Genomic DNA, 41610 nt, shown 5'->3' on the forward strand with positions numbered 1-41610 from the left:
TGATTATGGGTTAAGCCTCTGATTATTAATAATTAATCATAAAATTCGTATAAAATTAGGCCATTTAAGATGTCTTAGAGTTAGCATCAGACTCTCTGACACTGTTTGAATTTACAGTAGGCAGTGAATCTATTGTCCTGGCACTACTCTCTATAGTCATTTATCAGAGCCTACGTCGCTAAGTCTATTAGAAGATTGTGCAATGGAAATATTCTAATGACAGGTTTCAACCGATAGTATTTGTGAGCACTGGTAATAAAAACATGTTATTAAAAACAGTATTGACACTTTTTTTTAAATCCGTAAATTAGAACTAAACAGCGGCAATGTTGCTGTTTAAATTGGATAGATCAATTAAGTTGAAGATGTATTTGCGATAAAGGCCACGAAGTGTGTTGTATGGGATTGCCGATTTTAAGAGTAAGCTCTTTTAATATTGGTAATGTTTTAAGGCCATGTAGTCGGTATTTGTCATCGCAAAGTAGTGATGTTAGCGCGACGATGTAAGGCCATGATACACAAGTGATTGTTTGCGATATTGTTTCGTGATTAATTGAGTGTGATAATCGCAACGAAAGTAAGGCCACGCATCAAGAGTCTATGTCGCGAGGGGGAGTGTACTTGTTTAAGATGCTATTTTTGAATTGCATCATCGGGTTGTTAGAAAACTTAACGGTAAACTTAGGGAGGTTTTAGTAAAAATCAATACCCGATATTATCTTTAGTAAACGTGTACATTTAAATGTAGTATCATTAGCAGTAATAATGATTAAGTCCATTAATGTTAAATATTAAGTCTGTAGTACCTTAAAAGCCCTGACTGCAATGGTCAGGGCTTTTATTGTTTATGTCTCAATGATAAGGGTCTGGAGCACCCCATTACGCATGTTTTGGCTCAAGGAACCTTGGTGGCTCATTTAAACATCAATAAAATTAAACCTTGCTTAATAAATCAAACCAGGTCTATTATGTTGTTATCGGTTTGTAACACAGACCTTATGAAAGCAGTTTTAGTAAAGCAGTCCTCATTTCAAGTGTTATCACTAGATACCCTTCTTCATGAGCCTCCTCCTAAGTGCCCAATAAGTAACATGCTGAAAAACATGCCATGTTCGCTACGCAAGTGGCTCAAAAAAATGAAAGGAAGTCTCTATGTCTAACAAAATGACTGGTTTAGTAAAATGGTTTAACCCTGAGAAAGGCTTCGGTTTTATCACTCCTCAAGATGGCAGCAAGGACGTGTTCGTGCACTTCTCCGCTATCCAGAGCAGCGATTTTAAGACTTTAGACGAAGGTCAAAAAGTGGAGTTCTCTATCGAGAACGGCGCGAAGGGTCCTTCTGCTGCTAATGTTATCGGACTTTAATTGTCGATAATTTCGCTGGCACTTACGATAGCGATGAAGGCCTGAGCCTGAGCAGATAAGTGACAGTGATAAAAAAACCCGCTTTGAGCGGGTTTTTTGTTATAGGGAATAGGTAAATCAACGACTAAAAATACAGTTTGCTCGCTTTACTTGATCTGCAGAAATGAAAAAATAAAGCCAAATAGTGCAAGTCCAACGATCGCGAAAGCCAGCAGGCTCACAAGTAATTTCCAACCTATCACCTCGCCTCCTTAACATCAGTCTCTTCAACCTAAAGATCTTAGTAATATTTATTTAATGGTCAATAGGAGAGATGTTTTTAGCCGCTTGTGAGATGTGTATTTCCGGAGGTTATCTTTGGGTGATTTTCTCCATTTGTTTATCAAAAATCACCTGATTATCCTCGAGCCCTTTGAGGGCAGATTTGTATTTTTCTGTAATTGCAGCGTCTGGCATCAGCCCTTTGAGTATTGCTGTCACTTCCCCCATCAGATAACGGGATAGCGCATTCTGATCCGCTAACATTTTTCTTTGCTGATCGATGATGATCCTGGAGTGTTCATCATAGTGCTTTACCGTTTCAGCGGTCTGAGAGGCACCTGAAATGCTATCGTCAATCATTTGCAATATTTCAGAATTCATTGACCTGCCGTTCACTTTGGCTCGATCAGCTATAAATATATGAGCCTATTGCATACGCAAAGTAAAAGTGAACAGTTTATGATTCGCTTGCCCGAAAGAATGAAAGAAGAAATTATGCGAATGGCTGCAATGGATGGAATTTCCATCAATTCAGCAATCCTTAAGCGATTGGCTCGTTGTCTGAGAGAAGAAAGAGTCTAAAAAATAATTCATTATCCAACTATCTTACAATCTCGGTGTTTTAAACATCACGAGATGTTTGCTGTTTCCCCAAAAAACCGTCTTGGCTATCAAAAAATAAGCCATGGTATCTTGCTACCACGCAGCAGCTTATTTCGCTCGAATGGGGTAAGTGATATTTTTACTGTTAGTCTATTAAGCTTTTCCTCTTTCGTTTGGATCTCAGCCCCTCTTGGATAGTCGTATAATTTCCCCCTAAAAATACCTACTCAAAGCCCCTGTTGTAATATGGCGTTAAGCGAAACTATATTGAGTTCAATCATCGTTTTTCCCAGCCTCTTAAAGGCAACAATGCCGTTGTGAAAGCACGTCTCTTTTTGAACGCGCCTGACATTGACTTTTATCGGGTATGTTTGGGCTCAAAATAGAGGCATTCAGTTATAACTCAGTATAACTAGTCTGTTTGGGGAACGGTATTTTGCATCAGCTCATCAAAAAACACTTCAAATGCGGCAAAAGCGATGAGATGATCGTGGGTCTTGCTAGCTCAATGCTGCATCTTATTGAAAATAATGTTTATTTTAAATAATTCTCAGTGGCTGGGTAATTAGCTAGAAAATGTATTTTATTGGGTTAGCGATTCATATTGAGCAATTTAGAACCTCATTTGGGCGGTTTTTTGTTGTTGATATGAAGCTTTTGCAGAAATGAATGTCCAAAGTCGGGGCTTCACGCTATTTTCTGAAGCCCGTTAAATCATCGAGGTAGAGAGATAAGTTATGCCGTCAATCAGGCATTAACTCATTGCGGGAATAAAGAAGTTTTTTCTGGATACGATAAAGAATTTATCGCCTTTTTTAATTTTTACTCCTTCACAGCACCACTCTTTGGCGAGGGTGAAAAACTCGTCGGTGGTAACGTCAAACGCCAGCTCGATATCGATTTCGTCACCGATAGACAGTAACTCCTGAGCTTCACTAAAGCTCTTGACCTGAACCTTACTCATTAAAACATCCCTTTTATGAATTTTAAGCGGGATTAACTTAGCCTTAATTCTTGAGAAAGCCTAACAAATTAGCGATTGATAGCAATTTTTGTCAAAGTAATGCGGGGGTAATGAGATTTGGCTTAGGTTTTTATTAATTAATCTTAAAACCCATTGCACGCTATAAGTTAAATTATTTAATTTCGAGCTTTGAAGTAATTTTTTAAAATAAAAATAACTACCCGTGAGTAAATAAATGCATTTTTACGGTCACGGGTAAAATTTGGCTAGCAATTAGCGTGATATTTTTCGATTTTTTATCGACCAGACTTCTTTCTCGTGATCTTCTCTGCATTCGCAGCTGCAATAGCGGGTGCCATTAAGCGAGGGTTGCCCACAATCGCCGTTTTTACAAATCAGCGAAGGGGGGACAGGTTTGGCTCGGTTGGCGATTGCTGCGTTGAGGTGGTGTTCAAATTCTTCCATTGCTTGGTCGATGATATCAGCCATTGTGCTGCCTCCTGGGTTGCTTGTTATATGCTGTCTCTTCCATTGCCTCGTCATAACCGCGTTGATAGATTTCATCAAAGATCTTTCTGATGTAATCGACGCGGGGCAGGCTCATCGTGTGTCTTCTCTTGATTGCCATACCGGCAATATCCTCAACGTATTCATCCATGTAATCATCGAATTTGCTCATACGAACCTCGATTCTAAAAGGGGATTAAGCCCCGTATTAACGAGGCCCGATGATGTTCTTTTATGATTTGCTCCTCTCGGCCAACATGGCATCAGCCAGGGCATAGGATGCCGTACTCAGATCGGCGTAACCGTTGGCCGCGCTGGCGCTACCTTCGGAAATAACCAATCCCAGCATGGCCTTCGCGGCCAGAAAATCGCGTAGGCTCATACCGTCTTGCGCGTAGTTATGCTCCTCCAGCCAGTCGTCCTTGCTGTAAGGGCGGGGAAAGGCCTGACCACCGTTGTCCGTACTCATAGTTCCATCCTCATCATTGTGTCGACGTAAAATGTGGGCGTAAAAAAACCGCGCGAGGCGGCTTAAAGGTTTTTAAGTTTGTGCGGATGTCTGGGACTGCAATACCGCATTATTTGCGAGGCGAGACGGCAAATAGCGCGACCTGTGGCAGGCAAAGGTTATCGCCGCTTGGGTAGTAGCGCGTTTCACGAACCGACAGTGCCTTGTCCACCCGACTGATCGGCCTGCGTTTGCAGCTTAGCTCGACCCGACTTGGCCGCGCGGGTGTTACGTCCAGCTCTTTGCTGAAGTCATTGACCGCGAGCGTCTGTAAATGTTGGCGCGCTTCGCGACGGCGCGTGGCAGCGGTTCCGTTAAAAGGCGTTCTGCGTGTCATACCTGTCTCCTGAATGTGGCGGGCACTATTTATCAATATGCCCAGGTTCAAGCGGGGTTTCATCGGCTTTTCAGCCACGTAGGTGCGTCAGGCACCGTTGTAAAGAGCGGGCAGCACAGGATTCTATAGTCGCGTTCTTCCAGGCCGGTTTGAAAATAAATATTGAACTATTGGTACAAATTTCGCAAGAATTAAAAGTACATAATCTCATGAAAAATTCGTACTTTTGGTTTAAATTGTTGAGGGGTAAAGAGATTTATTTCAAAAATATTTGATGTCATTGGTTGAACAAATAACGGGGGAGGAGGATGAAAATGAACGGCAGGTACAAAAACCCAGCAGCAAGGCTGGGTTTAGGCGGTATCGTTAATCTAATAGCGCGGATTATGGCAGTCTGAACTTAGTCTCGACGGCGACGCCAATGATGCGGCAATTGCCATTGATCGGAACCATCGGCCAGGCGGGATTTAACCCCTTAAGGTATTTCTGGTTACCGTCTATCACTAACTTCTTGAACGTCGCTTCGTTGGCATCGGTCAGTTTGGCGATCACTAGTTTGCCGTTGGTGGCCTCTTTGCCGGTGTCAAACAGGACAAAGGTCCCTTCAGGAATGCTGAGCCCCATGGGGGCGGTCATCGAGTCACCGTCAACCAGTAACCAAAATCCCTCGCCCTGAATATGCGCGTCAGACTCAAGCCATTGGTCGATATCTTTTAGGCTATAAGCCTCAATGGCTTCGTTCCAGGCACCGGCCTGGACCTTGCTTATCACCGGATATTGGGTACCTCGGGTGTAAGGCCTTGGGTTGGACACGTTGCTGCCTTCACCGGTGATGATTCCCAGCTGCAGCCAGACGGGGTCAACCTTGAGAAACTTGGCCAGCTCTGCCATGACGGCAGGGCGCGGCAACGATTCTGCGTTTAACCACTTGCTCACGCCTTTTGAAGACAAACCTGTCGCGCGGGATAAGGCTATCCCACGTCCATGTTCATCAAGCCCAGCGTCTTTACAGGCCTGCGCCAGCCTCTGAGCAAATTCTTCACGCAGTTTTTCAGTTTGAACCATGAGTACGATAGTAAACCACTTGCAAAGACTTTCAGTTCAATAATAATATGTACTGAAAGTACGAAAAGGAAGGGCTTTCAGCGTTTAATTACAAAACTGCTTAGCCACCGAAGACATCTTGCTCTTTTCACAATGGACGTACTGTCCTACGTCGCTGCAAAGCGAATTAATGAATATCAGAGGGTTAGGGTGATATCTATCAAGGATATTGCCCGTCAGCATGCCAATGGATGCATTCCGTCCGTGAAGAGACTCTCACACTACGCAGTTAAGTACTCAACAAAATCGCTGAACTTCGAGCCAAACATGGCCTAAGGGGCGCCTTATGAAAATCACCTCTACCGACTTCCTGGTCATCGACATCTATTCCAACCATGACCGTAGCTGGATCTCTCGTGTCAGCACCGCAGAGCGGTGTGCCGCAATTATCAGGCGCAGTGAAGAAGTGGTTGAGATTTATCTTCGCTGGGCACGACAACTCTAGAAGGAGCAATGTATGGACATCAACGTAAAAACAATTCCCGACCTTCTGGTATCGACCAGAGGTAATCAGGCTCAACTGGCGAGGATCCTGGGCGTTAGTCGTCTAACTCTCAAGAAATATGTTAATGACCGAAAGGCTGAGGAACATGCCGTGATTAATGGCGTTCTGATGACCATCAGTCAGAGGGACAAGGTAAAAAAGTTATAAAGCGGGAATACACCACCGGCGACATCAAGAAGATTAAAGAGATGGCCGGTCAGTATTCTCCGCAGGAAATTGCAGACACTCTGAACAGAACCAAAGCCGCATTGATGGCTTTCGCAAGCCGCAACGGCATCTATTTTAGCCGCGGACCTAACAATCAGCACACTCAGGCGTCGGTCAACGAGGTAGTCAGACTCAAGGGCGAGGGCAAGTCCTATCGGCAGATTGTGGCCATCACCGGGATACCGATTTCAACCTGTGCGTATTGGTGTCGGAGGCAGCATGAAGCGAAGCTGGTTTCTACACGATAACCTCAGCACCGACGAAGCCGAACAGCTAATCCTCCAGTACCACGCCCGTCATATCCAGACCCGCAAGCAGCTTAATCCAGACCGTCTCTCATGGTGCGTTTCAGCCTATCTCGAAGAACGCAGGCGTCGGCCTCAGTCCAGCACTCGCTGGCAGAGCGCACTCGGGAGACTGACCTGATGCAGTGATTCAGCGTTCTCGGTTGTCACCTCTTACAGATAAAGAAGGAGTCGGAAAGGCTCCTCAATCTCAAGGCATTAACTAAAAATTTAGAATATTTGGGGAAATATATGAGAAAGCAAGATGCACTTTATACCTTACCTATGGTGTTAAAACAGGCGGATCTGCGCCGCGTTTGGTGTCGCGGCCGTAGAACTATTACGCCTGCGCAACGGGTATGGACGCGCTATATGCTGTCTCTATGGGGTAAACATCTCGGCGGCGATGATGCACCGACCGGCTGTGTCAGCGTGATTGGCAGACTGATGATCCGCTCTGAATGGAGCCAGGATCAGTCGGAGAGAATCATTAAGGTCGTTGAAGGTCTTTATAAAGAAGGGCTTCGCGGCGAGGAGCTGTTCAGGCGATCGCGTCAAATCGTGGTACCTGGCGCATCGATAAGCAATATTCTTGCCTCGGCCAAAGAAGAGGATGACGCCGCTTTCGTGGAGTCGGTCATGCACAAAGAGATTAAGCGCGACAGTCCGATTCGTTCCGTGGCCATCAAACGTTACTGTGAACGGCGAACTGTGCAAAATATCGCCAAAGATATCAACTACCACACCGGGTTTAACGTTCAGGCGGGTAGAAAGCGGGTGACATGGTGCGAAGAGATACTTGAAGAAGAGATGTTTTTTGCGATGAAACGCACAATAGAGAACACTGATACCCCTAATGTGGCCTATTAAGAAATTTTTATTTAAAAATCCTTGAAAAGTGAGAAATGAATCTGTATATTTACATCTAAGCTTGGAAATAAAAGCGAACAACAATGGCAGCAAGGGTTTTTCGTAATAAATAGGCAATAAGTCATTCAGTTACACACCGTTTACGTAAACCCCGCAGCGAACGAATTCAGAAGCCCTGGCAGCAATGCGAGGGCTTTTTCGTTTGCGCGCCGGGCCGCTCGTTGGCATGGCGGAACAGGCAACAGGTCTTTCACTTTCGTTGTGAAAAACAGCAAAGGCTCACTTCGGTGGGCCTTTTTTGTTCCCCGTCTCTAACCCTATTAATGACTAAGACGCGACCAACCCCGGTTGGAGGTGGAGGCCATGAAGATGAATCAAAATAGTGACGGATTCTGGACACACTACTGGGCTTCGGTAACGGCAATCGCCAGCGCCGCTGGACTGACTACTGAACAGTGGATCTACATATTCTGCGCAATCTTTGGTGCGCTTCTGTCGCTCGGTTCATATCTGGGCAATCGACGTGCTCTCAGTGCCCGGCAGGACGAAGAGGAAAAGAGAACGGAAATTCTTCGCACTTATCTTTCATCTAGAAAAGATAATTCTGCCGCGCAATAACGCCTGCGACCTCGAGAGCGATTGACGCCTCGACGAGCAGACTTTTCCCTCTGTTTTATCACCGGTGACATTAACCCGCGTTTATGTCATCTCCCGCGCCGAGCTTCACGCTACCCAATGGCGCATCACCGTTATGCAGGCACCTACGTGATATGGCCGATCCCTCAGAAATACTCAATGTTATTGCGGCTCAGGTGGCCGCAATTGTTTATCCCAACGGTACGGGCTCGCCCAGTGTTACCGGCACAGTAGTCAGTATTTACGCTGGCTGGCCCGTTCACAGCGTGCTCGACACCGATATCCAGGCCGGGATAACGCATATTTCGGTGTATCCGATGGAAGGCGAGCAAAAAATTCCCACCGCGCTAGGGCGGCCTTATCGCGCGGTAGACTGCGGAGATCCGTCGGTTATCGCAACGGTAAGCGGCACCGCCGTCACGCTATCAGGTACCGTTTCAACCCCTCAGAACCTCTACTTTCTGGTCGATGGCAGCGGTTATCATTATTCCGTGCAATCGGGTGACACACTAACGTCGATTGCGACAGCAATAACAACGCTTATTCCGAACGCCAGCAACGTCGAGGAGGTTATCAGCCTACCTCAGGCGACGCAGATAGTGGCCAGAGTGGGGGGCGTCGGTACCGAGGCGCGGGAGCTGCGCAGGCAAGCCAAAGAGTACCGCATAACCGTCTGGGCTCCGACGAGGCTGCTGCGCGATACCCTCGGTGGAGCGCTGGATGAAGGATTGTCGATTAACAGCAGTTTACAGCTCTTGGACAACCTGCCGGCTTTCATGATTTATGCACGCTCAATGTATTCCCAAAACACCCAAATCTACCGGCGTGACATGGTTTTTTCTGTGAACTATGCCACCTCGCAAACTCTCTCGGCGCCGCAGGTTGTGGCACCGGTTATGAGCATCAACGACCACACCCAAACCCTCTAAATCATCAGGAGTAATCATGGCAGATACCGATGACGTTAACGCGTCAGGCTCTACTGCGTCCGTAAGCGCAGATTCATCCTCGGCAGCGGCAGCGGCGGCGGCGTCCCTCGGCTTTATCTTGGTCACCCGCATTGCGTTTGCCGATTATCAGGTTGGCGACGAGATTACCGATGAGGATGAAATCAACGACATCCTCGCTGGCGAACTCGCCGTTTACGTGATTAAACGCGCCGCATAATCCCCTTTATTCAACATCAGAGCCCGCCTGAAGTGGGTCTTTCATTTGGAGATAGCCATGCCGATTTATCAAGCTGGCAGTTTGAACACCTCTGCGCTGACCGCGCCAGACTTATACGTCCAGGTTGTTGCACCCCAGACACAGTACATTAATGGCGTTGCGACCGACGGCCTCGGATTGGTCGGTATCGCAAGCTGGGGTCCGGTCAACAGCCCGTTCCAGATTAGTTCGGCAAGCGATCAGGCCCTGTACATCGGCAGTCAGCAGAACCGCAAATATGACCTTGCGACGGCGGTTGCCATTTCTCTGCAACTCGGTGCGACCAACCTGAACTGCGTGCGCGTCACCGACGGCACCGACATTGCCGCCAGCGTTGCTTTAAAGGATGTGGCAAGCAGTCCGGCGACGGGGGTAACCTTGACCGCAATTTACAGTGGTACCACCGGTAACAGCATCCAGGCGATGATTACCGCAGGTTCGGCGGTTAGCTCTTACAAGTTGACTATTTATCTGCCGGGCCAAACCGCCGAAGTGTTCGACAACATTACCGGCAACGGTGCGACCTTCTGGACAAATCTGGTAAATGCGGTCAATAACGGACAAACCAGCGTACGCGGCGCAAGTCAACTGGCTATCGCGACCGTTGGTACCAGCAGCGCCTTGCCAAATGTAACGGCCACTTACAGCCTGACGGGCGGCACCGACGGCGCTGCCAGCATTACTGATGCCGCGCTGGTCGGCTCCGACGGCACCAGTACTACCCGTAAAGGGATGTACGCTCTGCGTGGCACCAATTCGCAGGTCATCAACCTAGTGGGCCTCACTACCTCCACGCTGTGGCCGACGGTGAATACGTTTGCCGCCAGCGAAGGTTCTTATGCCGTCTCGCAGTTTAGCGCCGGCACTACCTATGTCTCGGCGGCAGCGCTGCTCAACACGGCAGGGGTAGACAGCTGGAACTTCAAGGCGATGGTCGGTGACTGGGTGTACTGGCTGGACAGCGTTAACGGATTGACCCGCATGGTTGAACCGGCAACCTTCGAGGCCGCCAATATTGCCGCGCGCAGTCCATCAATCTCTACGCTGAACAAAGCAATCAGCACTATCGTATCAACCCAGCGCAACCTGGCGAACCAGCCTTACTCGCTGTCTGAAATCGGGGCTATCAACTCGGCGCGTCTCGACGTCATTACCAACCCATGTCCGGGCGGCAACTACTTTGGTATCCGCTCCGGCCGTAACACCAGCTCGACCGCCAGCCAGAACGACGACACCTATACCCGCATGACCAACTACCTGTCATTAACTCTGGCAGCCAGTTTTGGCGGCGTAGTGGGGCAAAATCAGACCGCAGACCTGCGTCGCGAGACGAAAAGCACCATTGAGGCGTTTCTGCAAAACCTTGACGATCAGGGCATGATCGGCGATCCGAACGGTGCTGCCTCCTTCGCAGTTACCCTGGACTCGACCAACAATCCGGATTCTCAGGTTGCACTCGGCTACATGCAGGCCGACGTCGCGGTCAAGTATCTGAACGTCGTACGTTATTTCCTGATTAACCTCGAAGGCGGCGGCAGCGTCACCATCACGGTTTCTAACTCAGCGTCTAACTAATCACCCTCAAGACCCGCCACGGCGGGTTTTCTCTCTGGAGCAAGACTATGCCGCAAAATGGATACACTCTTGGCCGCGATATCGCCGTCGATATCGTCACCGCCTACGGAACTCTGCGCATTCCGCAGGTCATCAGCTTTGACGCGAAACCTAAAGTCAACAGCCTTGAAATCACCCCCCTGAACGGCCTGACCGATGAGCTGCTTATCCCTAAAAACTGGGGCGGCACCATCGAAGCCGAACGTCAGGATGCGACTCTCGACGCTTGGTGGGCGCAGTGGGAAGCCGATTACTACAGCGGCGTGAATCGCGCAGCAGGCACCATCACCGAGACTATCGAAGAAGTGAATGGCTCCGTCAGCGTCTGGCGTTATACGAATGTTCAGATCCACTTTACGGATCCGGGTAAGAAGTCTGGCGACCAGACTGTTCGTCAGTCCATGACCTTTACCGCACAACGCCGCATCCGCGTATCTTGATTGAGAGAAAGAAATGGCAAAGTTAAACGTCCACGAAACGAAAGATGAAGACCTGAAACAGCCTGTGGAAGAGGGCGGCACTGTGACCGACGTTCGGGGTCGCGTGATTAAAATTCGCGAACTGGATGCCGTGCAGGAGGCGCGCGTCTTCTGCGCAGCGGGCGCGGAAGACGCAGTAAATATGCCTTACATGAACATGTACGTTTTTCCTACGGCGCGGGTGGAGGAAATTGACGGTGAAAAATATGCCGTTCCTACCAATAAGCTGCAGATAAACGGCATGCTCAGTGTGTTGGGAAAAGCCGGATTAAATGCGGTTCAGGAGTTTATTTTCCAAAAAATTGGCGAAGAAAATGCCGGTCAACTGGATGACAACGCCGCAAAAAACTAGCCCAGAACCCCGAGTTTCGCAATCAATGTTGGTTGATGAAAAACGGGGTTCCTTTCCATATTGTTTTTAAAATAACCGAGCTTTTGCCGCATGAAAGATTCGCGATGGCGGTCGTCTTTAGCGAATTCGAGGGCAACAAGTTTAACTGGACGACGAAACAGTTTGAGGAGTCGGGCTGATGGAATCGGCTAATTTACCGGTAAAGCGGCTGACTCCTCGACCTGCATTTCAATAACCCCGGCCCACATGCTGGGGTTTTTCATTTTTTAACAAGAGGTTGTCTATGGACGTGAGGGCTTATCAAGATGCGGTGCGGCAGGCTTTAGATGACCAGATGACCCACAGTATGATGAACTTCAGTCAGCAAGCGAAGACGCTGAATGAGCGGTTCATTCAGATGACGAAGAACATCAAAAGCGTTTCAACAGCGGCAAAAGATGCGCAAAAAGTCCTCAGCGGTATGAGTGAGGCGATGAAGAATCAGTTTTCCAACGCTATCAAGGGCGCAAAAGATTATGCCTCGGCGTTGAAAATGGTCACCACCCATGCGCGGGATGCGGCAAAAGCGGGTACAGATCAGGCCAAAAGCGGCGCAGGAAGGAAAAGCCGTAGGGGCAACAAGAACTCAGAGAGGTCAGGCCACGAAGAAGAAAAAAAATCAGATGATGACGGTGAGTCCGGACTAGAGAAGGCCAAAAAGCTTTACGAGGTTTTCAGTCAAATCAACGCCACGGGCGTGGCCTACCAAAAGCTGCTGGAGGGGTTGCGGGCTCGAGGCCTCGATGATGCTCAACTGAGCCAGGCGAACGATTTCGTTTATACCAACAACATTCCTGATACCTCACGCCTGGACCGGATGAGCATTCTCGCCGATGCTCAAAATACGTTTAACGCGGACGGTCTGGGCAAGCAAAAGTCTCTACAGGCCGCCGAGGTGATGATGCCAGTGTTGGCACGTTACGACGTCGCCTCGAAAATGCTTGATGATGCCTATGACCCCTTAAAAGACCCCAACCGCGGAGTCATTAATAAACTCGTAGAATCAATGGGCGCGTTAAACGACCCGAAGCGGGCCTCTGAGATAGCCGATGGGGTGTTTAAGTACACTCAGGGTACCCATCAGACAATCGATCAAAAGAAATTTGAGGCATTCGTCAGCAGCAATAGCCCGGCTACACGCAGGCAAAATATTGCCTCTCTCTTTGGTGTGCTTGAACCGGTGATTGACGACATGGGGGGTGATGCGGCCGCCTCTGGAATGCAAAAGGCGGCCAATCATATCAACGGCAAAATGGCGTCGGTGCCGAAAAACCTTCGTCAGGAGCTTGCTCGTTTAGACATTGCCAATGCCAGCGGAAACGGACAGACGCAGACTCTGAGTGACCTGCAGTCCTCGGACATTGCCCGCTACACCCAGAAGCTGATGGCCATCTATGCCGCTCACGGCATTAACAGTGCCGCCGACAGGCAGCGTGAAAACAGCCTTCTGTTTGGCAGCTCGGGTGCGAAAGTTTATGACAAAATCATGGAGTCTGCCCTCAAGACACAGCCGGGATATAACAGCGTTACCGGTATTGCGTCAGTTCTCGACTCTCCGCGTAGTCGCGTGCTGATGGCAAAAGACCAGGTTGCCAAGAAATATCAGGATATGCAGCTCACGATTGCCGATAAAGGAAAGGTCACGGACATTTTTGCTAAGGGGGAAGATATCCTCTCCGGCGCCATGGCTATAGGCACAAACTTTATGGACAAGCACCCGTTATTAACCTCAATAGGCACTGACGCCACCTTGGCCTATGGTGCACTTTCCGGGCTCAAGGGCGGTTGGTCAATGCTGAAGAAGGCCGCAGGTGCACTGGGCAATCCATTAAAGTTACTCGAAAAAGTGGGCGGCAGAGCAGCATTGACCACGGCGGCCGAGGCGATACCCGAGGCCGTTGCAATGATAGGCGGATGGCCGGTAATTGCCGCGGGTGCCGCTGTGGCAGCGACGGGGTATGGCGGATATCAGCTCTATAAGCACTTCAATCAAGACAGTCCTGCAGGCGAGCCGTTAAACGCCGTTGCTAGCAAAGGGGCTGCGGACTTTAATGTCAGCAATCCGGATTCGGCCGCGCAGTACCGCCATCTGATTAACCCAGGCCAATATCCTGCGGTGCCTCCGGCATTTTCCTCTGCCGCGCCTCAGCCGGTCAATCTGCTGCTTACCCACGAAGGGCGTCAGGTGCTTATCGCGACCGTTATCGGTGGAATAAGCAAAGAGGCCTCCAAACCAAGAAGCGGCGTCAGCGGTTTCGATCCTTCACAGCTATTTTTACCGCCCGGCTCGGTAAGTAAACTGGCCACCAATTAACGGAGTTTTTATGTCGGTAATAAGCGTGCTGAATAAATTAGCCCCGGCGACAGACACCACCACGACCCGCCTGAAACTCGGGGACTTTCAGTTTACCGACTTCGAAGTGCCCGAGCGCCTGTCGATCCCGGCTAAACAGAAAACCGTGATGCACCAAATGATTGGCGGCAAGCGAGTCGTCGACGTGCTTGGCGTGGAGTACGACGCGTTTAGCTGGTCGGGCACGATTACCGGGGCCAATGCGGGGGATCGGGTGACCACGCTCGAACGTATGCGTGACGCTGGGAAGATGCTGACCATGACCCTCGGGACCTACAGTTTCAACGTCGTGATCACCGCCTTTACGCCAGTGTTCGAGTTTGTCTATCGCAGACCCTACACCCTTGAGGTGGCGATCGTTGAGCGTACTGACGCGCCGGTCCGCGCCGATACCCTGACCGGCGCCCTTAATGCGCTCGTTAACAGCGATCTGGGCAAGGCGCTGGATCTCGCCGCGGTGGTCAACGCCTCATCGGTTAAAGATGTGACCACCAGCGCGACTTCGGCGGTAAGCGGCGTGACGTCGGCGATGGCCACGGTGCAGTCGGCGGTCAATCAGGTGACTGACTTTGCGCATGCGACCATTGATACCGTGCAAACGGTGGTCAGGCCGATAGTCGCCGCGCAGAAGGTCGTCAGCCAGGCGATTACGCAGGTGGAGGCCGAGGCGACCAAAATCACCACCCTCGGTGGGCTGGTACCTGGGAATCCTATCTCAAAAACCATCACCAACTTACTGAGCCAGGTCAAAACAGCGACCCAGCTCCCGGCGTTATATCAGTTGCAGAGCGTGCTCGGCCGGTTGAGTAAGAACGTTCAGTCGGGCCAGACCGCCGACGGCGTTCGTACCATTACCCACTCCGGCGGCAACCTCTTTCAGGTGGCATCCGAGCAGTTGGGTGACGCCTCGCTCTGGACCGCGCTGGCGACGGTTAACCACCTTACTGATACCTCGCTCACCGGCATCAATACGCTGATCGTTCCTTCAAACCCGACGAACGACCTTCAAACGAGCTAACTATGGATATTAATAACGCGATAGTGACGTCCGGCGTGCGAAATATCGGCGGTCGCTGCCTGTTAAACGGCGTTGAGGTGCCTTTTGTCACCTTTGACGTGGAAAGTAATTCCTTCCGTTCGGCCTCTACCTTCAACCTGACGCTGGCAACCTCTGCGCTTCCGGATGCAATGGGACTGCTCAATTACTGGTCCACGCAGACCACCATCAAGGTCGAGCTCTCGGTCAAGTTGGTGACGCAGTCCGGTATCGACGAGAAAAAGCTGATTGTCGGCAATATTGATGATTGGGATTTTAATCCGGCGCATTTTGAAATTACCGCCAGCGGGCGCGACTATACCGGCCTGCTGATCGACGCCAAGTCGGCTGGAGAGAGTTTCAAAAACTACACCAGCTCGCAGATTGCCAGCCTTTTGGCGCAGCGCCACGGATTGACCCCGATGGTCACGGCGACCACCGGTCGCTTTGGTGAGTTTTATCAGATTGATTCAGCGCATCTGACCGGCGAACAGACCGAGTGGGACCTGCTGAATACGTTGGCGAGCATAGAGGGATATTCGGTCTACGTGGAGGATAACAGCCTCTATTTTCAGCCGGCGCCTGACCCCGCGAAAGCCGACAACTACGTGATTCGTTGGCAGCCGCCGGGGTCACTGACCTACCCGCAGTGTAATCTGTCTGATGACCTGCATTTCACCCGGGCGCTGACGATTGCAAAAGGCGTCAAGGTCGAGGTGAAGAGCTGGAACTCTAAACGCAAAAACAAGCAGTTTGTTGCCACCTACCCTAAGACCTCGACCCAGGAAAATCCGCAGGTTTACACCATCATCCGTAACGGACTTACCCCGGAGTCAGCGGACGCACTGGCGCTCTCGCTTTATAAGAGCATCGTGCAGCACGAAATGAAGTTTACCGCCTCGACGGCGGGGGACAATCTGCTCACCCCGCATACGCTGGTGCGTATTGAGGGGACTCAAAGCCCGTTTGACCAGATTTATTACTGTGACAGCGTGCGCCGGACCTTAAGTTGGGATTCGGGTTACACCATGTCAATTTCCGGCAAGAACCATAGCCCAGCACTGGATGTCTCCTCATGAAAGCATTAATGAACGCGATGGCGAGCCGAGCCATGCAGGCGAGCGCCGGGGATACCGGCACGCGGCAGGGCATCATTACTGCCTACGATCCCGCTGCCTATGCCGTCAAGGTTCAACTACAGCCCACCGGCGAAGAAACCGGCTGGATACCGCTGCAATCTCCGTGGGTCGGCAACGGCTGGGGCCTTGTCGCCGGACCGGTGATTGGCGCAGTGGTGGTCATCGAACCCGACTCTTTCAACATCGGCAATGGCGTCGTGGCCGGGCAGCTGTTTAACGACATTGACCGCCCCCCTGCGGTGCCATCGGGTGAGTTCTGGCTCGTTCATCAGTCCGGTTCTTTGCTGAAGTTCACCAACGACGGGCAGGTGCGGGTCAGTTCGACGGAGAAAATTACCTATACCGCACCGGCCCATCACTTTATCGGCGGCGACGTGACCGTCGATGAAAATCTGATTGTGGTGAAAGATATCTATGACCAGAACCAAGCATCTGGCTCGGTAAAGACCCTTCGCACTACCTATAACGGCCATACCCATCACGAGAACGGGCAGGGGAGTAATACCAACGGCCCGAACCAGCAAATCACCTAAGCGGGAAACCCATGAAGGATATTTATCACTATATAGGCGGTGACCTAAGCACCTCGCCGACGGGAGACCTGCGTCCCGTGGAGAGTACCGAGCGCGGTAAGCAGAGGGTTCTCAGGCGGCTCATGACCAATCCGGGGGATTATATTTTTCACCCCGCCTACGGCGCCGGCCTGGGCCAAAAGGTCGGTGAGTCAGTCAACATCAATGAATGGAAAGCGCTGATACTCGGACAAATGCTTCTCGAGGATGCGGTGGCGCAGGATCCGACCCCCACCGTCACCCTGACCATTATCGAACAGGGCGTCAGCGTCTACGTCAGTTACACCGACGCAACAACCGGTACCCCTGCAACTCTCAGTTTCGACGTGACGAGGTAATCCCGTGGCTCTCAATATAAAAACATTCGCAACGCTGGTTAGCGATCAGGTGACCGCTTTACAGGGCGCCGCCGCCGGGCTGGTGGATACCGCTATCGGCAGCATTCTTCGCTCCATCTTGGAATCCAACTCGGCGGTGGCGATATGGATACAGCAACTTATCGTGAATCTTCTGGTCACCACTCGGGCGGCAACCAGCTCTGGCGATGACCTCGACAGTTGGATGGCCGATTTCAGTTTCACTCGTCTTGCGGCCACTGCGGCAACCGGGCAGGTGGTTTTCAGCCGCTTTACGGCGACTAATCAGGCGGTGATTCCCGTGGGCACTCAGGTGTCGACCACCGACGGCTCACAGGCTTATTTGGTCACCACCGATACCACCAATGCCGCGTATGACCCGACGCTGGCCGGCTACCTGATAGCCGCTGGCGTCACTTCAGTGCGCGTGCCGGTACAGGCGGTGACGGCAGGGGCGGCGGGGAATGCGCTGGAAGGTACGATCACCGTGATCTCCGGCTCCGTTCAGTACGTCGATACCGTCACTAACCCGGTGACCTTTGGCACTGGTGAGGACGCCGAGTCTGACACCGATTTTCGCGCCCGCTTCGTGCTGTGGATAGCCTCACTCTCTAAATCTACGCTGTCTGCAATCGGCTACGCGCTGTCGAGTATGCAAAACGGTGTGACCTACACCCTGACCGAAAATCAGACTTACAGTGGCCTGTCCCAGCCTGGCTATTTTTATGCCGTGGTGGACGACGGAAGCGGTGCCCCGTCAAGTACATTTCTGGGGCAGGCATACAGCGCTATCGATGCGGTGAGGGGGTTTACGGTCACGTTTGGGGTTTTTGCACCGGCACGGGTGACGGCAAACATCGCCATGACGATTACCTTGAGTGCGCCCGCCGTGCGCGCCGAGGTGGTCGCGTTGGTGGATGCCGCGCTAGAGGCTTACGTTGCCGGATTAGCGCTGGGTCAAACGCTTCCCTTCACCCAACTTGCCACCATTGCCTACGGCGCAAGCCCGTATGTGACCAACGTTACCGGTGTCATGCTGAACGGAAGTTTGGCCGATGACTTAACAGCAACCGCCAGTCAGGTTATCCGCGCTGGCACAATTTCGGTGAGCTAAATGGCGACTGGCGACTCTCAAGATATGTTAGGCCGCCTCAAGGCGCTCATTCCGCCGACGTGGTACGGGGACGACAACCCGATAAGAGACGCGATCCTGACCGGCTGTGCATCGGCGCTTTCCTGGTGTTACTCGCTTTACCTGTACGCCAAACTGCAGACTCGAATCAATACGGCGACTGACGGCTGGCTTGATATCGCGGCCTATGATTTTTTCGGTAAAAATCTGCCCCGTTCTGCAGGCCAGTCTGACGATCTTTTTCGCAACACTATTCGCACCAACCTGTTTCGCGAACGCGGAACGCGCCAGTCTATCATCAAGGTCCTCGAGGATTTGACCGGCAAAACGCCCGATATTTTCGAACCCTCGCGACCTCAGGATACCGGTGCCTATAGGGGAGCGAGTCTCGGTTATGGACTGGCGGGCGGATACGGTTCGATTTTGATTCCCTATCAGGCGTTTGTTACCGCGTATCGGCCAGACGGCGCAGGTATCCCCTTTGTTGCGGGTTACAGCGCGGTCTCGGCTGGATACAGCGATGCCTCACGCGGTGAGTATGCTTCGACGGGAATGATTAGCGGCCTGATAACCGATACGCAGATTTACGAGGCGATCGCCTCGGTAAAAATGGAAGGCACGCTGGTGTGGGTCAAAATACTCTCACACCGTGCCGACGATTACTCACAACTAGGGATAGACTTTATTACCGGTGAGTCATCACTGCTCGAGTATGCGCAATGGTAGCGCCTCCGGTCGTAACACCTTCCCTGAATACCTCTTTCCTTCCATTGGAGAAGCACAATGGCATTTATTGATGGTCAACTTCTTACTGCGGCTCAATTAAACGATTTAGCCAACAAGTCCGACCTGGACTCGGCAATCGAAGCCAAGATTGATGAGATAAACGGCTATAACCTAAGCGCCGCCCAGTCGGCAGACGCGGCGGCCTCGAACAGTGCCTCTGCACAAAGCGCGGTGGCACTTGCCCAACAGGCCGCGGCCGAGGCGCTGGCCGCAGAGGACGTATTGAGAAGCGAACTGGCGGCACCGGCCGGAGCCGGCCTTTCAGGCTACCAGATAGGCCAGACGTATGGGGCTAATACCGTCGGAACAAAGCTCAATCGCAGAATCGACATTGAGGATTTTGCCGATGAAAACTCGGAAGCCGGAGACTGGACAATCGCCATTCAGGCGGCCATAAACCAGTCACTAATTGATGGCAGCGACGTCTACGGACGGGGTAACTACACCATTTCGAATACGCTGAAAATTGCCGGTTTTGCTTCCCAGGGATTAAATTTATACCTCAATTCATTGAGCGTTAACTCGGCATTCCCGAAATGCGATAGCTTCTGGGACAGCCCAACGCCGATGATCCTAATTGGTGATGGCGGCGCAAACGTCACGGGATTAAATATCACCATCGGTACTTTGCACGGCGGTATTTATAATGCTTCAAGCGGTGACATTGAATATATTGCCGACGGTATTAAACCTAACGGCAATGGTTTTGCCCTGTCACATTTTCACATTGGATACGCGCTTTACTGTTACGCCGTTATTCGTACTGGTGACCAGCTTACGCCGAATGCCTCGATGTGGATTACCGGAGATTTCTGGACGCAAAACTATCTTGGCGTATTGATGAAAACCGGTACGGGCAGCGGTGCGCCGATCGTCGAAGGGTGGAAGTTCTTCGTTAAATTTATCGCCGCCAACAACTATGGCGGTATCTGGTTCCTCAACTCCGGGCAATACGCTCAGGTGAACGGAGACTTTGACTTCAATGGCGGCTGGCTGGGCATTCTGCATCTTTCTGATACCACTTACGTCAGCGAGCTGGTCGGAAATGCCGGTGAAATGCTGACTGACGGCACGACTCAACTGGCCTTTATGGCTCACTACACTTATCAGGGATCAAATTACGTCATCGTGGCTGCCGATCGGCCTATGTCAGACTACGGTGGCGGCACAGGAACCTTTCCATGGGCTGCGGGAAGCACGATCACCAGCGTAAAAGCCAGTGATATCGCCATTAAGTTCGACAAAGCGATGCTTGCGGGAGACAACGCGTCATCTAACAACTTCATCGATATCATCCACGATTTCCAGTACACCGCGTTCGGTAAAATTCAGGTAGTAGCTGGTTATCTGGCGGGTGTTTATGGTGGGTTACTTCACAGCTCGGTATTTCTTTACCAGAACTCGTTCGACGGCGTTACCCAAATCGTTGACGGCATGGCGGTAAGCAACTCCGGAACGACGCTGTCCTTTTATAACAAAACGGTATCCGATTCACCTTACTCCAACATAACCGCTGACTTCGTCAACTTCGAGAAAAGGCTTTATCTCAAAGATCATACAACAATCGGCATCAACACCTATATTGCCGTTCCTCGCGCCACCAGTGCGGATGACTTCACGACTATTCTGCCGCTTACAGATACCTCCACGGATAAATACGGTGAGGAAGGTTCTAAGTGGCACGTCGAGATAATCTCTAACTACTCCGGCTGTGGCGGTTCACACGACGTCTACATATGGGGAGTCGGAAATGCCAGGGTGACTAACCAGCAGCAGCTCGGCTATGCCTACGAATGGCGCTATATGCAACAGGCGAATGCGGACGGTACGGCGATTAGTGGCATCAACCTGCAAATCCGCCAGGATTCGCAGGACGTGATTAAATTTTCAGTCAATATGACGAGGATAGGATAATGGCAGATACAGTGACTCCCACCATTGCGGCATCGTCGAAAGACGTTTTTAATGCTAGCGGTACTGCGACCAGCACAACCACTTTGCAATCAATCTACCAGGTTCCTGTCTATGTTAATGTCCCGATGCTTAATGCCATGGGCGTTGAAATCAACGGAGGTGATTATGCTCCGATCTGGGATATGCTCAGCATCGGTGGGCGAATTACCCAGGACCCTAATGCGGATCAAAAGGTGGGGCCGGGCGTTCTTGCCGAGATGACTATTTCAGCCATAGATACGACCATTGATACCTCGGGCGAAACCGCCGCTGTTAAAGCGATTTATGCCAATCAGAAAATTATAGCCGATAATTTAACGGCAATCGTTCAGGCTATTAATGCCCACCGTGATAATTATTCTATTCTCCTTCAATATATGATCAACTATAAATTATTGAATCCTGCATCCTCTTAATAAGGAGTTTTATCTATGGCTTTAACCGGTTCCATCACCATTAATTCCCAAAGCTTGCCAGATGCCTATGTCGTCGTGAGCTCAATTACCTTAGAGGGAACAATGGCGCAAGCAATGTTTTCGCTTTATGCCACAGTAGGGGCATATATAGCGGGCGCATTACCTATTATCACTTACCCTGGCTATATTCCTTACTCAATGAGTCAGGTCCCTTTAGATGTGGTAGAAACCTCTACCTATGTAGCAGGGTTATTCCCCGGTTTTACGCGCGTGACAACCGCCGATAAGACTTCAGTGAGTAGCGTAACCACTGACAGAGCAGCAATTCTGGCTGCTGCGCAAGCCTCGGCAGCTGCGGCAACCAGCAGTTCAGCGTCAACGTCTACCGCAACGAATACGGCAACGAGTGATACCTCAGGCACCACAGTGAGTGCATCCAGTTAATTTTCCGCAGCCTGTTAATCCTCTCTCCTTATATATTTTTTCCTGAAGCCTAAATCATGCTTATTTCTTTATGGAGTTAAAATGGATCGTCAAATTGTCTATCCTGGTGCAATTCCGCTTGAAACAGATTTGTTAAATACTAATAAATATGCCCTGATAGGTTTGGCTAAACTCTCAGCATCAATTATGGGGGAGGCTACCTATCTCAGAGGTCTGGAATGTACGCCAACCAATCCGGCCTCAATGACAATAAATATTGCAAAAGGTGAAATATATAGCCTGCAAAACACTGATGGAACGGCATATTCATCCCTCGCGGCAGATACCACTAATTCTATTCTAAAGCAGGGTATTATTCTTTCCTCTACCGCATTGACTTTATCGGCACCGACTGTTGCGGGTCAGTCGATTAATTATTTAGTTCAGGTGGCTTACAGCGATAAGGATTCTGGGGCTACAGTCCTACCTTATTACAACACTACGGATCCGACGGCTGCCTATAGTGGGCCAGCAGGGTCAAGTGCGACGCAAAATACGGTCAGGTCAGGCATTTGCACCGTAGGTTTGAAGCAGGGTGTCGCGGCGGTGACGGGGACTCAGTCCACGCCCGCGGCAGATGAAGGATACACTGCCGCTTGGGTTATTACCGTGGTGCAAGGTGCTACGGCGATTACTGCTGCCAACATCGGCGTTTCGCCAAACGCGCCGTTCCTTCCGGCCAACGGCCTGGTTGATGGAGGGCAGAAAAAGACCCTGACGCACGCCGTCGATTTCGGCTCGACCAATGCCTATGCGGCCAACTACATGCCTGCCATCACCTCGTTAACCGACGGCATGGAGCTTACCTTCAAGGCAAAGACCAGCAATACGTCCAGTGCAAAACTTGCGGTTAATTCTCATTCCGCCTTTCCGTTGTTAAATATCGCTGGCGCAACGCTGAGCGGAGGGGAAATCCTCTCCGGCGGTTTCGCCACCGTGAAGTGGAATGCGGGTCTGAGTGCATGGATGCTTATCAATTCGACAGGCGTAGGTGCCGCTCTGACTAACCTCGGACTGGGGTCTACAACCCTTAAAGGCGGCCTGGTGGGTACGCCTAGAATCTTCACGGCCAGCGCGACCTACACGCCAACACCGGGAACCCGACTGGTCAAACTTACGCTGACTGGCGGTGGCGGCGGTGGCGCGGGCGCAAAAGCTACGGCAACCTCACAGTCCTTCTCCGGCGGCGGCGGCGGCGCTGGCGCAACCGTGATTGCCTACTTCACGCTGACGGGCGTGAGTACGTATGCCATTACGGTCGGCGCAGGAGGCGCGGGGGCTAGCAATACGTCTGCCACTTCTGGCGGAATCACTTCATTTGCCGGTTTATATACGGCCGCGGGTGGGCAGGGGGCACAGTTTGGGTCCGCGACTAGCGCAGCAGGAGGCGCGGGCGGTACAGCATCCGGCGGCCTGATCAACATTAATGGCGGATATGGCAGTGACGGTCAGTCTGGAACTTTCCTGTTAACCGGAAGCGGCGGCAACTCTTACTGGGGCGGAGGCGGGCGTGCAGCTAACGCCACCGCGGGCGTTACCGGAATGGCCTATGGTTCAGGTGGTGGCGGTGTTTATGATAGCGGCTTAACCGGGACTGCCTTCACCGGAGGTGCGGGCAAGTCTGGCATCGCCGTCATTGAAGAATACGCGTAAAGGCTACTGCGATTTATCAATAATAAAATTGGAGAACTCAATGGATCGCCAGATAGTTTATCCAGGCGCAGTTCCGCTTGATACCGATCTGCTTCACACCAATAAGTATGCCATGATTGGCCTCGCCAAACTCTCGGCAGCACTTATGGGAGCGTCGACTTACCTTCGTGGTCTGGAATGTACGCCCACCACGCCGACCTCAATGACAGTCAATGTGGCGAAGGGCGAAATCTACAGCCTGCAAAATGTTGATGGAACGGCCTACTCCTCACTCGAAGCCGACACCAGTAATACTATTTTAAAACAAGGCCTTCTTCTTTCCTCTACGTCGTTCACGCTGGCCGCACCGTCAGGCAACGGGCAATCGATAAATTATCTTCTGCAGGTCGCCTACAGTGACAGCGATTCAGGGGCAACGGTATTACCTTACTACAATGCCGCCAACCCGGCTGTCGCCTACAGTGGGCCAGGAGGCAACGGGGCGGCGCAAAATACGGTCAGGGCCGGGCTATGTAGCGTCGCGCTTAAGACCGGTGTTGCTGCGACGACCGGCACCCAAACAACACCAGCAGCAGATACCGGATATACAGCAGCATGGGTCATTACCGTGGCTCAGGGCACCACAACACTGACTGCCGCCAATATTTCGGCGACGGCGACGGCGCCATTCCTGCCAGCGTCGGGTCTGATAGCCGCTCTACAGCAATGCACCATGACCTATGCAATTGATAAGGGCGCGGCGAATGTTTACACCGCCTCCTTTACTCCAGCGTTGCCCACGCTGGTGGACGGGATGCGCTTGACTTTCAAGGCGAAAACCGCCAACACCGCCAGTTCTACCTTTGCGGCAAATGGTGGTACAGCCTACCCGATTTATTCGCAGCTTCACTTGGCCTTGCAGGGAGGGGAGATAGTCGCCAACGGACTTATCGAAATCGAATGGAATAGCTCGTTAAATGCCTGGATACTTTGTGGCAATAGCGGCGGGGCGTTGCCGGTAGTTGCGGGCACGAAATCAAACCATGCGGTTAACCTTGGACAATTCACCAGCGGGACAGGCTCAACAAAATTACCTGATGGGACTATTATTAACTGGGGGCGAGGCACAGGTGTTACGACATCTGCAGGAGTGAGTATTTCGTTCCAAATCCCATTCTCAAACTCGTCGTCTTATTCCGTATCGGGCCAATCAGCATCGGGTCCAGGCTCAGTAAGCTGTATTCACGCCAGCTCATTCACTGCAAATGGCTGTAATATTTCGGTCACTACCTCCAATGGAAGCTCTACTGTTTATTGGGCTGATCCCTTCACCTGGATTGCCATTGGCCGCTAGTTTGATGAAGAGCCCTCACTCGGGGGTTCTTTGCTTTTCATTCCTCCTCATTCAGCGCGTACTCCCTGCAAATTTGCCGCATAAATTCTCCCTTTCTGACTTACTTCCCGATTTTTATACTCCGATATCAGAATTTTATTTACATCTTTTCAAAGACAGTGCTGTTGAAGCCTAATACTCAGACCCCATTGAGCGGTCATCAGGCATGAATAAAAAAACCCACCGGAAGGTGGGTTTTTATTTTATACATAAACTTAATGATGTAGAGACAGGTTGTTAGAGGCCTACTCTGAAAGGTTTTTTCGACTTTTTAGCCGCTTCAATAGGATCTGCTGCTGCTAGCCATTCTTCGAATCGCAAATAAGCTTCGATAAATTTAACAAAATAGCCAACGTCGGTCATTTGTTCAGCTTGGCTATCCATATATTTGGACGCAAGTTTGAACGCATCATCGTTATCTAATTTCATGGATTTTCTCTTGAGTTATTGAATGCGTAAGAAACATTCAGCATAAAGCTTACTCAATCTTAACAGTGGGTCAAGTAATTCTAATAAAGTTATACAAATCAAAGATAGTGATAATAAAAAACCCATCAAATGATGGGTTTTAGCCAATGGTACATCCATGTACGTTATAAGCTACGCTGTGCTTTATAACGTTAAATGAGCTTATGGTCCGCGATGGTAGTAGCCACCACCGCCGTGATAGCCGTGGTCATGGTGATAATAGCCAGGCCAGATACAGCCGTTTAGCGAAACAACGACTGCAAGAATGCTAAGCATCTTTAATGTATTTTTCATGCCTTACCTCCATTTCTTTAATAAGGTAAGTATCCGGCAGTTTCCGGATTTAATCTATCAACCTTATCCTAAAAAAATAAGAATAAAAAAAGCCCACCAAGGAGACGGGCAGAAATAATATCTAAAATTTACACACATAGGCTAATGATAGCGGTTGTGATCATATCCTCGCGTTATTATCGCCAGTGTAGGAATTGTGTAAGCGTTCATCAAAGACACGAGATTAATTCATGCCATTGCAGGAGGCCCAAATTCAGTGATCCAGCTTATAAAGCTGCGATGTTTGGCGCTAAAGTGCAGGTCTTGTGGCCAAATGAGGTGAATGGGCCGTGGCGCAGGTAAACAGTCGGCCAGGAGAGGTTTAAGCCTTCCCGCCGCAATGTCTTCAGCTAAAAGCAGGCGAGGCTGAAAAATCAACCCAGTACCGCTTAGTGCAGACTGCCGCAGTGCTTGCCCATCGTTGCAGCTGAACGTCGCACTCGCCGGCCATATTAAGGCGTCTCCGCTGCGCCAGGCGTTGCGTTTGTTCCAGTTGCTATAGCGCAGGCAGCGATGAGAGGCTAATTCCTCAAGGCTTCGTGGTTCGCCGTATTGTGCGAGATAAGCCGGTGAGCCCGCGATAGTCATCTGATAGTCTCCCAGACGCAGGGCAACATGAGGCGTGTCGATCGGCAAATCGCCGATACGGAAAGCGAAGTCAAACCCCTCGGCAATGATATCAACGAAACGCTCGCTGAGGTCGATCTCAATCACAACGTCAGGAAAGCTCAACTGAAACTCGCTACAGAGTCTGGCGATGGCACAACTCCCCAGCGTTGTCGACGCGGATATCCGCAGGCTTCCGGCCGGAAAGCGTCTCAGACTGGCAATACGGCTTTCCGCACTGCGCAGGGCAGTGAGTACATGCAAACTCTCTTCGTACCAGGCCTTACCGGCCTGCGTTAGCGTCTGTCGGCGCGTATTGCGTTTTAGCAAACTGGCCTGCAAATGGGTTTCCATTTGCGCCACCATTTTGCCGACCATTACCGAGGAGATATCGAGCCTTTTGGCCGCTTCGCTAAAATTGCCCGTCTCAACGATCGCCACAAACACTTCCATCCAACGTATCTTATTCATGATTACTAACTTTTAGTTATTAATGTGTAAATTATTTGCGCATTTTTCTCCTGATTGCAACGTGTCAGTATGAAATCTCATTCAAAGAGGAGAATACGATGAAAGTGATGATAATTGGTGCCAGCGGCATTATTGGACGTGCAGTGGCAGAAAATCTCGAAAAGGATCATGAAATTATTCGTGTCGGCAAAAGCCGTGGCGATCTGCTGGTTGACCTGACCGAGGAGTCAAGCGTGAAGGCGCTGTTTGAACGCAGCGGTAAAGTTGATGCGATTATCGCTACCATGGGCAGCGTTCATTTTGGACCCTTGGCGGAGATGACCGCAGAGCAATTTAACCAGGGTTTACAGAACAAGCTGTTGGGGCAGGTCAGGCTGGTGTTAATAGGTAAAGAACATCTTAATGCGGGCGGTTCATTTACCTTAACTACCGGCATTTTGACGCATCAGCCCATTCGTACCGGTGTGAATGCGACGGCGGTCAATGCGGCGCTGGAGGGATTTGTGCTTGCCGCCGCGAATGAACTTGCAGGCCTGCGTATTAATGCGGTTAGCCCAACCGTGGTGACCGAGGCGCTGGATAAATATGCGCCGTTTTTCCCAGGATTTGAAAGTGCGTCTGCGAGCCGGGTTGCGCTGGCCTATCGGCGAAGCGTTGACGGAATTGATAACGGGAAAGTATTCCGCGTCTGGTAACTTGCCGTAAACGAAAAAGGCCTCTCAACGGAGAAGCCTTTTACGCAATCGGGTATGGCCTGACCTATCAGCGCGCGAAAAGCTCGCGACGTCGGGTTTTTACGAACTGGGCAATCACAACCAGAACGGCTATCAGCATAAACACGCCGAAGACGCCGACTAACCACTGTGGCATGCTCAAGTTGAACAAAGTCCAGGATCGCTCTGCGCAGTCACCGGTGGCAACAAAGACGCTTGGCAGCCATTTATCCAGCGGTAACCCACTCGGGAAACGGGCCGCAAAGTCGCAGGTCGCAAAAGGTGACGGGTGGAGTTGGATCATGGTGTGCTCCCACGACAGGCGGATACCTTCCCAGGCGCTGTAAATCCAAATCAATATTGCGCCATAGCGCAGCCAAGTTTTCGGGGCAATTGCGCCCACCAGGCCTGCACCCATAATGCCGAACAGTGCGCAGCGCTCATAAATGCACATTACACAAGGTTTTAGCAACATAACGTGTTGGAAATAGAGCGCAACCAACTCGAGGACTAACGCGGTCAGTGCCATTAAGAGCCATGCGCCGCGCCCCTGCGAGCATCGGTTAAGATATTGCAACATAGGTTTATTTTCCATGCAGTAAGCTATCGACTGGCAGTGTAAACCAAAATATCCCAAGTGCCAGCAGGTTAAGGAAAAATTCCGCCAAAAAGAGCATTTAAGTCGACAATCTGGCGATTTTTATTAATATGAATCTAACCTGTGAAACAGTGCTTAAACATGACTAAAATAGCGATGAAGCATCTTAATGATTGAAAATACATAAAATTGCAAAGGCATGCACATTTTCAACATATCGACTAAACAGACGCTATAACCTGTGATTTTCATCTGGTATGATGAGCCGAATTATAACTTCTGATTAGGCAGCTTGTAGAAGCTGTAACGGAAAGCCACAAACATGGTTATTAAGGCACAGAGTCCTGCCGGTTTTGCCGAAGAATATATTATTGAAAGTATTTGGAACAGTCGATTTCCGCCGGGGTCTATTTTGCCAGCAGAAAGAGAGCTCTCTGAACTGATTGGCGTGACCCGTACCACCCTGCGTGAAGTGTTGCAGCGTCTGGCGCGTGACGGATGGTTGACTATCCAGCACGGTAAGCCGACCAAGGTAAACAACTTCTGGGAAACGTCCGGTCTTAATATTCTCGAAACGCTCGCCCGCCTGGATCACGAGAGCGTCCCGCAGCTCATCGACAACCTCCTCTCCGTGCGTACCAACATTGCGACTATTTTTATCCGCAAAGCGATGCGTTCGAACCCAGAAGAGACTCAAAAAGTTCTGGCCAAGGCCGAGGTTGCCGACGACACCTCAGAAGCCTTCACCGAACTCGATTACGGCATCTTCCGCGGTTTGGCCTTTGCCTCCGGCAACCCGATTTATGGGCTGATTATCAATGGCCTGCGTGGGCTTTATACTCGCGTAGGACGTTATTATTTCTCTAATCCAGAAGCACGTAAGTTGGCGGTCGATTTTTACAAGACGCTGTCAAACATCTGTGAAGAGAAGCAGTTTGATCGCATCGTTGACTGCGTACGCAGTTACGGTAAAAACAGTGGCGCTATTTGGCACAGCATGCAAAGTGGCGTACCTCACGACCTGACCGATCAGCGTCGTTGAGAGAATAAGCACTGATTAAACATTCAAAAGTAACAATAAAAAAGGGCGCCTCGGCGCCCTTTTTCAATGGAGCAACGCTTAAAGAGCGGAAGGGCGCGGCGGGCAGCGTTCGAGCATTTCGATGCTACCATCCTCGTTCAACTGCTCCATGTAGACGTCGAAGCCCCAGAGGCGGTGAATGTGTTTCATTACCTCACGGCGGCTCTTGTCCAACGGGGCTCGGTCTTGCGGAATGTAGCGCAGCGTCAGCGAGCGGTCACCGCGTAGGTCAACGTTCCACACCTGGATGTTCGGCTCATGGTTACTCAGGTTGTACTGCGCAGACAGCTCCTGACGGATGGCCCGATAACCCGCCTCGTTGTGTATTGAGGAGATCTCAAGATAGTTGTTGTGATCGTCATCCAATACCGTAAACAAACGGAAATCGCGCATCACTTTCGGTGATAAAAACTGGCTGATAAAGCTTTCGTCCTTGAAGTCGCGCATCGCAAAATGCAGCGTCTCCAGCCAGTCGGAACCGGCGATGTCCGGGAACCAGTATTTGTCTTCTTCCGTCGGCGACTGGCAGATGCGCTTGATGTCCTGGAACATGGCGAAACCCAGCGCGTAAGGGTTGATTCCGCTGTAATACGGGCTGTTGTACGGCGGCTGGAACACCACGTTGGTGTGGCTGTGCAAGAACTCGAGGATAAAGCGGTCGCTCACTTTCCCTTCATCGTACAGATGATTAAGGATGGTGTAGTGCCAGAACGTCGCCCAGCCTTCATTCATGACCTGCGTCTGTTTCTGCGGATAAAAATACTGGCTGATTTTACGCACGATACGCAAAATCTCGCGCTGCCACGGTTCCAGAAGTGGCGCATTTTTTTCCATAAAGTACAGCAGGTTTTCCTGTGGTTCGGAAGGGAAGCGACGGACCTGCTCCGGCGCATCCTCTTTGTCGCGGCGCGGCAGCGTCTTCCACAGTGTGTTTACCTGACTTTGCAGATAGGCTTCACGGCTTTGCTGACGTGCGGTCTCTTCTGCCAAAGAAATTTTTTGAGGGCGTTTATAGCGGTCAACGCCGTAATTCATCAGCGCATGGCAGGAGTCAAGCAGGCGCTCGACTTCTTCTACGCCATAGCGCTCCTCGCACTGGCTGATGTAGCGCCGTGCAAAGATAAGGTAGTCGACGATTGAGCTAGCGTCGGTCCAACTGCGGAACAGATAGTTGTTTTTAAAGAAGGAGTTATGCCCATAGCAGGCATGTGCCATCACCAACGCCTGCATGGTGATGGTATTTTCTTCCATCAGATAGGCGATACAAGGATTGGAGTTAATCACAATCTCGTAGGCCAGGCCCTGTTGGCCATGTTTGTAGCGCTGCTCGGTTTCGATAAATTTCTTACCGAACGACCAGTGCGTGTAGTTAATAGGCATGCCGACGCTGGAGTAGGCATCCATCATCTGCTCGGAGGTGATTATCTCGATTTGATGCGGGTAGGTTTCCAGCCGATAACTCTTGGCAACCCGGTCAATCTCTTCCAGATAAACCTGAAGTAATTCAAACGTCCAGTCTGGTCCATCACTCAAACGTTTGTCTTCAGTTTTGTGTTCCTGGGTCTTTGTCGTCATCAGCGCACCCTCAGTCAGTTACGGACGCAACATAGTTTGAGAAAATATGCATCCACTGCTAATCGTAGTTCAATCTTAACCGTGCATCATGTTTTTCAAGACAATTTTACTGCGTTAACGATTTAATGATTGTTTCCGGGGCCACAGAGGGCGCGAATATTCGTCCCTCTGTTTCAATTAATAAGCCTTCCGCGATAGGGTGTCAATCACCCTGCGCACCTTCTATCCATAAACATCTTTTATAATTTCGAGGGGGCGACACAAATCGGTGTGCGGCTGCGCGAGGCGAAGACAAGATGGCTCGCCAGCGCCAGCAGACAAACCCCCAGCGCGCCATACAACAGGACGTTGCTAAAGCCTGCGGTAAGCGCCTCGCGTGCCAGCGCCGTTGAGACGAATGGCGTGTCTGGCGCGCCCGCGAGCTGCTCGCCGCCAGCAATACGCTCCGCCAGCGTTTGCCAGTGTGCAGCATCGAGCCGAGCGGGCAACTTATCACGCAAATAATGACCGATGCCGGCAACCAGAAGACTGCCCATAACCGCGATATTGATGGCCAAGGTTATCAATCGCGCACTCATGTCCATCCCTGACGCCATCCCCGCGCGACTGACCGGTAGTGAGCCGGTAGTGGTGTGCGTGACGGGTGTATTGGTCAGTCCGAGCGCGGCACCGGCCAGCAGGGCACCGGGCAGTAATCCGAACGCCTGGCTGATGCCGACTCTCATCAGCAGAAACCCGATGCCGATGCCGAATAAGCCTGCGGGAATAATTCTGGCGGCACCAAAGCGATGAACGAGTCGTGCTGCAACCGGCGGCATCAGCAGCGTGGGCAGGGTATAGGCAAGCAGGTATCCGCCCGCCGAGATAATGTCAAAGCCAAGCACGCTCTGGTAATAGAGAGGCAGGTAAATCATAAAGGGCCAAAAGCTGAAGTTCATGCCGGCCGAGCCCAATAATGCGCCAAAGAAAGAACGGTTCTTAAAAACCGAAAAATCAAACATCGGATGCGGGTGACGCCGTTCAATGATGACAAAGATAATGGCGCAAAGTAGCGCACCGCCGAGAATGCTTAGGGCGTTTAAGCTGCTATAACCCATCTGCCCGCCCTGAGTAATATAGAAGGTAGCGCCCAGCACTGTAAGTGACAGCGTCACGAGTCCGCCGACGTCCAGCTTTTTATCCTCCGTGTCACGCGACTCGAGCACATTGCTGCGAGCCAGTAACCAGGTTAGCATCGCAATAAAAACGTGTACCAGAAAGACCCACTGCCAGCTGGCCTGCGTCACGATAATCCCACCAATCATAGGGCCAAATCCCAGACCAAAGCCAAACACCATTCCCCAGGCGGTAAAGGCGCGGCTGCGGGCTTTACCCTCGGTAAACTGCGACGAGAGGATGGCAATCAGGCAAATCAGCATCGCACCGCCGCTTAACCCCTGAAGAAACCGACCCACTATCATCACCGAGGCCGTTTGTGCGACGCCGCACATTAATGAAGTGACGCCGAAGCCGAAAATACTGATAAGAAAAAGTCGTTTACGTCCGAAGCGGTCCGCTAGCGTGCCGGTCGCCATCAGTACCGTGGTGCAGGCGAGAGTATAAGCATTCATGATCCATTGCAGTTGGGCAAAGCTGGCCCCTATCTGCTTTTCCAGAATTGGCAGGATGACCGGTACGCTGGATATCTCGAGTCCGCTCATCATGGCTGCGAGGCATACGGCGGTTAATGCCAATCTGTTTTTTGTGGTCGGGGAAACGGCCATAAGAAAGTCCTATGTCACTTTAGAGGCAGCCAGCATGAAAGATCTGCTCCGCGCTGGAAATATGCGCCCGTGCCATATATCGTCAATATTATGCCAACTTAAAGAGTGTGATTTATGCCAACTTTTTCAGGCGCGCCTGCGTTGAATCGACGCCTGGTGCTTCTCGCTTATGAATGCCTTTGTACCTTCGAGTTTGGTACCGCCGTCGAAGCCTTTGGCCGTGCTGATGAGGTCACCGGCGAACCGCTGTATGAGATGGTGGTGGCCTCGGTCGAAAGCGGAATTTTTAGCGCGCAGGGTGGGATTCGCCTCGTCGTCGACGGCGGATTAGAGCTGCTCGACGGCGCGGGCACGATTGTTATTCCTGGTTGGCGCAGTATTGATGAACCGCCATCGCCGCAGCTGATTACCGCGCTGCAACGTGCCCATGCAAACGGCTCGCGGATAGTGTCAATTTGCGCGGGCAGTTTTGTGTTGGCAGAGGCGGGATTACTTGACGGAAAACGCGCCACCGCACACTGGAATAGCACCGAAGCACTGGCTCGCCGCTATCCGAAAATTCAGGTCAGTCATGGCGTTATCTACGTCGATGAGGGCAGCATTATTACCTCTTCGGGCGGTGCCGCAGGCGTTGATTTATGTCTGCACGTCATTCGACGTGATTTCGGGGCCGAGGTCGCAAATCGCGCGGCGCGCAGGATGGTGACCTCGACGCACCGTGAGGGCGAACAGGCGCAGTATCTTGCACAGCCGGTCACCGCGCGGCAGGGTAAAAGTCTCTCTCCGTTGCTCGACAGATTACGCGCAACGCTCGACAGGCCGCTGGCTATTGCCGAGCTGGCCAGCGAAGCGGGAATGAGTCGCCGCACCTTTCTTCGTCGTTTTCAGGAGTCTACCGGTACCAGTCCGGGCGAGTGGATGCTGGGGATCAGGCTGCAAAATGCCTGTCGATTGCTTGAAAATCCGACGTTGAGCATTGAGCACGTTGCCGAGCAGTCTGGTTTTGGTTCAGCGGAAACGTTACGTCATCATTTCAGGCGGCGTTTAGGGACCACGCCAAGCGAATTTCGCCGGCAAGCCTAGGCGAGAGTTTGTCAGGCTGTGCCGTGTTAGCAGAGTATTAGAATTATAATTCTCCAAAGCGACAAAGCCACGTTAGTCGAGGCTAAAACAGAGAATCTTCCTTTGCTGGTTTTTATTGGAGTAATATTCTGATTTTACCCCAAAAATGCAGTGTTAATGCCTGTTTATTGGGGCGGTGTTTCTGGCTCAGAGTTGAGTGATAGCAATGATAGCATTGCTATCAAAATCCGTTTAATTTCTCCCAATCAGCATGAGATGTTGCGTTATATCGTTATTTAATCGCCCCTATTGAAAAGTTATTCAGTTTCAACGATAAATGTTTGTGAAATTCTTCACAATTCTGGCGGTGAAAGTTGGTATCTTGCCGCTGTCAGGTTAACTTCTGCGCCAGAATATTATGCTTTATATGGCGTCAAACTGGAGTCGAGTATGCGAGTGGTGATTTTAGGCAGTGGTGTAGTGGGTGTCGCCAGTGCGTGGTATCTGGCAAAGGCCGGGCATGAGGTGACGGTTATCGATCGTCAGGCCGGCCCGGCTGAAGAGACCAGCGCGGGTAATGCTGGACAGATCTCACCCGGCTATGCCGCGCCGTGGGCAGCTCCAGGCGTCCCGTTGAAGGCCGTTAAGTGGATGTTCCAGCGCCATGCCCCCTTGGCTATTCGCCTCGACGGCACCAGTAACCAGCTCAAATGGATGTGGCAAATGTTGCGCAACTGCGACATGCGCCACTACCAGACTAATAAAAGCCGCATGGTACGCATCGCCGAATACAGCCGTGACTGCCTGAAAGCGCTGCGCGAAGATACTGGCATTCAGTATGAAGGGCGTCAGGGGGGCACGCTGCAACTGTTCCGCACCGAGCAGCAGTTTGCCAGCGCCTATAAGGATATTGAGGTTCTCAAAGAGGCGGGCGTACCTTATGAGCTGCTGGAGTCAAGCCAGCTCGCCAATGCGGAACCGGCGCTAGCTCAGGTAGCTCACAAGCTGACCGGTGGACTGCGTTTGCCAAATGACGAAACCGGCGACTGCCAGATGTTTACCCGTCAGCTGGCCGACATGGCACGACAGGCCGGTGTGACCTTTGAATTCAACAAGAGCGTTGACCGCCTGCTGGTGGACAACGGTCAGATCTCCGGCGTGCTCTGCGGCACCGAAGTCGTCAAGGCCGACGCCTACGTCGTTGCTTTCGGCTCTTACTCAACCGCATTACTGGCAGATTTAGTGTCGATCCCGGTTTATCCGCTCAAGGGATATTCATTGACTATTCCCATCACCGACGAGGCGTCTGCACCGTTCTCCACCGTGCTGGATGAGACCTATAAAATTGCCATTACCCGCTTTGACCAGCGTATTCGCGTAGGCGGCATGGCCGAGATTGTTGGTTTCAACACCCAGCTGGCAAAGGCTCGCCGTGAGACGCTGGAGATGGTCGTTAAGGACCTTTATCCAAACGGTGGCAGAGTAGAAGACGCGACCTTCTGGACCGGCCTGCGTCCAATGACGCCAGACGGCACACCGATCGTTGGCAAGACTACCTTGAAAAACCTGTATCTGAACACGGGGCACGGCACTCTGGGCTGGACGATGGCCTGCGGTTCTGGCCAGCTACTTGCCGACATTATGTCTGGCGTGACGCCAGCTATCCCGTCTGACGACCTGTCGGTCGCGCGCTACAGCGCAGGATTTGTGCCACAGGCTGACACTCACAAGATGCACCCGGTCGGCTAATACGCCGGGAAATCCCTCAAAACGATAATAAAAGACGCAGATGCCCGCCTTCAACGAGCGGCGGGCATTAGTGAGGTTTACTCCAGGAGTTTTCATGCCACGCCCGATTTCTGCCACCCTGTCGATCTCCGCTTTAGATAATAACCTACAGGTGGTTCGTCGCCACGCGCCGCACAGCAAAGTCTGGTCGGTGGTAAAGGCCAACGCCTACGGGCACGGTATCGCCCGTATCTGGCAAAGTCTGCAAAGTACCGACGGCTTCGCGCTGCTCGACTTCAACGAGGCGGTGCTGCTGAGGGAGGCCGGTTGGCAGGGGCCTATTCTGCTGCTCGAAGGATTTTTCAACCCCGGCGATCTCAAGGAAATCGATCGCTACCGTCTGACTACGAGTGTTCACAGCCATTGGCAGTTGGCGGCATTGTCTACCTTTGAGGCCAGCAAGCCTGTCAATATTTATCTGAAGATCAACAGCGGCATGAACCGTCTGGGCTTTCACCCGAACGAGGCCGCTGATGTCTGGGGTCAGCTTCGCGCCATGCCACAGGTCGGTGAAATCACGCTTATGAGCCACTTCGCGACTGCCGACAGTCCCGAGGGGGTGAACTGGCAGGTGGATAATATAGAGAAAGGGACGCAGCAGATCCCCGGTCCCCGTTCGCTTGCCAACTCTGCCGCGACGCTATGGCACCCGCAGACCCATCACGACTGGGTGCGCCCGGGTATTATTCTCTACGGCGCGTCGCCGAGCGGTAGCGTGCAGGACATTGCCAATACGGGTCTTAAGCCCGTGATGCAGCTGCGCAGTGAGATTATCGCGGTGCAGGGACTGGTGGCGGGTGACCGCGTCGGATATAGCGGACGCTACCGCGCTGAGCGTGAACATCGCGTTGGCGTGGTGGCCTGCGGTTACGCCGATGGTTATCCACGTCATGCGCCGAGTGGGACACCGGTTAGGGTGGGCGGCGTGCAAACGGTGACGCTGGGGACGGTGTCGATGGACATGCTAGCGGTGGATTTGACGCCGTGCCCCGATGCGCAGATTGGTACCGGGGTTGAGTTGTGGGGCGATAACCTGCCGATTGATGACGTTGCCGCCTCGGCGGGAACGTTGGGATATGAGCTACTGACCGCGCTTGCGCCTCGCGTCCCGGTTATCGTGAAATAGACTGCCTGGTCCCTGAGGGCCAGTTATCATGAATGGGCGGTGAGGATTGTTTTAAGCTTTTTGCTGCGACGTTTCGCTGACCAGGCCAGCACGAAAGCCGTCAGCATGACCACGCCCAAGCAGGCCTTAGGCTGCATCGGTAAGGCCATTGCCAGCAGTCCGAGGCCCGCGCCGCCCGCCATCTGCACGAATCCTACCAATGCTGAAGCAATTCCCGCCTCGCTCGAATATGGCTCAAGCGCGTAGCTGGTCGCCGGGCCAATGACGAAAGCCAATCCGGTACAGGCGCTCGCTACGGGTAGCATATATACCCAGGTCTCCAGCTGAGTTTGTGCGGGCAAAAATGCGATACCGGTATACAGCGCCGTGCCGCCCAACAGCATAAATACGCCACCGGCCGCAAGACAAACGGGACGGCCAACCTTGCGGATAATACGGTTGGCGATGTAGCTCATGAGCATAATCCAGAAGCCGTTAGCGCCAAAGACCAGCGAAAATTGCAGCGGAGAGAGCCCGCCAGTGGTCATCAACACGTTTGGCGCAAGGGAAACGTAGGTCAGCGCCATGCCCATTGCCCCTGCGTTGACCAAAGCAAAGATAAGAAAGTTGCTGTCGCTAAGGATGCGCCAATACTGACGCAACGGCAGGCTGCCGACCTGTCGAGTATGCGCAGGGCGAGTTTCCGGCAGGAAGGCCAGCACCAGCAGCAGGGTTACGGTGGTATAGCCAAGCAGCGCCCAGAAAGGCGCGCGCCAGCCGTAATATTGGGCAATCAGCCCGCCGATTAACGGCGCGAGAGCGGGCACGATATTCAGGGTACCGTTGAGGAAACCAAAGGCGCGCGCGGCGTCATCGCCTGAAAGTCTGTCGCGCACGCTGCTGAACAGCACCACTGAGGTACAACAGACACCGAGACTCTGCACAACGCGGGAAGCCATAAACATCGCAGCGTTAACCGAGGTGGCGGCGACGCTGACGCCTATCATGTACAGCAAAATACCGGCAATCGCCATCGGGCGACGGCCGTAGCGGTCAACCAGCGGTCCGGCGAGCAGTTGCCCAAGGCCCAGCACCAGAATAAACAGCGAGATCGACGATTGAATGACGCTCTCGCTGCTGTCCAGTCCGCGGGAAATTGCTGGAATCGCAGGCAGATAGAGGTCGATACCCAAGGGGCCGAGCAAAACCAGAGTTAATAATAAGAAAAGGAATTTTTGCATTGCGTTGCGCGCATCCATTCTAAAAAAGGGTACAAGAGTAATGATTTCGTTACTAAATAGAAAGAGACGCGGTGAATGAGGTGTACTGAAAATTGGAAAATAATCAGGACACCGCTGGCGATGTCCCGAACGTATTGAGGTTATTGCAGGGGATTATTTCCAGAAGTCATCAAACACGGTCACCGGCGGTTGACGTTTGTGCTCGGTCCGCAGGTACCAGTTTTCGATAATTTTCGCATACTGTGGCTCGATGGTTTTGCCTTCAAGGTAGTCGTCAATCAGCTCATAAGTCACGCCGAGTGCGGCTTCATCGGGAAGAGCGGGGCGATTGTCTTCCAGATCGGCCGTCGGAGCCTTGGTGTAAAGATGCGCCGGGCAACCCAGATGCTTCAGCAATGCTTTACCCTGGCGCTTATTTAGGCGGAAGATAGGGTTGATATCGGTGCCACCGTCACCGTATTTGGTAAAGAATCCGGTGACAGCTTCGGCCGCATGATCAGTGCCGACCACCACGCCAGATTTCATACCGGCAATGCTGTACTGCGCTTTCATACGCTCGCGTGCTTTTTCATTACCTTTAATAAAGTCGCTTAACTCGATGCCAATATCACGTAACGTTGCCTCGCTTGCCAGCACGGCGTTTTTGATATTTACGGTTAACACACTGTCAGGCTTGATAAAATTGATAGCGTCGAGGCAGTCTGACTCGTCTGCCTGAACGCCATACGGCAGGCGTACGGCAATAAACTGATAGCCTGCATCCGGAGATTCGCTGCGTAATTCGTTAATTGCCGTTTGGCAAAGTTTGCCGGTAAGAGTAGAATCCTGCCCGCCGCTTATGCCAAGTACCAAAGACTTAATAAAAGGGTGAGCACGCAGGTAACTTTTTAGGAAATCGACGCTGACGCGAACTTCCTGCTCCACGTCGATTTGTGGTTTGACGTGCAGAGCCTGGATTATCTCTTGCTGAAGTGCCATGAACATTCCTCCTGAAGGCTGCCAGCGAAAACCGCGGCAAAGACTTATGTTTTAAAACATAGTTTAAAACTAACCCGCGCCGGAGAAAAGGACAAGGTTCGACGAGGGTTAGCAGGAAATTGCGAACGCAACAGCATTTTATCTGCGCTGTTGAGGGCGAGAAGGACAGTAGTGAAGATGCAGATCGAAGGGCGGAGTCAAACAACGCGTATTTCCTTCGCGTAACCGTTGAAAGTATGAAATCAACGAACCGAAGCGTAATGTTTTTGTATGTATATATTTCAGGAAATATACAACCCTAAGAATGCTCTAAAAAACCAGCGGTGGCAGGGATATTACTGGCTTGGTGTTGTATATTTGTTGACTTAGTAATATGCCAGAATGCTGAGCAGTAGAAACTGCAAAGGCATATATGCAAATGCAGTGATGGGCATAATTATTCCACTGGCTATTAGCCTTTATTCGCCTAAATCTATTGGGGAAACCAAATGTTTTTCAGGGTTGTTCGTCGTTTACCCGCTTGTGCCATCGTATGTGGTGCTGCGCTGTTTAGTGTTTCAAGTCTTGCTGATACTGATGTCTTCACCGCGTTAGATAACCCAGCCACCGCGAAGAAAAATTTCGACGGTAACGTTCAGGCCGGTTATAGCGCGCAAACGGGGAATAGCAGTAGCAATAACCTCAATGCCAATACCACTATGACCTGGTTCCAGCCTAATACGGCTTACAGTATTTGGGGCTCAGCGGTTAACACCTCTTCTTCAGGCGTTCGTTCTTCAGAAAAATATCAGGCGGGGGGGCGTACACGTTACAACCTTTCTGATGTGAACTACCTGTTTGGTCAGGCTAACTGGCTGACTGACCGTTTCAACGGTTATCACGCGCGTGATACTGCGACCCTGGGTTATGGTCGTCAGATCTGGAATGGCCCAGTTCATACCCTGAACCTTGAAGCCGGTCCGGGCGTTCGTCATGATGAATTCACCGCAGGTGGCAATACCACTAAAGCTATCGCCTATGCGTCTGGTACCTATTCATACCAGATAAGCGATACCGCGAAATTTAGCGAAGGTGTTTCTGTTTTAGCGGCAGACGATACGACCGTGAACTCCGAAACGGCGTTGTCAGTTGCTATTAACAAGGACTTCTCTCTGAAAGTGGCTTATGACGTGACTTACAACACCAAGCCGCCTTCAAGCGCGCCTAATAAAACCGACACCGTGACCTCAATTAACCTAGTCTACGGTCTGTAAGTTTCAGTTTTTAATGAAAAAGTCAGCCTCAGGGTTGGCTTTTTTTTTACCCTTCATTCTACTGTCCAAAAAAAAGCCCGCCATGGTGACGAGCTAAAAGAAAATCCAATATTTACACATACATGCTTAGATAGCACGTCTCTAAGGTAACACGGGGTAGAGCGGCGGAATGTCAGGATCCTGTAATCGAATTATTAAAAAACTGATTTTATCGTGTGGATGAATCACAGAGCACGGAGGGAAAGAACATGGATATGAGTGAGAGTACGGCATCACCTCGAGTCATTAAACCTTAATTCATATTGTTGGATATCAAAGTCTGTTAATTGCCCAGTATATAAATCATGGAGTATGAAGATAGCTAATATTGCACTCCTTTTGTGCAATATTTTAGGGGACAGAGTATTAGAAAAGAGGTTAACGGTTGGTTGATTATTAATCCATTCGGGATTTCAAACGCTAAATTATGAGATTTTCATCACCTTTTTTTAAATCCCCTCCATTTAGTGTCCTCTCACTTTTTAAGTATGAGATTTTCATCACTATTTTGATAACTATATTATGACAACATTTATTTAACGAGGCGTGATTAAGTTGTGAACAGGCAATAAGTGGGGGAAAGACTATGATGACTTACAATGAAAAGGTTTGGTTAGGGATATTTGCAGTGTGCACCTTGTTCTGGATGTCGCTGGCTGCCGCTGGCTTGTATGCCGCCATTCACTGAAAACGAATCTACCCCAAACAGCATAAGTAAGGAAAGGCAACACGACTAAGGACCTGCTAAGCATCCTGATGATAAAGCATAATGGGTTAACGCCATTAGTCATCAGTCTCAGCAGGTCACTTTCTCGAAAATTACAAGAAATCTTTAGCTAATGCCTAGGATTCTTTTTTTACCAGGGAATGGCTTTCTTTTTCCAGATGACATTGTCTTTATTTTTAATTTTGAAGTATAAAGCGGGAATAATCAGCGACGCCGCAATGGCGACGATGAACAGTAGCCCTTTAAGCGCAAAGTTGCTTGAGGCAGGATAAAAAGCAGAAAAAATGACCGCCCAAATCGCGACCAGCACAATTCTCAGGTAGCGTATTTTCCTTCTTTCTGAAGCACTCACGTGTCCCTTAACTCTTTCCGCACCGCATTGAATGCAGCGGTCTTGTTGTTTAACAAGTTCGCTTTCGCAAAAAGGACAATGATTTTTCTCTGGTGAAAAAGATTCGTTCGTCATGTTGTTCATAAAAGTTACCGCATTTATTAGTATAAGTACTCGGCATGAGTATTTCACAACCGCGGCATAGGATTTTGCTTAAACTTGAACGAAGTGGGTTCTATTCGTGCTTTTTTTTGATTTTTTATTATTTTAATCAATAGGTTGAGAAGTGGTGGTGATTTAGGTTTAGTCCTAAAAAGCAGCGGGCATGAGGCGTCTGAGATAAGCAATGAGCGTGGGGAGGCAACGCCATCCCCGTACCATCGAAG

At 51.1% G+C, this 41610-nt stretch carries 47 protein-coding genes; 31 read left to right on the plus strand and 16 right to left on the minus strand.

The genetic code is table 11. The annotated features are described in order from the left end of the window. The first annotated feature begins 1152 nt into the window (after positions 1–1152). Positions 1153–1365, plus strand: a complete 213-nt coding sequence (gene cspE, locus BS640_RS19540; protein ID WP_017490967.1) for a transcription antiterminator/RNA stability regulator CspE — start codon at positions 1153–1155, stop codon at positions 1363–1365. A gap of 351 nt (positions 1366–1716) precedes the next feature. Here cspE and BS640_RS19545 read toward each other — a convergent pair whose 3' ends face one another. Beyond that, the gene (locus BS640_RS19545) at positions 1717–2046 is read right to left on the minus strand and encodes an Arc family DNA-binding protein (protein ID WP_139802847.1); all 330 of its coding nucleotides are present in this window, start codon (positions 2044–2046) and stop codon (positions 1717–1719) included. On the opposite strand from BS640_RS19545, the gene BS640_RS19550 reads away from it, so the two are divergent. After that, complete coding sequence (locus tag BS640_RS19550; protein WP_084913178.1) at positions 2047–2208, plus strand: Arc family DNA-binding protein; 162 nt, start codon at positions 2047–2049, stop codon at positions 2206–2208. A gap of 775 nt (positions 2209–2983) precedes the next feature. Here BS640_RS19550 and BS640_RS19555 read toward each other — a convergent pair. The 6 genes from BS640_RS19555 to BS640_RS19580 form a co-directional block, all read right to left on the minus strand. Then, positions 2984–3193 (minus strand): hypothetical protein, encoded by a 210-nt coding sequence (locus tag BS640_RS19555; protein WP_017490970.1) that lies wholly within the window; start codon positions 3191–3193, stop codon positions 2984–2986. A 273-nt stretch (positions 3194–3466) separates the two neighbouring features. After that, positions 3467–3682, minus strand: a complete 216-nt coding sequence (locus tag BS640_RS19560; protein ID WP_017490971.1) for a hypothetical protein — start codon at positions 3680–3682, stop codon at positions 3467–3469. Further along, positions 3675–3872 (minus strand): hypothetical protein, encoded by a 198-nt coding sequence (locus tag BS640_RS19565; protein WP_017490972.1) that lies wholly within the window; start codon positions 3870–3872, stop codon positions 3675–3677. The genes BS640_RS19560 and BS640_RS19565 overlap by 8 nt, the downstream gene beginning before the upstream one ends. Positions 3873–3932: 60 nt before the next feature. Then, positions 3933–4169 carry a hypothetical protein gene (locus BS640_RS19570; protein WP_017490973.1) on the minus strand — a complete coding sequence of 79 codons (237 nt, stop codon included), beginning with the start codon at positions 4167–4169 and terminating at the stop codon, positions 3933–3935. A gap of 109 nt (positions 4170–4278) precedes the next feature. After that, the gene (locus BS640_RS19575) at positions 4279–4545 is read right to left on the minus strand and encodes a transcriptional antitermination N peptide (protein ID WP_084913179.1); all 267 of its coding nucleotides are present in this window, start codon (positions 4543–4545) and stop codon (positions 4279–4281) included. A 384-nt stretch (positions 4546–4929) separates the two neighbouring features. Continuing rightward, the gene (locus BS640_RS19580) at positions 4930–5610 is read right to left on the minus strand and encodes a LexA family protein (protein WP_084913180.1); all 681 of its coding nucleotides are present in this window, start codon (positions 5608–5610) and stop codon (positions 4930–4932) included. A gap of 325 nt (positions 5611–5935) precedes the next feature. Here BS640_RS19580 and BS640_RS22105 point away from each other — a divergent pair, with 325 nt between their 5' ends. From BS640_RS22105 to BS640_RS19690, 23 genes are all read left to right on the plus strand, one after another. Further along, the gene (locus BS640_RS22105) at positions 5936–6094 is read left to right on the plus strand and encodes a hypothetical protein (RefSeq protein WP_017490976.1); all 159 of its coding nucleotides are present in this window, start codon (positions 5936–5938) and stop codon (positions 6092–6094) included. A 12-nt stretch (positions 6095–6106) separates the two neighbouring features. Next, positions 6107–6301 carry a helix-turn-helix domain-containing protein gene (locus BS640_RS19585; protein ID WP_017490977.1) on the plus strand — a complete coding sequence of 65 codons (195 nt, stop codon included), beginning with the start codon at positions 6107–6109 and terminating at the stop codon, positions 6299–6301. 41 nt (positions 6302–6342) lie between these two features. Then, on the plus strand, positions 6343–6609 hold the full coding sequence (locus tag BS640_RS19590) for a helix-turn-helix domain containing protein (RefSeq protein WP_084913181.1): 267 nt from the start codon (positions 6343–6345) through the stop codon (positions 6607–6609). Beyond that, on the plus strand, positions 6581–6787 hold the full coding sequence (locus tag BS640_RS19595) for a hypothetical protein (RefSeq protein WP_081601392.1): 207 nt from the start codon (positions 6581–6583) through the stop codon (positions 6785–6787). Before BS640_RS19590 ends, BS640_RS19595 begins: the two co-directional genes overlap by 29 nt. A 110-nt stretch (positions 6788–6897) precedes the next feature. After that, entirely contained in the window at positions 6898–7515 is a 618-nt protein-coding gene (locus tag BS640_RS19600) for a hypothetical protein (RefSeq protein WP_084913182.1), read from the plus strand. Positions 7516–7878: 363 nt separating this feature from the next. After that, entirely contained in the window at positions 7879–8133 is a 255-nt protein-coding gene (locus BS640_RS19605; RefSeq protein ID WP_169713502.1) for a hypothetical protein, read from the plus strand. Between the two features lie 152 nt (positions 8134–8285). Next, a complete protein-coding gene (locus BS640_RS19610; protein ID WP_084913183.1) occupies positions 8286–9080 on the plus strand; it encodes a hypothetical protein in 795 nt (264 codons plus the stop codon). Between the two features lie 16 nt (positions 9081–9096). Continuing rightward, positions 9097–9318 carry a hypothetical protein gene (locus BS640_RS19615; RefSeq protein ID WP_084913184.1) on the plus strand — a complete coding sequence of 74 codons (222 nt, stop codon included), beginning with the start codon at positions 9097–9099 and terminating at the stop codon, positions 9316–9318. 57 nt (positions 9319–9375) lie between these two features. Continuing rightward, positions 9376–10932 carry a phage tail protein gene (locus BS640_RS19620; protein WP_084913185.1) on the plus strand — a complete coding sequence of 519 codons (1557 nt, stop codon included), beginning with the start codon at positions 9376–9378 and terminating at the stop codon, positions 10930–10932. Between the two features lie 47 nt (positions 10933–10979). Then, positions 10980–11411, plus strand: coding sequence for a hypothetical protein (locus BS640_RS19625; RefSeq protein ID WP_084913186.1), 432 nt, complete (start codon positions 10980–10982; stop codon positions 11409–11411). A 13-nt stretch (positions 11412–11424) separates the two neighbouring features. Continuing rightward, entirely contained in the window at positions 11425–11802 is a 378-nt protein-coding gene (locus BS640_RS19630; RefSeq protein ID WP_084913187.1) for a hypothetical protein, read from the plus strand. 283 nt (positions 11803–12085) lie between these two features. Continuing rightward, entirely contained in the window at positions 12086–14155 is a 2070-nt protein-coding gene (locus BS640_RS19635; RefSeq protein ID WP_084913188.1) for a hypothetical protein, read from the plus strand. Between the two features lie 10 nt (positions 14156–14165). Beyond that, entirely contained in the window at positions 14166–15212 is a 1047-nt protein-coding gene (locus BS640_RS19640; RefSeq protein WP_084913189.1) for a hypothetical protein, read from the plus strand. A 2-nt stretch (positions 15213–15214) separates the two neighbouring features. Beyond that, entirely contained in the window at positions 15215–16309 is a 1095-nt protein-coding gene (locus tag BS640_RS19645) for a phage late control D family protein (protein ID WP_084913190.1), read from the plus strand. Then, positions 16306–16902: a phage baseplate assembly protein V gene (locus BS640_RS19650; RefSeq protein WP_084913191.1), complete on the plus strand. Its 597-nt coding sequence runs from the start codon at positions 16306–16308 to the stop codon at positions 16900–16902. Before BS640_RS19645 ends, BS640_RS19650 begins: the two co-directional genes overlap by 4 nt. 11 nt (positions 16903–16913) lie before the next feature. After that, complete coding sequence (locus BS640_RS19655) at positions 16914–17279, plus strand: phage tail protein (protein ID WP_084913192.1); 366 nt, start codon at positions 16914–16916, stop codon at positions 17277–17279. A 4-nt stretch (positions 17280–17283) separates the two neighbouring features. Continuing rightward, entirely contained in the window at positions 17284–18411 is a 1128-nt protein-coding gene (locus tag BS640_RS19660) for a baseplate J/gp47 family protein (RefSeq protein ID WP_084913193.1), read from the plus strand. Beyond that, the gene (locus BS640_RS19665) at positions 18412–19155 is read left to right on the plus strand and encodes a hypothetical protein (protein ID WP_084913194.1); all 744 of its coding nucleotides are present in this window, start codon (positions 18412–18414) and stop codon (positions 19153–19155) included. A gap of 57 nt (positions 19156–19212) precedes the next feature. Then, on the plus strand, positions 19213–21129 hold the full coding sequence (locus tag BS640_RS19670) for a hypothetical protein (RefSeq protein WP_084913195.1): 1917 nt from the start codon (positions 19213–19215) through the stop codon (positions 21127–21129). Continuing rightward, positions 21129–21584 (plus strand): hypothetical protein, encoded by a 456-nt coding sequence (locus tag BS640_RS19675; RefSeq protein ID WP_084913196.1) that lies wholly within the window; start codon positions 21129–21131, stop codon positions 21582–21584. Before BS640_RS19670 ends, BS640_RS19675 begins: the two co-directional genes overlap by 1 nt. A gap of 15 nt (positions 21585–21599) precedes the next feature. After that, the gene (locus BS640_RS19680; protein WP_084913197.1) at positions 21600–22028 is read left to right on the plus strand and encodes a hypothetical protein; all 429 of its coding nucleotides are present in this window, start codon (positions 21600–21602) and stop codon (positions 22026–22028) included. 81 nt (positions 22029–22109) lie between these two features. Then, entirely contained in the window at positions 22110–23720 is a 1611-nt protein-coding gene (locus BS640_RS19685; protein ID WP_084913198.1) for a glycine-rich domain-containing protein, read from the plus strand. A 40-nt stretch (positions 23721–23760) separates the two neighbouring features. Beyond that, entirely contained in the window at positions 23761–25053 is a 1293-nt protein-coding gene (locus BS640_RS19690) for a gp53-like domain-containing protein (RefSeq protein ID WP_084913199.1), read from the plus strand. A gap of 276 nt (positions 25054–25329) precedes the next feature. Here BS640_RS19690 and BS640_RS19695 read toward each other — a convergent pair whose 3' ends face one another. From BS640_RS19695 to BS640_RS19700, 3 genes are all read right to left on the minus strand, one after another. Continuing rightward, complete coding sequence (locus BS640_RS19695) at positions 25330–25521, minus strand: hypothetical protein (protein ID WP_084913200.1); 192 nt, start codon at positions 25519–25521, stop codon at positions 25330–25332. Positions 25522–25722: 201 nt separating this feature from the next. Further along, positions 25723–25854: a hypothetical protein gene (locus BS640_RS22320; protein ID WP_017490980.1), complete on the minus strand. Its 132-nt coding sequence runs from the start codon at positions 25852–25854 to the stop codon at positions 25723–25725. 228 nt (positions 25855–26082) lie between these two features. Then, positions 26083–26970 (minus strand): LysR family transcriptional regulator, encoded by an 888-nt coding sequence (locus BS640_RS19700; protein WP_206600944.1) that lies wholly within the window; start codon positions 26968–26970, stop codon positions 26083–26085. A 98-nt stretch (positions 26971–27068) separates the two neighbouring features. Between BS640_RS19700 and BS640_RS19705 the strand changes: the two genes are divergently transcribed. Further along, positions 27069–27665 carry a short chain dehydrogenase gene (locus BS640_RS19705; RefSeq protein WP_084913202.1) on the plus strand — a complete coding sequence of 199 codons (597 nt, stop codon included), beginning with the start codon at positions 27069–27071 and terminating at the stop codon, positions 27663–27665. 67 nt (positions 27666–27732) lie between these two features. On the opposite strand, the gene dsbB is transcribed toward BS640_RS19705, so the two are convergent. Beyond that, positions 27733–28263 carry a disulfide bond formation protein DsbB gene (gene dsbB, locus BS640_RS19710; protein ID WP_017490983.1) on the minus strand — a complete coding sequence of 177 codons (531 nt, stop codon included), beginning with the start codon at positions 28261–28263 and terminating at the stop codon, positions 27733–27735. A 340-nt stretch (positions 28264–28603) separates the two neighbouring features. Between dsbB and fadR the strand changes: the two genes are divergently transcribed. Further along, entirely contained in the window at positions 28604–29323 is a 720-nt protein-coding gene (gene fadR, locus BS640_RS19715) for a fatty acid metabolism transcriptional regulator FadR (RefSeq protein WP_017490984.1), read from the plus strand. Between the two features lie 78 nt (positions 29324–29401). Here the strand turns inward: fadR and BS640_RS19720 are convergent, their stop codons facing one another. Next, a complete protein-coding gene (locus tag BS640_RS19720; protein ID WP_017490985.1) occupies positions 29402–30937 on the minus strand; it encodes a SpoVR family protein in 1536 nt (511 codons plus the stop codon). A gap of 239 nt (positions 30938–31176) precedes the next feature. Continuing rightward, complete coding sequence (locus tag BS640_RS19725; RefSeq protein ID WP_084913203.1) at positions 31177–32700, minus strand: MFS transporter; 1524 nt, start codon at positions 32698–32700, stop codon at positions 31177–31179. A 114-nt stretch (positions 32701–32814) separates the two neighbouring features. Here BS640_RS19725 and BS640_RS19730 point away from each other — a divergent pair, with 114 nt between their 5' ends. From BS640_RS19730 to dadX, 3 genes are all read left to right on the plus strand, one after another. Then, positions 32815–33783, plus strand: coding sequence for a helix-turn-helix domain-containing protein (locus BS640_RS19730; RefSeq protein ID WP_017490987.1), 969 nt, complete (start codon positions 32815–32817; stop codon positions 33781–33783). A gap of 429 nt (positions 33784–34212) precedes the next feature. After that, positions 34213–35511, plus strand: a complete 1299-nt coding sequence (locus tag BS640_RS19735) for a D-amino acid dehydrogenase (RefSeq protein WP_017490989.1) — start codon at positions 34213–34215, stop codon at positions 35509–35511. 94 nt (positions 35512–35605) lie between these two features. Beyond that, positions 35606–36676: a catabolic alanine racemase DadX gene (gene dadX / locus BS640_RS19740; RefSeq protein ID WP_017490990.1), complete on the plus strand. Its 1071-nt coding sequence runs from the start codon at positions 35606–35608 to the stop codon at positions 36674–36676. A gap of 26 nt (positions 36677–36702) precedes the next feature. On the opposite strand, the gene BS640_RS19745 is transcribed toward dadX, so the two are convergent. Together BS640_RS19745 and nadE are read right to left on the minus strand one after the other, a co-directional pair. Next, complete coding sequence (locus BS640_RS19745) at positions 36703–37896, minus strand: multidrug effflux MFS transporter (RefSeq protein ID WP_084913206.1); 1194 nt, start codon at positions 37894–37896, stop codon at positions 36703–36705. 153 nt (positions 37897–38049) lie between these two features. Further along, a complete protein-coding gene (gene nadE / locus BS640_RS19750) occupies positions 38050–38874 on the minus strand; it encodes an ammonia-dependent NAD(+) synthetase (RefSeq protein ID WP_084913204.1) in 825 nt (274 codons plus the stop codon). Between the two features lie 488 nt (positions 38875–39362). Between nadE and BS640_RS19755 the strand changes: the two genes are divergently transcribed. Next, entirely contained in the window at positions 39363–40127 is a 765-nt protein-coding gene (locus BS640_RS19755; RefSeq protein WP_017490993.1) for a DUF481 domain-containing protein, read from the plus strand. Between the two features lie 896 nt (positions 40128–41023). On the opposite strand, the gene BS640_RS22015 is transcribed toward BS640_RS19755, so the two are convergent. Then, positions 41024–41368 carry an MFS transporter gene (locus BS640_RS22015; protein ID WP_139802848.1) on the minus strand — a complete coding sequence of 115 codons (345 nt, stop codon included), beginning with the start codon at positions 41366–41368 and terminating at the stop codon, positions 41024–41026. Positions 41369–41610 lie beyond the last annotated feature (242 nt).

Source organism: Rouxiella badensis, from assembly GCF_002093665.1.
Lineage (GTDB): Bacteria > Pseudomonadota > Gammaproteobacteria > Enterobacterales > Enterobacteriaceae > Rouxiella > Rouxiella badensis.

What these genes read in the sequence shown, in the direction of transcription:
- cspE (WP_017490967.1), top strand. Translation starts at nt 1,153, where the DNA reads ATGTCTAACAAAATGACTGGTTTAGTAAAATGGTTTAACCCTGAGAAA.
- BS640_RS19550 (WP_084913178.1), top strand. Translation starts at nt 2,047, where the DNA reads ATGAGCCTATTGCATACGCAAAGTAAAAGTGAACAGTTTATGATTCGC.
- BS640_RS19555 (WP_017490970.1), bottom strand. Translation starts at nt 3,193, where the DNA reads ATGAGTAAGGTTCAGGTCAAGAGCTTTAGTGAAGCTCAGGAGTTACTG.
- BS640_RS19560 (WP_017490971.1), bottom strand. Translation starts at nt 3,682, where the DNA reads ATGGCTGATATCATCGACCAAGCAATGGAAGAATTTGAACACCACCTC.
- BS640_RS19565 (WP_017490972.1), bottom strand. Translation starts at nt 3,872, where the DNA reads ATGAGCAAATTCGATGATTACATGGATGAATACGTTGAGGATATTGCC.
- BS640_RS19570 (WP_017490973.1), bottom strand. Translation starts at nt 4,169, where the DNA reads ATGAGTACGGACAACGGTGGTCAGGCCTTTCCCCGCCCTTACAGCAAG.
- BS640_RS19575 (WP_084913179.1), bottom strand. Translation starts at nt 4,545, where the DNA reads ATGACACGCAGAACGCCTTTTAACGGAACCGCTGCCACGCGCCGTCGC.
- BS640_RS19580 (WP_084913180.1), bottom strand. Translation starts at nt 5,610, where the DNA reads ATGGTTCAAACTGAAAAACTGCGTGAAGAATTTGCTCAGAGGCTGGCG.
- BS640_RS22105 (WP_017490976.1), top strand. Translation starts at nt 5,936, where the DNA reads ATGAAAATCACCTCTACCGACTTCCTGGTCATCGACATCTATTCCAAC.
- BS640_RS19585 (WP_017490977.1), top strand. Translation starts at nt 6,107, where the DNA reads ATGGACATCAACGTAAAAACAATTCCCGACCTTCTGGTATCGACCAGA.
- BS640_RS19590 (WP_084913181.1), top strand. Translation starts at nt 6,343, where the DNA reads ATGGCCGGTCAGTATTCTCCGCAGGAAATTGCAGACACTCTGAACAGA.
- BS640_RS19595 (WP_081601392.1), top strand. Translation starts at nt 6,581, where the DNA reads ATGAAGCGAAGCTGGTTTCTACACGATAACCTCAGCACCGACGAAGCC.
- BS640_RS19600 (WP_084913182.1), top strand. Translation starts at nt 6,898, where the DNA reads ATGAGAAAGCAAGATGCACTTTATACCTTACCTATGGTGTTAAAACAG.
- BS640_RS19605 (WP_169713502.1), top strand. Translation starts at nt 7,879, where the DNA reads ATGAAGATGAATCAAAATAGTGACGGATTCTGGACACACTACTGGGCT.
- BS640_RS19610 (WP_084913183.1), top strand. Translation starts at nt 8,286, where the DNA reads ATGGCCGATCCCTCAGAAATACTCAATGTTATTGCGGCTCAGGTGGCC.
- BS640_RS19615 (WP_084913184.1), top strand. Translation starts at nt 9,097, where the DNA reads ATGGCAGATACCGATGACGTTAACGCGTCAGGCTCTACTGCGTCCGTA.
- BS640_RS19620 (WP_084913185.1), top strand. Translation starts at nt 9,376, where the DNA reads ATGCCGATTTATCAAGCTGGCAGTTTGAACACCTCTGCGCTGACCGCG.
- BS640_RS19625 (WP_084913186.1), top strand. Translation starts at nt 10,980, where the DNA reads ATGCCGCAAAATGGATACACTCTTGGCCGCGATATCGCCGTCGATATC.
- BS640_RS19630 (WP_084913187.1), top strand. Translation starts at nt 11,425, where the DNA reads ATGGCAAAGTTAAACGTCCACGAAACGAAAGATGAAGACCTGAAACAG.
- BS640_RS19635 (WP_084913188.1), top strand. Translation starts at nt 12,086, where the DNA reads ATGGACGTGAGGGCTTATCAAGATGCGGTGCGGCAGGCTTTAGATGAC.
- BS640_RS19640 (WP_084913189.1), top strand. Translation starts at nt 14,166, where the DNA reads ATGTCGGTAATAAGCGTGCTGAATAAATTAGCCCCGGCGACAGACACC.
- BS640_RS19645 (WP_084913190.1), top strand. Translation starts at nt 15,215, where the DNA reads ATGGATATTAATAACGCGATAGTGACGTCCGGCGTGCGAAATATCGGC.
- BS640_RS19650 (WP_084913191.1), top strand. Translation starts at nt 16,306, where the DNA reads ATGAAAGCATTAATGAACGCGATGGCGAGCCGAGCCATGCAGGCGAGC.
- BS640_RS19655 (WP_084913192.1), top strand. Translation starts at nt 16,914, where the DNA reads ATGAAGGATATTTATCACTATATAGGCGGTGACCTAAGCACCTCGCCG.
- BS640_RS19665 (WP_084913194.1), top strand. Translation starts at nt 18,412, where the DNA reads ATGGCGACTGGCGACTCTCAAGATATGTTAGGCCGCCTCAAGGCGCTC.
- BS640_RS19670 (WP_084913195.1), top strand. Translation starts at nt 19,213, where the DNA reads ATGGCATTTATTGATGGTCAACTTCTTACTGCGGCTCAATTAAACGAT.
- BS640_RS19675 (WP_084913196.1), top strand. Translation starts at nt 21,129, where the DNA reads ATGGCAGATACAGTGACTCCCACCATTGCGGCATCGTCGAAAGACGTT.
- BS640_RS19680 (WP_084913197.1), top strand. Translation starts at nt 21,600, where the DNA reads ATGGCTTTAACCGGTTCCATCACCATTAATTCCCAAAGCTTGCCAGAT.
- BS640_RS19685 (WP_084913198.1), top strand. Translation starts at nt 22,110, where the DNA reads ATGGATCGTCAAATTGTCTATCCTGGTGCAATTCCGCTTGAAACAGAT.
- BS640_RS19690 (WP_084913199.1), top strand. Translation starts at nt 23,761, where the DNA reads ATGGATCGCCAGATAGTTTATCCAGGCGCAGTTCCGCTTGATACCGAT.
- BS640_RS19695 (WP_084913200.1), bottom strand. Translation starts at nt 25,521, where the DNA reads ATGAAATTAGATAACGATGATGCGTTCAAACTTGCGTCCAAATATATG.
- BS640_RS22320 (WP_017490980.1), bottom strand. Translation starts at nt 25,854, where the DNA reads ATGAAAAATACATTAAAGATGCTTAGCATTCTTGCAGTCGTTGTTTCG.
- BS640_RS19700 (WP_206600944.1), bottom strand. Translation starts at nt 26,970, where the DNA reads ATGAATAAGATACGTTGGATGGAAGTGTTTGTGGCGATCGTTGAGACG.
- BS640_RS19705 (WP_084913202.1), top strand. Translation starts at nt 27,069, where the DNA reads ATGAAAGTGATGATAATTGGTGCCAGCGGCATTATTGGACGTGCAGTG.
- dsbB (WP_017490983.1), bottom strand. Translation starts at nt 28,263, where the DNA reads ATGTTGCAATATCTTAACCGATGCTCGCAGGGGCGCGGCGCATGGCTC.
- fadR (WP_017490984.1), top strand. Translation starts at nt 28,604, where the DNA reads ATGGTTATTAAGGCACAGAGTCCTGCCGGTTTTGCCGAAGAATATATT.
- BS640_RS19720 (WP_017490985.1), bottom strand. Translation starts at nt 30,937, where the DNA reads ATGACGACAAAGACCCAGGAACACAAAACTGAAGACAAACGTTTGAGT.
- BS640_RS19725 (WP_084913203.1), bottom strand. Translation starts at nt 32,700, where the DNA reads ATGGCCGTTTCCCCGACCACAAAAAACAGATTGGCATTAACCGCCGTA.
- BS640_RS19730 (WP_017490987.1), top strand. Translation starts at nt 32,815, where the DNA reads ATGCCAACTTTTTCAGGCGCGCCTGCGTTGAATCGACGCCTGGTGCTT.
- BS640_RS19735 (WP_017490989.1), top strand. Translation starts at nt 34,213, where the DNA reads ATGCGAGTGGTGATTTTAGGCAGTGGTGTAGTGGGTGTCGCCAGTGCG.
- dadX (WP_017490990.1), top strand. Translation starts at nt 35,606, where the DNA reads ATGCCACGCCCGATTTCTGCCACCCTGTCGATCTCCGCTTTAGATAAT.
- BS640_RS19745 (WP_084913206.1), bottom strand. Translation starts at nt 37,896, where the DNA reads ATGCAAAAATTCCTTTTCTTATTATTAACTCTGGTTTTGCTCGGCCCC.
- nadE (WP_084913204.1), bottom strand. Translation starts at nt 38,874, where the DNA reads ATGGCACTTCAGCAAGAGATAATCCAGGCTCTGCACGTCAAACCACAA.
- BS640_RS19755 (WP_017490993.1), top strand. Translation starts at nt 39,363, where the DNA reads ATGTTTTTCAGGGTTGTTCGTCGTTTACCCGCTTGTGCCATCGTATGT.
- BS640_RS22015 (WP_139802848.1), bottom strand. Translation starts at nt 41,368, where the DNA reads ATGAACAACATGACGAACGAATCTTTTTCACCAGAGAAAAATCATTGT.